The organism is Jeotgalibacillus marinus (assembly GCF_040801915.1).
Classification (GTDB): domain Bacteria; phylum Bacillota; class Bacilli; order Bacillales; family Jeotgalibacillaceae; genus Jeotgalibacillus; species Jeotgalibacillus marinus.
Genome location: NZ_JBFMIA010000002.1, coordinates 403,701 through 453,406, shown reverse-complemented (window position 1 = coordinate 453,406; position 49,706 = coordinate 403,701). Strand labels below are relative to the sequence as shown.

At 39.1% G+C, this 49,706-nt stretch carries 43 protein-coding genes, 2 tRNA genes and 1 rRNA gene (1 of these 46 only partly in view); 34 read left to right on the top strand and 12 right to left on the bottom strand.

Annotation, left to right across the window (positions count from 1 at the left end; all coding sequences use genetic code 11):
* The 9 genes from AB1471_RS05175 to dnaA form a co-directional block, all read right to left on the bottom strand.
* Positions 1-377 (bottom strand): 16S ribosomal RNA (locus AB1471_RS05175); the annotation flags it as partial.
* A 556-nt stretch (positions 378-933) separates the two neighbouring features.
* Positions 934-2,040: an HD-GYP domain-containing protein gene (locus AB1471_RS05170; protein ID WP_367778664.1), complete on the bottom strand. Its 1,107-nt coding sequence runs from the start codon at positions 2,038-2,040 to the stop codon at positions 934-936.
* A gap of 93 nt (positions 2,041-2,133) precedes the next feature.
* Positions 2,134-4,701 carry a DNA gyrase subunit A gene (gene gyrA, locus AB1471_RS05165; protein ID WP_367778663.1) on the bottom strand — a complete coding sequence of 856 codons (2,568 nt, stop codon included), beginning with the start codon at positions 4,699-4,701 and terminating at the stop codon, positions 2,134-2,136.
* Between the two features lie 210 nt (positions 4,702-4,911).
* Positions 4,912-6,855: a DNA topoisomerase (ATP-hydrolyzing) subunit B gene (gyrB, locus tag AB1471_RS05160; RefSeq protein ID WP_367778662.1), complete on the bottom strand. Its 1,944-nt coding sequence runs from the start codon at positions 6,853-6,855 to the stop codon at positions 4,912-4,914.
* A gap of 43 nt (positions 6,856-6,898) precedes the next feature.
* The gene (gene remB, locus AB1471_RS05155) at positions 6,899-7,150 is read right to left on the bottom strand and encodes an extracellular matrix regulator RemB (protein ID WP_367778661.1); all 252 of its coding nucleotides are present in this window, start codon (positions 7,148-7,150) and stop codon (positions 6,899-6,901) included.
* Positions 7,151-7,163: 13 nt separating this feature from the next.
* On the bottom strand, positions 7,164-8,282 hold the full coding sequence (recF, locus tag AB1471_RS05150; RefSeq protein WP_367778660.1) for a DNA replication/repair protein RecF: 1,119 nt from the start codon (positions 8,280-8,282) through the stop codon (positions 7,164-7,166).
* Positions 8,283-8,296: 14 nt separating this feature from the next.
* The gene (gene yaaA, locus AB1471_RS05145) at positions 8,297-8,518 is read right to left on the bottom strand and encodes a S4 domain-containing protein YaaA (RefSeq protein WP_367778659.1); all 222 of its coding nucleotides are present in this window, start codon (positions 8,516-8,518) and stop codon (positions 8,297-8,299) included.
* A 155-nt stretch (positions 8,519-8,673) separates the two neighbouring features.
* The gene (gene dnaN / locus AB1471_RS05140; RefSeq protein ID WP_367778658.1) at positions 8,674-9,810 is read right to left on the bottom strand and encodes a DNA polymerase III subunit beta; all 1,137 of its coding nucleotides are present in this window, start codon (positions 9,808-9,810) and stop codon (positions 8,674-8,676) included.
* A 199-nt stretch (positions 9,811-10,009) separates the two neighbouring features.
* Complete coding sequence (dnaA, locus tag AB1471_RS05135) at positions 10,010-11,356, bottom strand: chromosomal replication initiator protein DnaA (protein ID WP_367778657.1); 1,347 nt, start codon at positions 11,354-11,356, stop codon at positions 10,010-10,012.
* A gap of 647 nt (positions 11,357-12,003) precedes the next feature.
* On the opposite strand from dnaA, the gene rpmH reads away from it, so the two are divergent.
* The 11 genes from rpmH to AB1471_RS05080 all read left to right on the top strand — a co-directional run bounded on the left by rpmH (position 12,004) and on the right by AB1471_RS05080 (position 22,175).
* Positions 12,004-12,138: a 50S ribosomal protein L34 gene (rpmH, locus tag AB1471_RS05130; protein WP_367778656.1), complete on the top strand. Its 135-nt coding sequence runs from the start codon at positions 12,004-12,006 to the stop codon at positions 12,136-12,138.
* A 71-nt stretch (positions 12,139-12,209) separates the two neighbouring features.
* Complete coding sequence (gene rnpA / locus AB1471_RS05125; RefSeq protein WP_367778655.1) at positions 12,210-12,572, top strand: ribonuclease P protein component; 363 nt, start codon at positions 12,210-12,212, stop codon at positions 12,570-12,572.
* An 84-nt stretch (positions 12,573-12,656) separates the two neighbouring features.
* On the top strand, positions 12,657-13,421 hold the full coding sequence (gene spoIIIJ, locus AB1471_RS05120; protein ID WP_367778654.1) for a YidC family membrane integrase SpoIIIJ: 765 nt from the start codon (positions 12,657-12,659) through the stop codon (positions 13,419-13,421).
* Positions 13,422-13,437: 16 nt separating this feature from the next.
* Positions 13,438-14,058: an RNA-binding cell elongation regulator Jag/EloR gene (gene jag / locus AB1471_RS05115; protein ID WP_367778653.1), complete on the top strand. Its 621-nt coding sequence runs from the start codon at positions 13,438-13,440 to the stop codon at positions 14,056-14,058.
* Between the two features lie 407 nt (positions 14,059-14,465).
* Positions 14,466-15,851 carry a tRNA uridine-5-carboxymethylaminomethyl(34) synthesis GTPase MnmE gene (gene mnmE, locus AB1471_RS05110; RefSeq protein ID WP_367778652.1) on the top strand — a complete coding sequence of 462 codons (1,386 nt, stop codon included), beginning with the start codon at positions 14,466-14,468 and terminating at the stop codon, positions 15,849-15,851.
* Between the two features lie 31 nt (positions 15,852-15,882).
* Complete coding sequence (mnmG, locus tag AB1471_RS05105) at positions 15,883-17,778, top strand: tRNA uridine-5-carboxymethylaminomethyl(34) synthesis enzyme MnmG (protein WP_367778651.1); 1,896 nt, start codon at positions 15,883-15,885, stop codon at positions 17,776-17,778.
* A 17-nt stretch (positions 17,779-17,795) separates the two neighbouring features.
* Positions 17,796-18,509 (top strand): 16S rRNA (guanine(527)-N(7))-methyltransferase RsmG, encoded by a 714-nt coding sequence (rsmG, locus tag AB1471_RS05100; RefSeq protein WP_367778650.1) that lies wholly within the window; start codon positions 17,796-17,798, stop codon positions 18,507-18,509.
* 93 nt (positions 18,510-18,602) lie between these two features.
* Entirely contained in the window at positions 18,603-19,463 is an 861-nt protein-coding gene (gene noc / locus AB1471_RS05095; protein WP_367778649.1) for a nucleoid occlusion protein, read from the top strand.
* Positions 19,464-19,743: 280 nt separating this feature from the next.
* Positions 19,744-20,505 carry a ParA family protein gene (locus AB1471_RS05090; RefSeq protein WP_367778648.1) on the top strand — a complete coding sequence of 254 codons (762 nt, stop codon included), beginning with the start codon at positions 19,744-19,746 and terminating at the stop codon, positions 20,503-20,505.
* Positions 20,498-21,352 (top strand): ParB/RepB/Spo0J family partition protein, encoded by an 855-nt coding sequence (locus AB1471_RS05085; RefSeq protein ID WP_367778647.1) that lies wholly within the window; start codon positions 20,498-20,500, stop codon positions 21,350-21,352. The genes AB1471_RS05090 and AB1471_RS05085 overlap by 8 nt, the downstream gene beginning before the upstream one ends.
* Before the next feature lie 91 nt (positions 21,353-21,443).
* A complete protein-coding gene (locus tag AB1471_RS05080) occupies positions 21,444-22,175 on the top strand; it encodes a DUF554 domain-containing protein (RefSeq protein ID WP_367778646.1) in 732 nt (243 codons plus the stop codon).
* A 47-nt stretch (positions 22,176-22,222) separates the two neighbouring features.
* Here the strand turns inward: AB1471_RS05080 and yyaC are convergent, their stop codons facing one another.
* A complete protein-coding gene (yyaC, locus tag AB1471_RS05075; protein ID WP_367778645.1) occupies positions 22,223-22,807 on the bottom strand; it encodes a spore protease YyaC in 585 nt (194 codons plus the stop codon).
* 204 nt (positions 22,808-23,011) lie between these two features.
* Between yyaC and AB1471_RS05070 the strand changes: the two genes are divergently transcribed.
* The 12 genes from AB1471_RS05070 (at position 23,012) to AB1471_RS05015 (ending at position 36,572) form a co-directional block, all read left to right on the top strand.
* A complete protein-coding gene (locus tag AB1471_RS05070) occupies positions 23,012-23,893 on the top strand; it encodes a mechanosensitive ion channel family protein (protein WP_367778644.1) in 882 nt (293 codons plus the stop codon).
* A gap of 41 nt (positions 23,894-23,934) precedes the next feature.
* Positions 23,935-24,135, top strand: a complete 201-nt coding sequence (locus tag AB1471_RS05065; protein WP_367778643.1) for a DUF951 domain-containing protein — start codon at positions 23,935-23,937, stop codon at positions 24,133-24,135.
* Positions 24,136-24,352: 217 nt separating this feature from the next.
* Positions 24,353-25,453, top strand: coding sequence for a redox-regulated ATPase YchF (gene ychF, locus AB1471_RS05060; RefSeq protein WP_367778642.1), 1,101 nt, complete (start codon positions 24,353-24,355; stop codon positions 25,451-25,453).
* Between the two features lie 617 nt (positions 25,454-26,070).
* Positions 26,071-26,361 carry a 30S ribosomal protein S6 gene (gene rpsF / locus AB1471_RS05055; protein ID WP_367778641.1) on the top strand — a complete coding sequence of 97 codons (291 nt, stop codon included), beginning with the start codon at positions 26,071-26,073 and terminating at the stop codon, positions 26,359-26,361.
* Between the two features lie 78 nt (positions 26,362-26,439).
* Entirely contained in the window at positions 26,440-26,979 is a 540-nt protein-coding gene (gene ssb / locus AB1471_RS05050; protein ID WP_367778640.1) for a single-stranded DNA-binding protein, read from the top strand.
* Positions 26,980-27,023: 44 nt separating this feature from the next.
* Entirely contained in the window at positions 27,024-27,260 is a 237-nt protein-coding gene (rpsR, locus tag AB1471_RS05045; protein ID WP_367778639.1) for a 30S ribosomal protein S18, read from the top strand.
* Between the two features lie 555 nt (positions 27,261-27,815).
* Positions 27,816-29,831: a methyl-accepting chemotaxis protein gene (locus AB1471_RS05040; protein ID WP_367778638.1), complete on the top strand. Its 2,016-nt coding sequence runs from the start codon at positions 27,816-27,818 to the stop codon at positions 29,829-29,831.
* Between the two features lie 194 nt (positions 29,832-30,025).
* Positions 30,026-31,048 carry a YybS family protein gene (locus AB1471_RS05035; RefSeq protein WP_367778637.1) on the top strand — a complete coding sequence of 341 codons (1,023 nt, stop codon included), beginning with the start codon at positions 30,026-30,028 and terminating at the stop codon, positions 31,046-31,048.
* A gap of 112 nt (positions 31,049-31,160) precedes the next feature.
* Complete coding sequence (locus AB1471_RS05030) at positions 31,161-33,140, top strand: DHH family phosphoesterase (RefSeq protein ID WP_367778636.1); 1,980 nt, start codon at positions 31,161-31,163, stop codon at positions 33,138-33,140.
* On the top strand, positions 33,137-33,583 hold the full coding sequence (gene rplI, locus AB1471_RS05025; RefSeq protein ID WP_367778635.1) for a 50S ribosomal protein L9: 447 nt from the start codon (positions 33,137-33,139) through the stop codon (positions 33,581-33,583). The genes AB1471_RS05030 and rplI overlap by 4 nt, the downstream gene beginning before the upstream one ends.
* Before the next feature lie 116 nt (positions 33,584-33,699).
* Positions 33,700-35,064: a replicative DNA helicase gene (gene dnaB, locus AB1471_RS05020; protein WP_367778634.1), complete on the top strand. Its 1,365-nt coding sequence runs from the start codon at positions 33,700-33,702 to the stop codon at positions 35,062-35,064.
* A gap of 221 nt (positions 35,065-35,285) precedes the next feature.
* Positions 35,286-36,572, top strand: coding sequence for an adenylosuccinate synthase (locus tag AB1471_RS05015; protein WP_367778633.1), 1,287 nt, complete (start codon positions 35,286-35,288; stop codon positions 36,570-36,572).
* A 185-nt stretch (positions 36,573-36,757) separates the two neighbouring features.
* Here the strand turns inward: AB1471_RS05015 and AB1471_RS05010 are convergent, their stop codons facing one another.
* Both AB1471_RS05010 and AB1471_RS05005 read right to left on the bottom strand, forming a co-directional pair.
* Positions 36,758-37,663 (bottom strand): YitT family protein, encoded by a 906-nt coding sequence (locus AB1471_RS05010; RefSeq protein ID WP_437342331.1) that lies wholly within the window; start codon positions 37,661-37,663, stop codon positions 36,758-36,760.
* A 111-nt stretch (positions 37,664-37,774) separates the two neighbouring features.
* The gene (locus tag AB1471_RS05005) at positions 37,775-38,812 is read right to left on the bottom strand and encodes a potassium channel family protein (protein WP_367778632.1); all 1,038 of its coding nucleotides are present in this window, start codon (positions 38,810-38,812) and stop codon (positions 37,775-37,777) included.
* Between the two features lie 792 nt (positions 38,813-39,604).
* Between AB1471_RS05005 and AB1471_RS05000 the strand changes: the two genes are divergently transcribed.
* The 11 genes from AB1471_RS05000 to AB1471_RS04950 all read left to right on the top strand — a co-directional run.
* Positions 39,605-40,819, top strand: coding sequence for an MFS transporter (locus tag AB1471_RS05000; protein ID WP_367778631.1), 1,215 nt, complete (start codon positions 39,605-39,607; stop codon positions 40,817-40,819).
* Between the two features lie 323 nt (positions 40,820-41,142).
* Positions 41,143-41,217: transfer RNA gene (locus tag AB1471_RS04995), tRNA-Glu, on the top strand.
* Positions 41,218-41,334: 117 nt separating this feature from the next.
* Complete coding sequence (locus AB1471_RS04990; protein ID WP_367778630.1) at positions 41,335-41,457, top strand: hypothetical protein; 123 nt, start codon at positions 41,335-41,337, stop codon at positions 41,455-41,457.
* Positions 41,458-41,525: 68 nt separating this feature from the next.
* Positions 41,526-41,598, top strand: a tRNA-Phe gene (locus AB1471_RS04985).
* 363 nt (positions 41,599-41,961) lie between these two features.
* Complete coding sequence (locus AB1471_RS04980; protein ID WP_367778629.1) at positions 41,962-43,407, top strand: peptidoglycan DD-metalloendopeptidase family protein; 1,446 nt, start codon at positions 41,962-41,964, stop codon at positions 43,405-43,407.
* Positions 43,408-43,698: 291 nt separating this feature from the next.
* Positions 43,699-44,409 carry a response regulator YycF gene (gene yycF, locus AB1471_RS04975; RefSeq protein ID WP_367778628.1) on the top strand — a complete coding sequence of 237 codons (711 nt, stop codon included), beginning with the start codon at positions 43,699-43,701 and terminating at the stop codon, positions 44,407-44,409.
* A gap of 5 nt (positions 44,410-44,414) precedes the next feature.
* A complete protein-coding gene (gene walK / locus AB1471_RS04970; protein WP_367778627.1) occupies positions 44,415-46,268 on the top strand; it encodes a cell wall metabolism sensor histidine kinase WalK in 1,854 nt (617 codons plus the stop codon).
* Positions 46,265-47,641 carry a YycH family regulatory protein gene (locus AB1471_RS04965; protein WP_367778626.1) on the top strand — a complete coding sequence of 459 codons (1,377 nt, stop codon included), beginning with the start codon at positions 46,265-46,267 and terminating at the stop codon, positions 47,639-47,641. The genes walK and AB1471_RS04965 overlap by 4 nt, the downstream gene beginning before the upstream one ends.
* Positions 47,628-48,545 carry a two-component system regulatory protein YycI gene (locus tag AB1471_RS04960; protein WP_367778625.1) on the top strand — a complete coding sequence of 306 codons (918 nt, stop codon included), beginning with the start codon at positions 47,628-47,630 and terminating at the stop codon, positions 48,543-48,545. Before AB1471_RS04965 ends, AB1471_RS04960 begins: the two co-directional genes overlap by 14 nt.
* A gap of 6 nt (positions 48,546-48,551) precedes the next feature.
* Positions 48,552-49,346 carry an exodeoxyribonuclease YycJ gene (locus AB1471_RS04955; RefSeq protein WP_367778624.1) on the top strand — a complete coding sequence of 265 codons (795 nt, stop codon included), beginning with the start codon at positions 48,552-48,554 and terminating at the stop codon, positions 49,344-49,346.
* A gap of 140 nt (positions 49,347-49,486) precedes the next feature.
* Positions 49,487-49,706 carry the 5' portion of a TlpA disulfide reductase family protein gene (locus tag AB1471_RS04950; protein WP_367778623.1) on the top strand. The gene runs 368 nt beyond the window's last position, so only the first 220 of its 588 coding nucleotides appear in the window; the start codon lies at positions 49,487-49,489; its stop codon lies beyond the right edge, outside the window.

Sequence of the window (49,706 nt, the reverse complement as noted above, 5' to 3'; positions counted from 1 at the left end):
CGGAAGATTCCCTACTGCTGCCTCCCGTAGGAGTCTGGGCCGTGTCTCAGTCCCAGTGTGGCCGATCACCCTCTCAGGTCGGCTACGCATCGTCGCCTTGGTGAGCCGTTACCTCACCAACTAGCTAATGCGCCGCGGGCTCATCCGTAAGTGATAGCCGAAACCATCTTTCAACTGACTCTCAGGAGAGAGTCAGGGTTATCCGGTATTAGCCCCGGTTTCCCGGAGTTATCCCAGTCTTACGGGCAGATTGCCCACGTGTTACTCACCCGTCCGCCGCTAAGTTAGAGAAGCAAGCTTCTCTAACTCCGCTCGACTTGCATGTATTAGGCACGCCGCCAGCGTTCGTCCTGAGCCAGGATCAAACTCTCCGTAAAGTGTTTGATAAAGCTCATTTGTTTCATTTAAATCAAGAATTAACGTTGACGTTTTAGGTTGTTTAGTTTTCAAGGTTCAAGGTATTTCGTTTACGTTGCTCTCTCAAGCGACCAATTTATCATAACATTTTATCAGATATTATGTCAACAACTTTTTTTGTTTCTTTCAAGTTGTATTGTTCACGTCAAAAGCGACGCATACAAATATATCACGCTATCAATTTATATACAACCTCTTTTTAAAAAACTATTATAGTATCTTTTCATTCGAAAAAATGACTGAACGATCCCAGCCACTCGCGTTGGTTCTTATAAATAATTGTTCTGGTGTTCATTATCAATTAAAACAATAGTGGTAGGTACAGTACTCCAACTCCCTGTTAAAGGTTTGTTTATAATTCTAAGTTAAATAGGGATCGCAACTTGTTTGTTGCCACAAAGGGCATGCACGAATCCCGCAACCGGTTATTAGAAATAGAAAAAAGTGCATAGGGTGTTAAGAATAATCTCTGCATCCAGATACGCATTTAAGAAAAGTTACTTAGGCGTAATGTTTTTAAACGACTCGATCAATATACAGTTTGCGTTGGCGGGTCAAATCAATGATATCCCCCACTGGAATTGTTTTAACTATCGGGCGTGATAAATATTCTGACTGCGTATAAATGACTTCAGCCAATGTCCCATTAGATAGCTCAACCCGTGTTCCTGTCGCGAGGTTACCAATTAGCTTTTGAAGTGCTTTTACGACAACAATATCAAACTTGCCAAACTCATCCTCTAATATAGTTTCTAGTGCTTTAAATGGTGATTGCTTCGATCGATAAAGCCTTTTAGTTGTCATAGCGTGGTATACATCTGCCAATGCGATGATTTGAGAGTAAAGTGTAATATGATTGCCTTTTTCACCTTTTGGATATCCACTTCCATCTAGTCGCTCATGATGCTGATAAATAGCTCTTTTTACATCTTGTTTTAGTAAAGCGCTGTCCATGATAAATTGATAGCTGTAAACAGGATGTTTGCGAATCTCGACCTGCTCCTCTTGAGATAGTCCTGATGATTTATCCAGGAGCGATTTTGGCATTTTCGCCATACCTGTATCTGCCAGAAGCCCTGCCATCGCCATTTGAATACAGAGCCCTTGACTACAACCTAGTTTCTTAGCTAATAAACTACTAATTAAACCTACTGAAACAGAATGGTTAGATAGATAATCTTCTGCCTCAGGCAACTGATGAAGGCGGTATAAACACAGTTGATCTGAAGAGACTCTTTCGACTAGGGGTAAAATACTTTTTTTTAATGCAACAATATCAACCTTACTTCCTGCCTGCCAATTGCTAAATTCATTTTTATAGAGCACTACTGCGTCAGTATAAAGATTTTCAAAGCTTTTTGGTGCTTTTTCAGGAGCAAATCCTGTTTCTGTATCTTCACTTTTTTGATTGCTTAGTGTTTCATCGACAGCTTCAGCAAAAAATATGCTTCCATCTGCCTTTTTTGTAGACACTGCAATATGTTTAATTTGAAAAGCTTGCAGAACTTCAATATGTAGCGTAGTCAACATCGTATTCTTTCGAACAATCGGCTTACTTGTTAAACCCATGATGTTTTCGGCGATGACACAACCTTCTTCGAGATCTTTAACCCTTACCTTCATGGTTCTCACCTCACTAAAGATTTCCAGTTCTTTTTAATCATATTAACAAAAAAAAGAGAAAACAGGAATCTTTCTTCCTGCTTTCTCAAGATATTATTCTTCTGTTGATTTAGGGTCACTTGAATTAGTTTGTTCAGTTGAATCAGAACTCGTTTCTTTTTCTGAGTCATTTGTTTCCGAATCAGTTGTAGTTTCACCATCGACCATTCCTTCGATCTCTGCTTCTACATCTTCTTCTTTTTCGATCCTCGTTACAGTTGCAACAAATTCTTGGTCACCAAGGCGAATCAGTTTCACACCTTGTGTGCTTCGACCTGTTTGTGAAATGCCACTCACGTCCATACGGATTAAAACTCCTTGTACCGTGATGATCATGACGTCTTCTTCACCAGTTACAGCTTTAACAGCAACCATTTTTCCATTTTTATCGGTAATATTGCAGGTCTTAATTCCTTTACCGCCACGAGATTGTACACGGTACTCTGCTTCAGGTGTTTGTTTGCCGTACCCTTTTTCCGTTACAACAAGAATATTGTCGTTTGGCTCAAGGATTTCCATTCCTATAACGACATCATCATCCTTAAGACGAATTCCTCTTACACCTGTTGCGGTACGTCCCATTGAACGCACATCGCTTTCTGGGAAGCGGATCAGCATACCGTTTTGCGTACCGATAATCATTTCTTTTTCACCATTAGTGAATTTGACCGAAATGAGATCATCGCCTTCTTTTAAGTTGATTGCGATCAAGCCGTTTGTACGGATATTAGCAAAATCAGAAACTGGTGTCCGTTTTGAAATACCGTATTTCGTCGTAAAGAAGAAGAAAGAGTCTTCTCTAAATTCTTCGACACGAATCATCGCATTGATGTCTTCATCCTTGTCAATTTCAAGAAGGTTGATGATCGGTAAGCCTTTCGCTGTACGGCTATACTCCGGAATTTCATATCCTTTGGTACGATACACCTTCCCTTTGTTTGAGAAGAAAAGAATCGTATCATGAGTGGATGTAGTGAGAAGATGCTCAACGAAATCATCTTCATTTGTACCCATCCCTTGAATACCTCGACCGCCACGTTTTTGACTACGATATGTCGATGCTGGAAGTCTCTTAATGTATCCATTATGAGTTAAAGTGATGACCAAGTTTTCACGTGGAATAAGATCTTCATCTTCAATCATTTCTGATCCACCAGTTGTAATATCTGTACGTCGCTTGTCATTAAAGCGAGCTTTTATCTCCATTAACTCTTCGCGAATAATTTCAAGCACGCGCTCATCACTATTTAAAACAGATTTTAAATCAGCAATCAACGCTACTAATGCTTGATACTCTTCTTCGATCTTGTCACGCTCTAGTCCTGTTAATCGTTGCAGACGCATATCTAAAATTGCTTGCGCTTGCTTTTCAGAAAGAGAGAATTGCTCCATCAGCCCTGCACGTGCAGCATCAGTTGTTTGTGATCCACGAATTAGTGCGATGATCGCATCAATGTGATCGAGCGCAATACGTAAGCCTTCTAAAATATGAGCGCGCGCTTCTGCTTTGCGCAATTCAAATTCTGTTCTGCGACGAATCACAACTTTTTGATGCTCAAGGTAATGGTGTAGAGCTTCTTTTAGATTTAATACTTTCGGCTGTCCATCAACAAGTGCAAGCATATTGATTCCGAAGCTTGTTTGTAGAGCCGTTTGTTTATAAAGGTTATTTAATAATACATTCGCATTTGCATCACGACGAATATCAATAACAACTCGCATACCATTACGGTCAGATTCATCGCGAAGGTCTGTAATGCCATCAATCTTTTTGTCGCGAACAAGCTCTGCAATTTTTTCAATCAACTTCGCTTTATTAACTTGATAAGGAAGTTCATGAACGAGAATTGTTTCACGACCATTTGCTTTTTGTTCAATCTCAACTTTTGCACGTTGAATGACAGATCCTCGCCCTGTTTCATACGCACGTCTGATTCCACTACGACCAAGAATTAATGCACCTGTAGGAAAATCAGGACCTGGAATGTGTTCCATGAGCTCTGCAATTGTAATTTCAGGATGCTCACTAAATGCAAGTAACCCATCAATGACCTCACCAAGCTGATGTGGTGGAATGTTCGTTGCCATCCCAACCGCTATTCCGCTCGAACCATTGACTAAAAGGTTGGGAAAACGGGCTGGTAGAACGACTGGTTCACGCTCCGATCCATCATAGTTATCCTTGTAGTCGATCGTGTCTTTATTAATATCACGAATCAGCTCCATAGAAATTTTAGACATTCTCGCTTCTGTATAACGCATCGCAGCAGCTGCGTCACCATCGACAGAACCAAAGTTACCATGCCCCTCAATTAACATGTAGCGATAACTGAAATCCTGTGCCATACGGACCATCGTCTCATAAACAGCCGAGTCACCGTGTGGGTGATACTTACCGATTACTTCACCAACGATACGAGCTGATTTTTTAAACGCTTTATCAGATGTCATACCTAAATCATTCATCGCATATAAAATACGACGGTGTACCGGTTTTAAACCGTCTCTTGCATCAGGAAGTGCACGTGCCACAATTACACTCATCGCATAATCTAAAAATGATGTACGCATTTCCTGGCTAATATTGATTTCATGGACATTGGAGCTTGACGTTTCATCCATAGCGAGGGAAACCTCCTTCTCATTAAAAGCACAAGCGGGCGTTTATCTCCGACAGGCGTAAGGCAAACACTGAAGAAGGTGTCTTTGCATCCATCAGCGTTTGTCTTGTGACCTTTCGAGAAGCTGTCCGCTTAACTTTTACATTTTAGAATCAACAAATATCTTTCTTATTAAGAAAAAGAAAGGATAGAGCAATATCTATCCTGCTAGTTAAATATCAAGGTTTTTTACATACATCGCATTTTCTTCGATGAATTGACGTCTTGGCTCAACTTTGTCACCCATTAAAATTTCAAACGTTTCATCCGCTTCAATTGCATCCTTAAGACTAACTTGAAGCAACGTACGTGAATCTGGATTCATCGTTGTTTCCCATAGCTGATCAGGATTCATCTCTCCTAGACCTTTATATCGTTGAAGATTTGGATTTGGACTTGGTGATAATTCAGCAAGCACGTTGTTCATTTCACGTTCTGTATACGCATAACGAATCGATTTACCTTGCGTAATCTTGTAAAGCGGTGGCTGAGCGATATAAATATAGCCAGCTTCAATAATATTTCTCATATAGCGATATAAAAACGTCAACAGAAGTGTACGAATATGTGCACCGTCGACATCAGCATCTGTCATAATTACAATTTTATGATAACGAGCTTTAGCAAGATCAAAATCTTCTCCAATACCTGTTCCTAAAGCTGTAATAATGGCACGAATTTCGTTGTTAGATAAAATTTTATCGAGACGTGCTTTTTCGACATTGATGATTTTTCCTCGAAGTGGCAATATGGCTTGGAAATGACGATCACGACCTTGTTTCGCTGAACCACCTGCAGAGTCACCCTCAACAATATACAATTCACTAATTGCTGGATCGCGGGAAGAACAGTCAGCAAGCTTCCCAGGTAAACTTGATACTTCAAGTGCACCCTTACGTCTCGTTAGTTCTCGTGCTTTTTTTGCAGCAAGACGCGCGCGGGCAGCCATCAATCCTTTTTCAATGATTTGACGTGCCACCACTGGATTTTCCATCAAGAATTTATCGAAATGCTCTGAGAATAAAGAGTCCGTAATCGTACGAGCTTCTGAATTTCCAAGCTTTGTTTTGGTTTGACCTTCAAACTGAGGATCAGGATGTTTGATAGAAACGATCGCAGTCAAACCTTCACGCACGTCCTCACCTGATAGATTAGCATCTGCATCTTTTAATAAATTATTTCTAGATGCGTAATTATTGATTACACGTGTCAGAGCTGTTTTAAAACCCGACTCATGTGTTCCACCTTCATGTGTATTGATATTATTGGCAAAAGAATAAATATTGTGTGCAAATCCTTGGTTATATTGCATTGCAATTTCAATAGAGATCCCATCTCGTTCCGCTTCTAAGAAGACCGGCTCATCGTGAATAACTTCTTTTGAGCGATTTAAGTGTTCGACATATGACTTAATACCGCCTTCGTAGTGGAATCTCTTCAATCTATGCTTTCCATCTTCTTCAATCACACGTTTATCTTCAATCACTAGCGCTAGGCCACGATTTAAGAATGCAAGTTCCCGAACCCGATTTGCTAGTGTGTCGAAATCATATACCGTTGTTTCTGTGAAAATTTCTGGATCAGCTTTAAAACGTACAACCGTTCCAGTAATATCAGTTTCCCCGATGACTTTTAAATCATAGCTCGGAGTACCTTTTCTAAATTCTTGATTATGAATCTTGCCATTTAAGTGAACAAATACTTCAAGCTTTTCTGAAAGTGCGTTTACAACAGAAGCGCCAACTCCATGCAGACCTCCGGAAACCTTGTACCCACCGTCTCCAAACTTACCACCTGCGTGAAGAACTGTCATGATGACTTCAACAGCTGGGCGTCCCATTTTTTCATGAATACCAACTGGAATTCCACGGCCGTTATCTTCAACTACGATCGTATTATCTTCTTCTATGCTTATTTTAATTTCATCACAGTAACCTGCAAGAGCTTCGTCAATACTGTTATCAACGATTTCCCAAACAAGGTGATGAAGTCCTTTAGCTGCTGTTGACCCAATATACATTCCAGGTCGTTTTCTTACAGCTTCTAATCCTTCAAGTACTTGAATTTGATTTTCATCATAAGCTTGATGCTGTATTTGCGTTTCTTCTGCTGACACGCGATTCACCTACACTTTCTTTGACGATGCACATCTATGCACTTTATTTAAAAATAGGCTTGGACATTTTTTCCGTTCTTCTTTTAAGAGTGGCTGAAGACAATGGGGATAAATATACTTTGAAGTCTGTAATGACCATCGATTTACAGTTTGTTTGGCAAAGATCAACGATGCCGTTGTCGTTATCTTTCATAAACTGCTCCATAATAAGAGAAGCTTCAGCTACCTGTACATCCATTATTGCCACAAAATCATTCATTCTTATCATTGTGTCTTCTCCTATATGAACATACATTTAGTCAGCCTCCTCATATTTGCCTGATCATACTCCCTTTTTCAACAACAAACGTTGTCGCTTCCTTTAAGGTCTGGTGATCAATTCCTTCTACACTTGTTGTTGTGACGAAGGTTTGCACTTTTCCTTGAATCGTGTTGAGCAAGTGGGATTGGCGATAGTCATCAAGTTCAGATAACACATCATCTAGTAATAAAATCGGGTATTCTCCGATTTCTGCATGAATCAGTTCGATCTCAGCTAATTTAATGGATAAAGCGGTCGTACGCTGCTGGCCTTGTGAACCGAATGTTTGGACATCATGACCATTCACAAGAAACTGCAGGTCATCTCGGTGTGGCCCAATCAATGTGACACCGCGATCAATTTCTCGATCACGTAGATCTTCAAACTTTCCTCTAAAAGCCTGTTCAATCGTTTGAAAGTCGTCTTCTTCCGTCACTGAAATGGAGGGCTTGTACACCACTTCTAACGTCTCAAGGCCTCTCGATATGCCAGCATGAATGGGTTCTGCCCATTGCTGTAAGAGCTTGATAAATTGAAAGCGACGATGAATGATTTTGGCAGCACTCTCCACAAATTGATCGGTGAATACATCGAGCATCGTACGGTCATGCTGTTTTCTAGATTGGAGCTGCTTTAAATAATGATTACGTTGCCGCAGAATTTTTTGGTACAGAGAGCTGTCATGAAGGTAAACAGCTGAAATCTGCCCAATTTCCATATCAATAAAACGACGCCTTACTTGAGGGCTCCCCTTTACTAAGTGGAGATCTTCGGGCGCGAACATGACAACATTCATATGACCAATATATTGGCTTAGTTTCGATTGTTCAAGATGATTCAACTTGGCTTTTTTGCCTTTTTTTGAAATCATTAACTCTAATGGAAGTGAGCCATGATGTTTCATCACTCTACCTTTTATTTTAGCATAATCTGAATCCCATTGTATTAAATCTTTATCATTGGAGGTTCTATGGGATTTCGCCATCGCAAGGACATAGATGGACTCCATGACATTGGTCTTACCTTGAGCGTTCTCACCAAGGATGACATTAACGTTATTATCAAATTCAACCTTTAATCCATCATAATTTCGATAATGTACAAGCTCTAGCTGCTCGATATACATGTCATAACATCCTTCTACTCGTTCGACTTCACCACGTAAATACCTACCTCTGGAATTTGAATTTCGTCACCGTCTCGTAGTTTTCGTCCACGTCTTTGGTCAAGTTCTTGATTGATATACACTTCATGTTCACTTAAAAACCATTTCGCCATCCCGCCGCTTTGAATAACTTCAGCTAACTTTAAGAATTGACCAAGTGTGATATATTCCGTATTTATCCGAATTGGCTCTTTCACTTTGCTCACTACCTTCTTTTATGTCTAATATCTTATTTTAACCAATTTCCTAAATGAAAACAAAGAAAATTTAACTTATAACATATTTCTTTTTTATGGCCCATGATTAATAACAGATGCCCCCTGTTAGGGTCAAAACAGGGGGCGTTTTTTTCTTAATATGTCCTAACCGGAGTAATCAATTGTAGAATTGTATCATCTGATGTTGTGCGGAGAACAAATGGTCTCATCGCTCCAGTGAATTGAATGTTGGTTTCAGCACCTTCGAATACTTTCAAAGCATCCATCATATATTTCGCACTAAAGGAAATGTTTAACGCTTCTCCATCAGTACTTTTACGTTGAATCTCTTCCACGACCTTACCGATTTCAGGCGTATTTGATGAAATTTCAACGCCACCTTCTTCGCTGATCGATAACCTAACTACATTGTTACGTTCTTCACGTGCTAATAAAGAAGCACGGTCAATTGCTTGTAAAAACTCTTTTCCACCGATCGTTAAGGACGTTTTACTCTCAGCCGGAACCAACCTAGAAGTATCTGGATAATTTCCTTCCAACAATCGCGAGAAGAATAATACATGCTTCGCTTTGAATAACACTTGGTTTTCAGTAATGACAATTTCAAGTTCATCCGATGTATCTTCAAGAATTTTATTTAACTCATTTAAGCTTTTCCCAGGAATGACGGCTTCACTCTTGTCACCGTTTCCTCCACTGATCGGAGCTTTTCTCATGGCTAATCGATGGCTATCTGTTGCAACACAGTTTAATTCCCCATTTTCGATATGCCAGTTTACACCTGTCAAGATAGGGCGTGTTTCTGAGGTGGACACCGCAAATACCGTTTGTCGAATGATCGTTTTTAACAGGTTTGTCTCGATTTTTAATACACTATCTTCTTCAATTTGTGGGAGATGAGGATATTCTGTTACATCTAAGCCATTTAAATTAAATTCTGATTTACCGGAACGAATTACAGTTTGCAAGTGTGAGTGAACTTCGATCTCAACTGTATCCATTGGTAATTTCTTTACGATACCTTCAAAAAACTTAGCTTGAAGAACAATTCCTCCAGCTTGTTGAATATTAACAATTTCTTTTCCATCTTCTTCTTTTGGAATAAACGATTCAATTGAGATATCTGAGTCACTGCCAGTTAATGTTACACCCTCTTCGTGTGCCATGATTTTGATTCCGGTTAAAATTGGGATGGTTGTTCTTGAAGAAACAGCTTTCATGACATCGTTTACGCCATTAACCAGGCGATCACGTTGAATCTGGAATTTCATTTTTATAGCCTCCAAAATGTTTAGATTCTATTACTATATATATAGTATTTAAATCTTTTAAAATAATAGTAATAATAGTAGGTGCTGTGGATATGTGGATATGTCTGTTGATGACTTGATTTACTAACTTTTCCCCATGTGGACAAGATGTGTTTGAACGTGCACGTATTATCCACACTTACCCACATCTCAAGCTATTCTATTTTTGAAGTGTAGTTTTAATTTCTTTAACTTCTTGCTTGAGAGAAGTATCGTGCTCCAGTAAGTTAGAGATCTTTTCATGTGCATGTATAACGGTTGTATGATCACGACCGCCAAACTCCTCGCCAATCTTTGGTAAAGAGAAGTCAGTCATTTCACGGGAAAGATACATTGCGATTTGACGTGGGAATGCAATCGTTTTTGTACGCTTCTTCGCTTTAAAATCTTCTAATTTAATACTGAAATGTTCTCCCACTACTTTTTGAATGTCTAATATTTTAATGACCTTTGGTTTCGAGCTTGGCATAATATCTTTTAATGCTTCAGCTGTCAGGTCCGCATTTATATCTTTGCTGACGAGTGACGAATAAGCCACTACTCGTATAAGTGCACCTTCTAGTTCTCGAATGTTAGAATCGATTTGATTCGCAATATAAAGCATTGCTTCATTTGGAATGTCAAGTGCTTCTGCCTTTGCTTTTTTGCGTAAGATTGCAATTCGTGTTTCTAAATCTGGTGGTGTGATGTCCGTGATCAGACCCCATTCAAAACGGGAACGTAATCGATCTTCTAATGTAGGAATTTCTTTTGGTGGACGGTCACTTGAAATGACGATTTGCTTACTTTCTTCATGTAAGGTATTAAAAGTATGGAAAAATTCCTCTTGTGTTTGTTCTTTTCCAGCAAGAAACTGAATGTCATCAATTAATAGAACGTCTACATTTCGATATTTGTTGCGAAAATCGACTGCTTTATTATCACGAATCGAATTAATAAATTCATTTGTAAATTTTTCAGATGACAAATACACAACTTTTGCTGATGGATTGTGCTCCAAAACGTAATGGCCGATCGCATGCATTAAATGCGTTTTCCCTAATCCAACTCCCCCATATATAAAAAGAGGATTGTACGCTTTTGCTGGAGCTTCTGCTACCGCTAATGAAGCCGCATGTGCAAAACGGTTACCTGATCCGATAACAAACTTATCAAATGTGTATTTTGGATTTAACATGTTTTTAGACCATTCTTGCTGATCATCATCTTTGTTTGGTTTTTTCGGTTGAATCGTAATGTCAAAATCATCTTGGCCTTGGTTTCTTGGAATAATGAACTTCACAATGAGTTCCTCGCCCGTTACTTCTTTTAATACACCTGAAATCAATTGCGAATAATGGCCTTCGAGCCAATCACGTGCAAATTCATTTGGTGCCGTTATGGTAAGTGTGTCTCGCTTCAATGCGAATGCTTTCGTTGATTTGAGCCACGTTTCATAGCTGGGCTTACTGATTTTTTTTTCAATCGATTCTAATGCGCGGTTCCAGAGATCCGTGATATTTTCCAAGTATCATACCCTCCTAACGTAATTATTTTTCAAGAAAAATATTCTTTCTGCAGATTCCTTATATATATTCAACGCTATGAATAGGCGGAAAAACACAATGAATAGTTATCGACACAACTCAAAGGTTGTGGACAACATTCTCCATACATGTTTAAAAAAATATCCACAGTGTATCCACAATTGTGGATAATGTTTTGGGTGCTGTTAAGTTATTAAGAGTGAAAACACACTTATAATAGCAGAAAATCCTTTTAGGTGCAATGTCTCATTCTGTTTATCCACAATGTGTTTCACAAGTGCAAAATAATTGTCCACAAGGGGTGAAGGTGTGAAAAAGATGTCGATAGGTGTTGTGGATAATAAAAATTCCTGTCGAAAAAGAGTTCATAGTTGTCCACAGAGTCATTCTTAGTGGTTTTTGTGAGATGGGGGTGAATATTAAAATGTCGAACTGTTCATGATAAAGGATAGGCAGAAGTGTTTTGGGTGAAAATATTAATTCACTATTGAAACAAGTTTCCGACTCTGCTATGATGTAGAAGTTGTATGAAACGAACATTGACATTTGATATGTGAAATCTATATAATATTTTAGAATGTCTGTAGCTTGGTCATCGTTGAATGATCAATTAGGAGGTGTCTTATACATGAAACGTACGTTCCAACCAAATAGACGTAAAAGAAGTAAAGTACACGGATTCCGCGCGCGCATGAGCACAAAGAATGGCCGTCGAGTTCTAGCTCGTCGTCGTCAACGCGGAAGAAAAGTATTGTCTGCTTAGGACCACTGATTCCACTCAGTGGTCTTTTTTCACTTGAAAACCACTAATTTAAATAAAATGTAGGTGAAACCATGAAGAAAGAGCAGCGGATTAAAAAAAATCCTGAATTCCAACTTGTGTTTCGTCATGGATCTTCAATGGCGAATCGCCAGTTTGTTCTATATCAATTAAAGAAAAAAGATCAAGACGTTTTTCGACTAGGTTTGTCGGTTAGCAAAAAGATCGGTAATGCGGTTGTGCGAAACCAGGTAAAGCGCTATATAAGACAAGCTTTCTTAGAATTATCACCTCAACTTCATAAAGATTTTGATTATGTTGTGATTGCGAGGAAACCAGCAGCAGATATGAATTTTCACCAAACAAAGAGCAGTCTTATACATGTAATGGCGAAATCAAAGGTGCTGAAAAAAAGAGAGAGTCCTATGAATGGGTAATGAAGTGACCATTACATGAATATGAAAACGTGATACAATTACGTGTGGTATGCAGTGAATTTAAATATAGGGAGGAACATCTGAGTGAAAAAACGTATATTACCCCTTTTTATGATCGTGGGGTTTGTCATTCTTCTATCAGGTTGTATGGAGATCGGTGAACCGATCACAACTGAGAGTGAAGGGATATGGAACAGTTATTTTGTTTATCCATTGTCTTGGCTTATTACAAAGTTTGCAGATTGGACTGGGGACAATTATGGATTAGCAATCGTCATCGTGACTTTGCTTATCCGATTTGCTTTACTTCCATTGATGATTAAGCAAACAAAAAATACGAAAAAAATGCAGGAAATTCAGCCTGAAATGTTGAAGTTACGTGAAAAGTATTCATCTAAGGATGCTCAAACACAACAAAAGCTTCAACAAGAAACGATGGCGATGTTCCAAAAGAACGGTGTTAATCCATTAGCTGGATGTTTCCCGTTAATTGTTCAAATGCCGATTCTCATTGCTTTCTATCATGCGATTGTAAGAACGACTGAAATTGCTAATCATACCTTCCTTTGGTTTGATCTAGGTGAAAGTGATCCGTTATTTATCCTTCCCATAGTGGCAGGTATTACAACGTATCTTCAGCAGAGATTCATGATGGCTGGTAATCCAGCTGCGGCGAATCCGCAAATGAAAATTATGCTGTATTTAATGCCAGTGATGATCGTTGTATTTGCAATGACATTCCCAGCCGCATTATCCCTATACTGGGTTGTCGGTAACGTCTTTATGATCGTCCAAACGTTGTTGATCAATGGAACTGGCAGCAAAAAAGTTGACCATTCTGTGCAATAGACAGGAGGAGCCAAAAGTGATCGAAATCACAACGACAGGTGCTACGGTGGAACAAGCTGTTGCTGATGCATTATCGAAATTAAACATTTCGAAAGAGCAAGCGGAAGTTACAGTTATTGATCAAGGTAAAAAAGGGTTTCTAGGCTTAATTGGATCACGTCCTGCGAAAGTTAACGTGATAAAACGAAAAAATGCGATAGAAAAAGTTGATCAGTATATAAAAGATGTAAGTAAGCATATGGGTCTTGATGTGAGAACCTCGATCAATAAAGAAGGTAAAATGGTGACCTTCCAATTAGAAAGTGATAAAATTGCGCTATTAATTGGAAAAAGAGGCCAAACGCTTAATTCTCTTCAATACTTAGCTCAACTCGTCGCGAATCGGCATGCCGATCAATTTTTAACCATTATGATTGATGCTGAAAACTACCGCAAGCGCAGACAAGAAACACTAGAGTATTTAGCGAAAAAAATGGCCGATCAAGCGTTACGACTGAGACGTCCTGTAAAACTTGAACCAATGCCATCTTATGAACGTAAGATTATTCATAATACGCTTTCTGGCAGACGTGATATTGAAACAAATTCTGAAGGCATTGAGCCTCACCGCTACCTCATGATCAAAGTAAAGAAATAAGTGAAAAAGAATCCTCTTGTGTACGAGATAGAGGATTCTTTTTTATTTGAACAAATTTCATTTAAATGGGATAAAGATGAAATTTATATTTATTTTTTTCAATAAAATACAAAAATATTAAAAAGGATTTGTGGGTTGCTGTGTGCTTTCTCCAATAACATGCAAACATGTGGATAATCTTAAAACACGCAACTCAATACCACAAGTTGTGGATAAATCCAACTGATTTTCTTTTTTATAAGTGGAAAGTATGATATTCTAATAATTTAGAGTATCAATCGAAAGCGCAAGTGGCCGATGACCTGCAGGGGCTAGTCACTATGTAGCTGGATGTAGAATTGAAATTCCCCTTAGTAAGGGTTCTATAGATAGAATGTGGATAAAAAGAACAATGAGGTGATAGTAGGATGGAGTTCGATACAATTGCAGCGATCTCGACGCCGATGGGCGAAGGAGCGATTGCCATCGTCAGGTTGAGCGGGGATGATGCTTTTACCATTGCGGATCGTGTGTTTAAAGGTATGGGTGATAAGCAGCTTCAATCTGTCCCTTCCCATACTATTCATTATGGAAACATAGTTGATCCAGTAACGGCAGAGAACGTTGAGGAAGTCATGGTGTCAGTAATGCGAGGCCCTAAAACATTTACGCGAGAAGATGTGATTGAAATCAATTGCCATGGGGGATTGGTTACAGTGAATCGAGTGTTACAACTCGTATTGCGTCAAGGAGCGCGTTTAGCAGAGCCTGGTGAATTTACAAAACGTGCCTTTTTAAATGGACGCATTGATTTGTCACAAGCGGAAGCCGTAATGGATTTGATTCGTGCCAAAACTGACCGAGCAATGAATGTTGCGATGGGTCAAATGGAAGGGAAGTTGTCAAAGCTTGTTGGTTCACTGCGCCAAGAAATTTTAGAGATTTTAGCTCAGGTGGAAGTTAACATTGATTATCCAGAATACGATGACGTGGAAGAAATGACATTAAAGGTAATGATGGAGAAATCAACGTATGTGCGGGGGGAGATTCAGCGACTCTTGCAAACATCTGAGCAAGGAAAAATTTTACGTGAAGGACTTTCAACCGTTATTATTGGTCGTCCGAATGTCGGGAAATCTTCCTTATTAAATAGTCTGGTGCATGAAAACAAAGCGATTGTAACAGATGTTCCTGGGACTACACGTGACGTTATTGAAGAATACGTCAATGTTCGAGGTGTTCCATTGAAGTTAGTTGATACAGCTGGGATTCGAGAAACAGAAGATATTGTTGAACGTATTGGAGTGGAAAAGTCACGTAAAGTATTAAAAGAGGCGGACTTAATTTTACTCGTGCTAAACAATGCTGAAGAGTTATCTGAAGAAGATCGTCGTTTATTCGAAGCGGTCAAAGGAATGGATACGATCGTCATTGTAAATAAAACAGACTTACAACAGTCAATAAATATGGGGGAAGTACAAGAATTGTCAGCTAATCATCGTCTTGTTACCACTTCTTTACTGCAGGAGCAAGGGGTTGATGAGCTAGAAGAAGCAATTGCTTCTTTGTTTTTTGAGGGATCAATAGAAACAGGTGATATCACTTATGTATCAAACAGTCGACACATTGCTTTATTGCATCAGTCACTTCAATCGATAGAAGAAGCGATCGAAGGAGCTGAAATGGGGACACCAGTTGATATGGTTCAAATTGATTTGCGAAGAACATGGGAGATTCTCGGTGAAATTATCGGGGATACTGTTCAAGAAAGCTTGATCGATCAGTTGTTTTCACAATTCTGCCTTGGGAAATAAGGAGAAATAAAAGGAAGGAGAGTTCATCGTTATGGTGAAAAAATTTGAGGCAGGTTTTTTTGATGTCATCGTAGTAGGGGCTGGCCATGCTGGTGTTGAAGCGGGATTAGCTGCAGCACGCATGGGAGCCAAAACGTTAATGTTAACAATCAATTTAGATATGGTGGCCTTTATGCCATGTAATCCATCAGTCGGCGGTCCGGCAAAAGGGATTGTTGTAAGAGAAATCGATGCGCTTGGCGGACAAATGGGTCGTACAATCGACAAAACCCACATCCAAATGCGCATGCTAAATACAGGAAAAGGACCTGCTGTACGTGCCTTGCGTGCACAAGCAGACAAAGTACTTTACCAGCAAGATATGAAGGAAACGATTGAAAATGAGCCAAATATCACATTGCTACAAGCAATGATTGAAGAGCTTATTATTGAGAATGGTGAATGCACAGGCGTTATTTCAAAAACAGGTGCAACGTATCGTGCTAAAACGACAATTATCACAGCTGGAACATTTTTACGCGGTGAAGTGATTATTGGTGATTTGAAATATTCAAGTGGTCCAAATAATCAACAACCCTCGATTGGTTTAGCTGATCATCTGCGTGATCTTGGCTTTGATATCGTTCGATTTAAAACAGGGACGCCACCTCGTGTAAACAGTCAGACGATTGATTACACGAAAACTGAAATTCAACCAGGTGATGATACCCCTCGTGCATTTAGTTATGATACGACACAATTCATTACAGATCAGCTACCATGCTGGTTAACGTATACAAATGAAGAAACGCACTTAATTATTGACGAAAATTTACACCGTTCAGCTATGTATTCGGGTATGATAAAAGGAACGGGACCTCGCTATTGTCCATCAATCGAAGATAAGGTAGTTCGGTTTAACGATAAACCACGCCATCAAATCTTCCTAGAGCCAGAAGGACGTAATACGAACGAGGTTTATGTACAAGGACTTTCGACAAGCTTACCAGAAGATGTACAGCAAAAGATGCTTGAATCTATTCCTGGACTCGAAAAAGCACAAATGATGCGTGCTGGTTATGCGATCGAGTATGATGCAATTGTTCCAACGCAGTTATGGCCAACATTAGAAACAAAAAAAATTCGTAACCTTTATACAGCAGGTCAAATTAACGGTACATCAGGTTACGAAGAAGCAGCAGGTCAAGGCTTAATGGCTGGAATTAACGCAGCTCGTCGTGCATTCAATAAAGAAGAAGTAATTCTGGGTCGCTCTGATGCGTATATTGGCGTGTTAATTGATGACTTAGTGACTAAAGGAACGAATGAACCATACCGTTTACTAACATCTCGTGCTGAATATCGTTTGTTACTGCGTCATGATAATGCAGATTTACGCCTATCGGAAGTGGGACATAACATTGGTCTTGTCACTGAAGCTCGTTTTAATCGTTTCACTGCTAAAAAAGCGATGATTGAAGCGGAAATTAAACGTTTACGTGCAACCATTATCAAACCAAATGAACAAGTGCAAGCGCTAATGGAAACGATCGGTAGCAGCGGCTTAAAAGACGGAATTAGAGGATCAGACCTTTTAAGACGCCCTGAAATCACGTACAATCATATTAAAGAGCTTTCACCTTCAACGATTGAATTAACACTTGATGTAGAAGAACAAGTTGAAATTCAAATTAAATATGAAGGATATATTGAAAAATCATTGCAGCAAGTCGATAAATTAAAGAAAATGGAAAATAAAAAAATTCCAGATCGTATTGATTACGATGCGATCAATGGACTTGCGACTGAAGCACGTCAAAAGCTTCATGAAGTTCGTCCGCTTTCCATTGCGCAAGCATCCCGTATCTCAGGGGTAAATCCAGCTGATATCTCGATCTTACTTGTTTATATTGAGCAAGGTCGCATTGCAAAAGTTTCAGGTGAATGAGCTAAAGGAGACGACACATGAACATTGAGCAATTTCAACAGCTGTTAGAAAAGCAAGGCGTCGAGCTTTCTGAAAAACAGCTTAATCAATTTAATCGCTATTATGAACTGCTTGTTGAGTGGAATGAGAAAATGAACTTAACGGCAATCACTGACCATGGAGAGGTTTATTTAAAACATTTTTATGATTCAATTACTGCAAGTTTTCATGTAGACATGACACGCCCACTTTCTGTTTGTGATGTAGGAGCGGGAGCAGGATTCCCAAGTATACCACTGAAAATTTGTTTCCCGCATTTAGAGGTGTCGATTGTTGATTCTTTAAATAAACGTATTACATTTCTACATCATTTAGCAGATGAAATTGGACTAGATAAAGTCCAATTTCATCATGATCGTGCAGAAACATTCGGACAAAATAAAGCATTTCGTGAATCTTACGATCTAGTTACAGCACGCGCTGTTGCGAGATTATCGGTTTTGTCTGAGCTTTGTATGCCTCTAGTTAAAACAGGGGGCGAATTCGTTGCAATGAAAGCTGCAAATGCAGATGATGAATTGAATGATGCAAAACAAGCGATGAGAATGTTAGGTGGGGGAGATATCAATGTCCACTCATTTGAGCTTCCCATGGAACAAAGTGAACGTTCGATTATCGTAGTTCAAAAATCATTCTCAACACCAAAAAAATATCCGCGTAAACCGGGGACGCCGAACAAGTCACCGCTGTAGCTGTAATGGATAAATGTCCACCAATGTTTCACGTGAAACATTGGTGGACATTAGGGTAAGAGAGTGAGAGTTTCATAAAGGTGGTGTGTCTTGATGAAGACTCCGTTTTCACGGATCTTTGGCCTTGGTGATAAGGAAGAATTAGTTTCTCCACAAGCCTCGGAAGAAAAAGAAGAAGTTAAACAAATAGCTATTCATCAAATTCAACCTAATCGTTTTCAACCGAGAACGATTTTTGATGATGAAAAAATTGAAGAGCTAGCGAGAACCATCCATACACACGGAATTATTCAACCCATTGTCGTGCGCGAAAGTGGAGAGGAAAAGTTTGAAATTATCGCTGGGGAACGCAGATGGCGCGCAATGAAATCACTGGGCTGGGAAAAGGCTCCCGCAATCGTAAAAAATATGAGTGACACAGAAACAGCTTCTGTGGCGCTTATTGAAAATTTACAGCGTGAAGAGCTCTCACCAGTGGAAGAGGCGATGGCCTACCAAAAGCTTATACACCTCCACCATCTTACTCAAGAGGCCCTTGCACAGCGTTTAGGAAAAGGACAATCAACCATAGCGAATAAGCTTAGACTATTAAAACTTCCGGAACGAGTGCATGAAGTTTTGGTACGAAAGAAAATCACTGAGCGTCATGCCCGCGCACTTATTCCATTAAAAGATGAGGAACTACAAATTAAGATTTTAGAAGAGGTTATTGAGCAGCAGTTGAACGTTAAACAGACAGAGTTATGCGTGCAAAGACTGCTGGAAGGGCCTCAACACAAACCGAAACCGAAAAAAAGAGCGTTTAATAAAGACGTACGAATTGCCGTAAACACGATTCGTCAATCATTAACTATGATTTCTGATTCTGGCATGAATCTAGACACTGAAGAAAAAGAGTTTGATGACTATTACCAGATTACTATTAAACTACCAAAGAAAAAGAAAAAGAAATAATAGACAGACATAGAAAAAGTGAGAAGCGACTGGATCGGTCGTTTCTCACTTTTTCTATGCTTGCAACAAAAGCGAAAATGGTTCGTTGTAGCTGGATGACAATACATATCTAGTATTGTTATCCTTATTTATTTCAAAACATACCAATTAAATTAAAAAGTCTGTTAAAATAAAAACAAGAAACTCCTGGACATTATAAGTAAGGTTGTTCAACTAGACAATGTTTGACAATCTTGGACACGTACAAAGAATTCTTGGCACATAAGGATAGGTGAAAGACATGGGAAAAATTATCGCCCTCACGAACCAAAAAGGAGGCGTCGGTAAGACAACGACCTCTGTTAATTTAAGTGCATGTCTCGCATATCTTGGCAAAAAGGTATTGCTCGTAGACGTTGATCCTCAAGGAAATGCCACTAGTGGTGTTGGGATTGATAAAGGGGAAGTAGATCAATGCATTTACGATATCTTAGTAGATGATGTAGACATTAGACCCCTAATCAAAGAAACAACTGTTGAAAATCTTCATGCAATTCCTGCAACCATTTCATTAGCGGGTGCTGAGATCGAACTTGTTTCAACCATTTCAAGGGAAGTACGATTGAAAAAATCACTGCAAGAAATTAAACCAATCTATGATTATATTATTATCGATTGCCCACCGTCACTAGGCTTATTAACTATTAATGCATTAACGGCATCTGATACGTTGATTATTCCAGTGCAATGCGAATATTACGCACTTGAAGGGCTAAGTCAATTGCTGAGCACGGTTCGCCTCGTGCAAAAACATTTAAATCATCATTTATTGATTGATGGGGTATTATTAACAATGCTCGATGCAAGGACCAACCTAGGTATTCAAGTGATTGAAGAAGTGAAAAAATACTTCCAAGACAAAGTCTATAAAACAATCATTCCAAGGAATGTACGGCTGAGTGAAGCACCAAGTCATGGAGTGCCAGTCATCTTATATGATCCAAAATCAAAAGGTGCTGATGTCTATCTTGACTTGGCAAAGGAAGTGATTAAAAATGGCTAAAAGATTAGGTAAAGGACTCAACGCTTTGTTCCCTGATATGGCTCATACAAAAGATGAACAAATTCAACAGCTAGCTTTGAAAGACCTTCGACCGAATCCTTACCAACCACGAAAAATTTTTCAAAAAGATGCGATTGATGAGCTGAAAACATCCATCCAACAGCATGGTGTTTTACAGCCAATCATTGTTCGTAAAAGCATTAAAGGCTTTGAAATTGTTGCAGGAGAACGAAGGTTTCGTGCTGCAAAGGAAGCAAATCTAGATCATATTCCATCAGTCGTTCGTAAATTAACCGATCAACAGATGATGGAACTTGCTATTCTTGAAAATTTACAGCGAGAAGATTTAACACCGATTGAAGAAGCGGTTGCTTATGAAACATTGATGAACAAACTTTCTATAACGCAAGAGCAACTCGCAAAGTCACTTGGTAAAAGCCGTCCACATATTGCTAACCATGTCCGCTTGTTGGCACTGCCAGAATCAACACAAGATCTTATCACAGCCGGTGAGCTATCAATGGGGCATGGAAGAGCGTTACTTGGCCTAAAGAAAAAATCACAAATATCAGACATAGTTGACAAGATCTTAAAAGAAAAAATCAATGTCCGTCAGCTCGAACAAATGATTCAACAAATGAATAAACATACTCCACGCGATAAGAAAAAGAAACCGAATCAAAACTTATATTTTAAAGAACGTGAAGGGATGCTAAGAGAAAGATTTGGCACGAGTGTCGCAATTAAAAAAGGTAAGAAAAAAGGAAAAATCGAAATTGAATTCCTGTCAGATGATGACCTAGATCGAATTTTATCTATATTGCAGCAGGATGATCAAGAAGCATAACTTGTAAGACACACGACTCTGAGGTGGAAACTACCTTGTGGGTCGTGTTTTCCTAGCATGACTTTTACTTAAGTTAGAAAGAGGTTACTACATGGTGTTATTAGGAACGATGGTCAATGGACTGTTAATTATACTTGGTACATTGATTGGAAAATGGCTACACCGAATACCAGAACGAATGAAGGCTACTGTAATGTCTGCTATCGGACTAGTTGTTGTTGTACTAGGATTGCAAATGGGGTTGCAAAGCAATAACTATTTAATTGTCATTTTAAGCATAGTTATTGGAGCTATCTTAGGTGAATGGATGGCCTTAGATGATAAATTAAATGCAGTAGGACGATGGTTAGAGCGTAAAGTCGGAACAAGTGGGGACACAAGTATATCTCAAGGCTTTGTCACAGCAACACTTATCTTTGTTATCGGGGCAATGGCAGTGATTGGTGCATTAGATAGCGGAATTAGAGGTGATCACCAAGTTCTTTACACCAAATCAATTATTGATGGATTTACCTCCATCATTTTAGCATCTACACTCGGCATTGGCGTGATGTTTTCTGCGATTCCAGTCATACTTTACCAAGGTTCAATTGCCCTCTTTGCAACGCAAATTGATTATTTTGTTCCCTCCCAGCTAATGGATAAATTTATTATTGAAATGACGGCTACCGGTGGTTTAATGATTTTTGCCATTGGATTGAACTTAATCGGTCTAACAAAAATTCGTGTTGCAAACTTATTACCTGGTATTTTAGTCGTAGCTGCTATCGTATCTATTATTCATTGGTATGAATCTTTAAATCCTACCTTCATTCCACTATAAAAAATAACATTATTTTTAATTTAATGGATATATATATGTACTTGTATTTAAAGATGGATATTTTTTTTGCGATACAAAATATTTGAATAATGAATAGCATCAGTGATGACGGTAGCCATTTCATTGACTAAGTAAAGTCGTGTGTTTTGCAGCATTGAAAGCTCCATAAAACCGCCGATATTGACGATGCCAATCATATGAATGTCACCCACGTCAGGAAGTTTTTTATTAACGCCTGCACCTGGACGAACAGGCCCATCACCGACTTCGATAAATCCAACGTTTTGGTACTTACCAAGACAAGCATCGACTCCGATTATGAAGGCTTCTTGATGAAGCTCTTTTATCGAGTTCATTGTTTGCTCAATGTTCAATGCATGAACTGGTTCTTTTAACGTCCCATAAACATGGAAATGTGGTAGCTTTCTTTTTTCTAGTAGCGATCCAATAAGAGGACCTAGTGCGTCACCAGTAGAGCGATCAGTTCCGATGCAAACAAAGACAATTGGATGGTCAGCTTCAGGGTAGCGAAGGACGAGTTCTTTAGAAAGACGGTGAGAGGTCATCGGGTCTTCAATATGACTGCGACATGTTGTAGAAGTTAGTTGATGAGAAATCGATGGCAAGGTCATAATGGTTGCTCCTTTACTGAAGAGTGGGTATTAGTATTGACGTATTTAAATAGAAATAACTCTTTTATTCATTAATTATATGGTGCTTTTCCGTTCTTATTAAAGAATTTTAAAAATAATTCGTCTTGATTATTTCTCATCCTAGAGGAAAGTGGGTAGAATAGATAAATATGTTTTTACGACTTTGGAGGAGATGGCATTTTAATGGAGACCTTAAATGCATTTTGGGATAATTTTATAAACTACTTATCGAATGAAGATACTTGGATCGTATGGGGTGGAACCTTTATAAAAATCATATGTATTATAATAGTTGCGGGGCTTGTTGTTCGAATTGCCAAGTCAGTTATACGAAATTTGTTTAAAGTGCGATCTCGAACACCGATGCAAGTTTCCGAACGAAGAGAAATGACATTGCTTAAGCTACTTCAAAATGTTGTGGCTTATGTTGTTTATTTCGCTGCAATAATAGCAGTTTTAGATGCTCTTACGGTCGATATTACAGGCCTACTTGCAGGTGCTGGTATTTTAGGATTAGCAGTTGGGTTTGGTACACAGAGCTTAGTGCGCGATATTATAACAGGCTTCTTCATTATTTTTGAAGATCAATTCTCGGCAGGAGACTACGTACGCATTGGCGAAGCCGAAGGGTACGTTGAAGAAATTGGTCTACGCACAACGAAAATTAAAAGTTGGACGGGAGAGCTTCATATCTTTCCTAATGGTATGATCAATGACGTAACGAACTTTTCGATTCACAATAGTGTCGCGGTTGTTGATATAAGCATTGCATATGAGGAAGACATTGATCGAGCGGAGAAAGAGATTATTAGCCTACTGGATTCATTAGAAGGAAAGTATGAAGACATTCTTTTGAAACCAGAACTACTCGGTGTTCAAATGCTTGGACCTTCAGATGTCGTCATGCGAGTGATTGCTGAGACTCAACCGATGAAGCATTGGTATATAGGACGAGCATTACGTAAAGATATTAAGCATCATTTGGATCAATTAGGAATTAAAATCCCATACCCACGAATGGTAATGTACTCTAGACAGGAAGAGGCGCAAAACACTGAGGATTGACAAGCAAAAAAGGAATTAGTGAGTGAATAGGAGGAATCTAGGTGGAAGAAAAAGAATACGGTCTAAATGACGTCGTTGAAATGAAAAAACAGCATCCTTGCGGGACAAACGAGTGGAAAATCATTCGAATGGGCATGGATATTCGAATAAAATGTCAAGGTTGTTCCCACAGTGTGATGATCCCTCGAAAAGTATTCTCACGTAAGATGAAAAAAATTCTTGTGAAGCACGAAGAAGAATAACGGATGAGCACCTGCTTCTTCCTTGATTACCCGTTTTGAAGTTGATCGGTTGATTGAGGGTTGGATAGGTGCTTTTAATTTTGTTTCACGTGGAACCATTTTGCCAATTAGGTAGACTTGTGTTTTGAAGGTGAAATCTCTATAATTGTGTGAGGTTTATACGAATGTTAGTGTTTATGGACTATTTAAATAGAAGAACAATTGAGGAGTGAAGCAAATGGCTCTTACAGCCGGAATTGTTGGTTTGCCAAACGTCGGGAAATCAACATTATTTAATGCCATTACAAAAGCAGGTGCAGAAGCAGCAAATTATCCGTTCTGTACAATTGATCCAAACGTCGGGATTGTTGAAGTTCCAGATGAACGTTTAAATAAATTAACTGAGCTAGTTGAGCCGAAAAAAACGGTGCCGACAGCGTTTGAATTTACAGATATAGCAGGGATTGTTAAAGGTGCGAGTAAAGGCGAAGGACTTGGCAATAAATTTTTGTCGCACATTCGTGAAGTAGATGCAATTGTTCAAGTTGTTCGTTGTTTTGCAGACGATAATGTCACGCATGTCTCAGGAACAGTTGACCCAATTGATGATATTGAGGTCATTAACCTTGAGCTAATTTTAGCTGACCTTGAAACGGTTGAAAAACGTATTGCACGTGTTGGTAAAATGGCGAAGCAAAAAGACAAAGATTCTTTGGCTGAGTTAACTGTATTAGAGCTAGTTAAAGAAGCACTTGAGAAGAATCAACCGGCTCGTACAGTTGAAATGACAGATGAGCAGCAGCGAATTGCTCGTCATTTACACCTATTAACTAGCAAGCCAATGCTTTATGTATCAAATGTTGGCGAAGATGAAATAGCAGACACATCTAATAATGAATACGTACAACGTGTACGTGAATTCGCAGCGCAAGATAATGCAGAAGTGATCGTTGTATGTGCAAAAATTGAAGAAGAAATCGCTGTGTTAGATGACGAAGAAAAAGAGATGTTTCTTCAAGAGTTAGGGATTGAAGAATCAGGACTTGATCAACTGATTCGTGCCACCTACAATCTTCTAGGACTTGCTACGTACTTCACTGCAGGGGTACAAGAAGTTCGTGCGTGGACATTCCGACATGGTATGAAAGCACCTCAATGTGCTGGTGTTATTCACACAGATTTTGAACGAGGATTCATTCGAGCAGAAACTGTTTCCTACGACGACCTTGTAGGTAATGGATCAATGCCAGCAGCAAAAGAAGCAGGAAAAGTTCGCTTAGAAGGAAAAGAATACATCGTAAAAGACGGAGACGTTATTCACTTCCGATTTAACGTATAAGAAGAAATTAATCCAGCTCATTAATGGGAGCTGGATTTTTTAAACGTTTAAGCAGAATCGTTCTGAGTTTTTATCAAATCGAAGGTTCATTTACTTGTATTTGGTATTAACTAGTATCCTGTCCATCGAACGAAAGGCCTACGACTGAGCGTTGATGGAAGGAAATTATGCAGTGTCCGAGCTATCCATTATAAAGACCTTTGATGTATGTTTTTTCTGCTTCCACAAGGTATGAATCCGAATGAAATCGGAAAGAAAGATTATATTTATTCAAGACTTAGCTTCTGACAAAAAGATCATTAATTTGAAGGGCACGGTATTCTTTACCTGCTGGCTCTTCAGGTTTGAGATTGAGTGCCATCTTCCAATCAATGTTAATGTAAGTAAATAAGTTAATAATGAAGACATAGCTTGCCAACTTCTTTTTGTGGGTTAATGGATGTGTAAATCCAATAAACGATACTTTGATTTAGAACAAATTAAGTTGAGATGTGTTTCGTTCCCTTATTGTATTTCGTGTCCTACTATGATATACTTCTACATTGTGAGTAATAATATTATTATTCCTTGTCTTCCAACATTGGGAGGCCGCACAGACCATAAGGAGGTGAATACCGATGAATAAGTACGAAATTACGTACATTATCCGCCCAAACGTGGACGATGAGCAAAAGAAAGCTATTAATGAGCGTTTTGCTACTATCCTAACTTCTAACGGAGCGGAAATCATCGAATCAAAAGAGTGGGGTAAGCGTCGTTTTGCTTACGAAATTAACGAAATTCGTGAAGGATTTTACCACATTGTCAAGTTGACTTCTGGTTCAGAAGCTATCAATGAATTTGACCGTTTGGCTAAAATCAGCGAAGATATCGTTCGCCACATGACGATTCGTGAAGACGAAAAATAAATTGTAATTATAGAATGATACTCGATGTAACGAGTGTTTTTTGAAATACTCTGATCGAAAACAAAGGAGTTGATTCTGATGATGAATCGAGTCGTGTTAGTGGGTCGATTAACGAAGGATCCAGATTTGCGCTACACGCCAAGTGGTGTGGCAGTTGCAACCTTTACGCTTGCTGTTAATCGTGCATTTACGAACCAGCAAGGCGACCGTGAAGCGGATTTTATCAATTGTGTTGTATGGCGCCGTCCAGCGGAGAACGTGGCTAACTTTTTGAAAAAAGGAAGCCTCGCCGGAGTTGATGGTCGTGTTCAAACACGAAGCTATGACAACCAAGAAGGAAAACGCGTGTATGTAACGGAAGTTAATGCAGAAAGCGTCCAATTCCTAGAACCGAAAAATGCAACATCAAGCCAATCTGGTGGTAATTACAGTGGGAACCAAGGTAACCAGGATTACAGAGGTAATCAAGGAAACTATGGCAACCAAGGTAATAACTTCGGTCAGAATCAACCTCAAGAAAAAAACCAGAACAACCAAAATTATTCAAGAGTGGACAAGGACCCATTCTCAAATGACGGACAACCAATCGACATTTCAGATGATGATTTACCATTCTAGAATGTAATCCTATACCAATCTAATGTAGTAAGGAGGGGAATCACATGGCAGGAGGACGCAGAGGCGGTAAGCGTCGTAAAAAGGTGTGTTACTTCACATCAAACGGCATTACAAGCATTGATTATAAAGATGTAGATCTTCTTAGAAAGTTTATTTCTGAGCGTGGAAAGATTTTACCACGTCGTGTAACTGGAACTAGCGCTAAATATCAACGTATGTTGACAATCGCGATTAAACGTTCACGTACAATGGCATTGCTACCATTCGTTACAGGCGAATAATGCATGCTTGCAGTCGTCAGTCCCCTGGACTGGCGGCTGTTTTATTGTTGTAATAATTATAGGGAACATCATAAACCATCAAACCACTTCTGTAATAGCAGAAGTGGTTGATGGTTTATTTCACGTGTGATGAGGATACGTTCTTCATTTCATCTTTACGTATTTTATAGAACCATTACGGATAAACATTGGTTGTTTTGATGGTGTTTAGGAAAATTCCACATATGATAAAAAGGTAGATTGAACAATTTTTTCTACTGAAAACTCATGTTTAGTAGAGCGAAAAGAGATTTTACTAAGCGGGGAATGATAGCGATTGTAAAGCATTTGTATATTCAGTCATAGTACAAAAGAACCTTAAAATGGTTTCATTATCGTTTTTCTTTTGTGAAAAATCGATAAAATTCTTCAAATTTTCTTTCTATAACCGATCTACTATTTATACAGATGTTGCTTATTTAAGGGGAAATGGTAGTTAGTAGATGATAGATAAGTACATAATCCCCTTATTTCGTGGTGAGTAAAGACTGAAATAGATCAGATGAGGTGAGCAAATTGAAGAAATTCTTTCAAACGATTCGAATGAAGCTAGTTTTAGCGACTTCGATCGTATTAGTGGTGTCGTTTGCTGTACTACTGGGCTTAACGGGCTGGCAGTTAAATGATCGCACACTAGAAAATGTACACTCTCAAGCAGAAGGAGTTGTTGGGGAGTTAAACCAATCTACTGAACTGTTCCTTAGTCAGTACGGAAGAAGTATCGAACAAATTGCGGTAACGGAAACGACACTAGATTTTATAGGGGACAAGTTAGAAGAGGAAGCGACAGATTCTACGCAAACGTTGGAACAGCTACTTGAAGATTATTTAACACTTTATGAAGATGCGTCGTCTATTTATGTAGCTGTAAATAACGGTGATCTTTTAATCGTACCAGAAGCTGATTTACCAGCTGATTTTGATGCGAGAACACGTGATTGGTACATCAATTCATTAGAAAATTCTGGAGAAGTACAGTGGCTCGAACCTTACTTAGATGAGGCAACGGGGTCTTATGTTATTACAGCTTCGCGAGGTATTGAAGCGAACGGTGAACTACTTGGCGTTATTGGTGTGGATGTAACACTGGCGGATTTAACAACTAAATTGTCAGAAGCTCAAATTGGTTATGATGGTTATCCATTTGTACTTTCTTCACAGGGTGTAGCGATTGTCCACCCAACTTTACAAAGTGAAAATTTGATGGAACAATATGACTTTATTCAAGAGATGTTTAATCAAGAAGCATCAGGTGGTTCAATTACATATGAGCTCGATGGGTCGGAAAAGCTTCTCGTTTATACAACCTCAGAAGACACGGATTGGAAAATGGGTGTTGCATTTGAACAAAGTGAGATTAACAAAGAATTCCAATCCGTTCTTATAATGTTAACTGCATTTGGTTTAGGAACACTGGTTCTAACTGGAATTACAATGGCGATCGTGGCTGGTCGATTTACTAAACCAATTACTGAACTTCGTGAGACGGTTCGCCAAGTATCAGATGGGAATTTAATGGTAAGGGCTAAATCAAACACAACTGATGAAATTGGTGATCTTTCTACACAATTTAATGCAATGGTGGATCAGATGAATAGCATTATCACTGTTGTAAAAACGTCGGTAGAAGAAGTGCGTGGTTCATCAGAAGGGTTAAGCGCGGTAGCTGAAGAAACGAATGCATCGAGTGAACAAGTAGCGGTTGCTGTAACAGATATAGCTGAAGGTGCGACACAATCAGCAGTTGAAGCAGATGAAGCAAACCGTCAATCAAACCGCTTAGGCGATCAAATCAATATCATTTCAGAGCAATCGAAGCAAATGTCCGATGTTGCTAGTGAAGTGGGCGAAGTGAACCAAGTGGGCTTAAATCAAGTGAAAAAACTTCAAGATTACCATGCTTCTTCCGCTGGTTTTATCCAATCAATGGAAGTAGTTATCAAAGATCTGGAGACAAAGGTTCAAACGATTGAAAGTGTCATGTCTACTATTACAGACATTTCCTCTCAAACGAATTTACTTGCACTCAATGCATCGATTGAAGCGGCAAGAGCAGGAGAGCACGGTAAAGGATTTGCGGTCGTTGCGGATGAAGTAAGGAAGCTTGCTGAGCAATCCGTACGTGCAACGGATGAAGTGAAGCAAACAATTATCGATATTCAAGAAAGTTCAAAACGTGCGGTAAGCGAAATGGGACGAACGAAAGAAACATTTGATGACCAATCGGAAGTAGTTGAACACACAAATGAAATCTTTATACGTATGTCCGACTTTATGACGACGATGGAATCTTCTATTTTGTCTGTATACAGTGAAATAAAAGATGTATCAAGCGGTAAAGATGTTGTGACACGTGTTATTCAAGAAATGGCTGCAATGGCTGAAGAAACAGCAGCGTCTTGTCAGCAAGTGGCTGCATCAACAGACGAGCAAGTACGAGCGATCCAAACGGTAACGGAATCAGCGGAGCGTTTAAGTGAGCTTAGTGAAGATCTTAAACAAGTCGTGAATCGTTTCAAATTATCACAATAATAGTGTTAGGAGAAAAGCCCCCATTACCTGCTTGGTGTAGGTAGTGGGGTTTTTCGTTTTGATCAGACAGGCTGAAATTTGATTTGTTTGTAGAAGTACAGAGATTAACAGGAGGTGTCTCCGTTATATAATAATGTGAAGGGGTTTTTATCCAGTTATATTAAACCTGCTCGAAATAGTTGAATGGTGGACGAATGACCGATAGAATTAACGTGATACTATTTTCACGTGTTCGTGTGAATACTGGTGAAATAGAAGAATTTGATAGAGGTGACCGTATGAATCATTCGAGAACCAGAAGTCTGACAGAAGGCGCGCTGTTAGTAGCGTTTTTTGCAGTATTGCTCTTAATTTCGATATATGTTCCAATTTTATGGATTGTGTCGAGTATGTTTTTAGTTTTACCATTTATCGTGTATAGCGCAAAATATTCATTTAAATCATCTTTGTTAATGATCGCTGCAAGTATTGGTGTTTCTGCCATTATTGGTACGTTACTGTCGGTCCCGTTAGCAATTGCCTATGGTACGACAGGTGTTGTAATGGGTTGGATGATCAAAGAGAAAAAGAGCAAATTTAACATATTTATGGCTTCCACACTCATATTTATGGTAAATGCGATTGTTCAATATGTGATTTCTGTGCTGTTCTTTGAAATTAATTTTATTGAAGAAACGTTTTCTGCAATGAATGATAGTATGCTTGAAATATTTAGGGTCGCTAAATCTTTAGGATGGGATGTGTCATGGTTCGAGAGCACGTGGTCTACAAATGTGGCGGTGATGGAATCACTTATCCCTACGCTTCTTGTTTTTTCGGTTGCTCTATTGATTTGGGGAATGATTGCGATCAATTTCCCTATTGTGAAACGACTGAAAATAGATGTGCCAATTTTTCAACCGTTTCGCGAGCTATCGCTACCCAAAAGTGTGATATGGTACTATTTAATCACTATACTCTTAACACTTATTAGTTCACCAGAACCAGGAAGTATGTTTGCCCTGGCAGTGGTCAATCTTCAGATGGGACTTGAGTTGTTGATGATCCTGCAAGGAATATCCTTTATCCATTTTTATGGTCATTTAAAAAAATGGAGCAAGTCACGTTTAGTACTCATTACGATGTTTGCGATTGTGTTGACGCCTTTCACCCGCATTTTAGGTATAATAGACTTAGGTTTTGATTTGCGACAGCGTCTGCAACAAAACAAAAAGTAGTGTAGGTGCTAAAAGACCTTTTTAAAAAGACGTACCCGATGATTAAGTGTGGGTATATGATAAAAACTTAACACTAGTAAGGCGGATCAAATCCGTTTTGGGAGCTGAAAGCATGCCAACTTATTTTCAACATCGAGTAATGCGAAGGTTGTTAACCGGGCTTTCAATCTCATTCGTACTTCTTGTTGTGACGTTTGCATTTTTTAACTGGTGGATCACACTCGTTGGACTTATTGTCATAACCCCATTCCTTTGGTTCTCTTTTTCATACGAGAAGCGCTTTTTTGAAGATACAGAGCAATATATTTCAACGCTATCGTATCGAATTAAGCGGGTAGGGGAAGAAGCACTGATGGAGATGCCTGTAGGGATTCTTCTATTTAACGATGACTTTTTGGTCGAGTGGGCAAATCCGTACCTTTCCTCTTTTGTAGAAGGAGGTGCGATGATTGGACGCTCGCTCTACGACGTTGCGGATGTGTTAATTCCTATTGTGAAAAAAGAAGGACAAACGGAAGAAACGATTTCATGGCAAGGTCGAATGTTTCGTATTGTTCCAAAACAAGAGGAGAAACTGTTGTACTTTTTCGACGTAACCGAGCAGTCAGAGGTAGAGCAGCGATATGAGGCAGACCGAACCGTATTATCTGTAATTTTCCTAGATAACTATGATGAGTTGACACAGGGGATGGATGATTCTGCACGTAGTAATATCAATAGTTCTGTCACAGCGCTTTTAAATCAATGGGCGAATGACAATAAAATATTTGTTAAACGGATTTCGTCTGATCGATTTATGGCCGTCATGAACGAAGAGATTTTACGCGAACTTGAAGAGAAGAAATTCACCATTTTAGATGAGATTCGTGAAATGACTTCAAAGCACAACGTTCCATTGACAATTAGTATCGGAATTGGTTCTGGTGCAGAAAGCTTACCAGAACTCGGTGCCCAAGCTCAATCTAGCTTAGATCTTGCACTAGGACGTGGCGGGGACCAAGTTGCAATCAAACAACAAAACGGGAAAGTAAAGTTTTATGGAGGCAAGACCAATCCAATGGAAAAAACAACGCGGGTGCGCGCACGTGTCATTTCACATGCACTACGAGAGTTTATCATTGGCAGTGACAAGGTGATTGTTATGGGACACAAACGTCCAGATATGGATGCCATTGGTGCAGCGATTGGAATTCGTAAAATTGCACAAATGAATCATCGCGAGGGCTATGTTACACTTGATTTTGCTGAAATTGATAATAGTGTAAAACGATTGATGGATGAAATTAAAGGTAAGCCTGATCTATACTCTCATATGGTAACGCCAGAACAAGCGATGGAGATAGCGACAGATGACACACTTTTAGTAATAGTTGATACGCATAAGCCGAGCCTTGTGATTGATGAACGTCTTTTAAATAGAGTCGAAAAAGTTGTCGTCATCGATCATCATAGGCGCGGTGAAGAATTTATTGCCAATCCGCTGTTGGTTTATATGGAGCCATATGCTTCTTCTACAGCTGAGCTTGTTACAGAGCTTTTAGATTACCAACCAAAAAATGAAAAAATCACAATGCTTGAAGCAACTGCACTACTTGCTGGTATAATTGTAGATACGAACAGCTTTACGCTAAGAACGGGGTCACGTACGTTCGACGCGGCATCGTACTTACGGACTCAAGGTGCTGATACAGTACTTGTGCAGCAATTCTTACGAGAAGATGTGACAACATACCTGGAGCGAGCGCGTCTTGTTGAAACGGTTACTTTTTACAAGCATGGAATGGCGATAGCTATAGGTGAAGATGATCGTATTCATGACTCTGTAATTATTGCACAAGCGGCTGATACACTTCTTTCCATGGAAGATGTTGCGGCATCGTTTGTGGTTGCAATAAGAGAAGAAAATGTTGTTGGTATTAGTGCGCGGTCGCATGGTACTGTAAATGTACAATTGATTATGGAAAAATTAGATGGGGGAGGACATCTAACAAATGCAGCTACCCAGCTATATGACACAACCATTGAGGAAGCTGTTGAGCGACTTAAGCTTACGATCAGTGAACACGTTGAAGGGGGTACGGAAGAACAATGAAAGTAATTTTTTTAAGCGATGTAAAAGGTAAGGGTAAAAAAGGTGACATAAAAAATGTAGCAGACGGATACGCCAACTATTTGTTGAAAAACAACTTAGCGGTGGAAGCGAGTGCTGGGAACGTCAATCATCTTGATGCACAAAAAAAGAAAAAAGAAAAAGCGGCTGAAAGTGAGCTTCAAGATGCCAAGGATCTTCAACAAACAATTGAAGCTTTGACCGTTGAGCTTTCCGCAAAATCAGGTGAAGGCGGTCGTTTATTTGGTTCGATCACGTCTAAACAAATCGCTGAAGAACTTAAAAAGCGTCACAAAATCAAAATCGACAAACGTAAAATCGAAATGAGCGATGCGATCCGCGTACTTGGTGTCACAAACGTGCCAGTTAAGTTGCACCACGAAGTGACTGCAACGATGAAAATTCATGTAGCCGAGGAAAGATAAGGAGAAGGGTCAAATGAGGTCCTTTTCATGCTATACTAGAAAAAAATGTGATCATGTGAGATCACATTTTTTTTCGATCAAAACCCTTTTAAAGAGAAGAGGGAGGAATAACGACAATGAGTGAACAATTTGCGGATCGCATTCCGCCTCAAAATATAGAAGCAGAGCAGGCTGTTATTGGTGCGATTTTTTTAGAACCTCAAGTTTTGATTTCAGCTGCTGAAATTTTAATGCCAGATGATTTTTATCGTAGCTCGCATCAAAAGATTTTTGAAATTATGATGCGCCTTAGTGATAAAGGAAGTGCGATTGATTTAATCACTGTGACAGAGGAACTTGCCGCATTAAAAGAATTAGAAGATGTGGGCGGCGTATCTTATTTAAGCGACCTAGCAGCTTCTGTTCCGACTGCAGCCAATCTTGAATACTATGCACGTATTGTAGAGGAAAAGTCCTTGCTGAGACGCTTAATTCGTACGGCAACGACCATTGCTCAAGATGGCTATGCAAGAGAAGATGAAGTTGAAAATCTACTTGGTGAAGCAGAACGAAACATCATGGAAGTGGCCAATCGTAAAAATACGAGTGCCTTCCATTCGATGAAAGATGTGCTCGTTCGAACATACGATAATATCGAAATGTTAAATAGCCAAAAAGGTGATGTGACGGGTATCGCAACTGGCTTTAATGAGCTAGATCGTATGACTGCGGGCTTTCAGCGTAACGATTTAATTATTGTTGCTGCACGTCCGTCGGTTGGTAAAACCGCGTTCGCCCTTAATATTGCTCAAAATGTTGCTACCAAAACAGGTGAGAATGTTGCCATCTTTAGCTTAGAGATGGGGGCAGAGCAACTCGTCATGCGTATGCTATGTGCAGAAGGCAATATTAACGCACAAAATCTTCGTACAGGTGCTTTAACGGATGAAGACTGGCGTAAACTGACCATGGCAATGGGAAGTCTTTCGAATGCAGGAATTTACATTGATGATACTCCTGGCGTTCGCGTACAGGATATCCGAGCGAAATGCCGGCGTTTAAAGCAAGAGCACGGATTAGGTATGATTTTAATTGATTATATGCAGCTCATTCATGGTAACGGAAAACCAGGAGAAAACCGTCAGCAGGAAGTTTCCGAAATTTCTCGTTCACTAAAAGGATTGGCTCGTGAGCTCGAACTACCAGTCATCGCTTTATCTCAGCTTTCCCGTGGAGTTGAAACGCGACAGGACAAGCGTCCAATGATGTCCGATTTACGTGAATCAGGAAGTATTGAGCAAGATGCCGATATCGTAGCTTTCCTTTACCGGGATGATTATTACGATAAAGAAAGTGAAAATCAAAATACAATTGAAATTATCATTGCCAAACAGCGTAATGGTCCTGTAGGAACCGTCTCTCTAGCCTTCATTAAAGAATACAATAAATTCGTCAACCTTGAACGGCGCCTTGAGGACTCAGGTATGCCGCCTGGTGCGTAAACGAGCGAACAGCTTTGCATGCTGTTCGCTCGTTTTTTTATAGAAACGTTGATGTGGATCGTCCCATTTAATGAATGAAAGTACTTTTTTATCTTATTATACGAATATATTATAATATTATCTCCTTAATGTTCGTCTTTTGGTTGACGAGGGCACAAGACATTGATACACTAATCTTGTTTGAAAAATAGGGTGTAGTTAGCCTAACGGAGGTGCATTTCATGTCTTCAGTCGTAGTTGTGGGCACACAGTGGGGAGACGAGGGGAAAGGTAAGATTACAGACTTTCTCTCGGAACATGCAGAAGTAATTGCGCGTTACCAAGGCGGTAATAACGCAGGACACACAATTAAATTTGACGGTGAAACGTATAAGCTTCATTTAATTCCATCAGGTATTTTTTATAAAGATAAAATTTCAGTGATCGGAAATGGCATGGTGATCGATCCAAAAGCGCTAGTAGCAGAGCTTAAGTATTTGCATGATCGCGGCGTGTCTACAGAAAACTTGCGTATTAGTAACCGCGCACATGTTATCTTGCCTTACCACTTAAAGCTAGATGAAGTGGAAGAAGAACGTAAAGGTGATAACAAAATCGGAACAACGAAAAAAGGCATTGGTCCAGCTTACATGGACAAGGCTGCTCGTATGGGTATTCGTATGGCAGACCTTTTAGATCGTGAAACGTTTGAAGAAAAGTTAACGAATAACTTAGTTGAAAAAAATCGTATGCTTGAACGTTTTTATGAAGTAGAGGGCTTTAAAATGGAAGATATTTTTGAAGAATATTACGAGTATGGCCAGCAGGTTGCGAAATATGTATGCGATACATCAGTCGTGTTAAATGACGCTTTAGATGAGGCCCGTCGTGTATTGTTTGAAGGCGCACAAGGCGTTATGCTAGACATCGACCAAGGTACATATCCGTTTGTAACATCGTCAAACCCAGTTGCGGGTGGCGTAACGATCGGTTCTGGTGTTGGTCCGTCAAAAATTAATCACGTAGTAGGTGTTTCAAAAGCTTATACAACTCGTGTTGGAGATGGTCCATTCCCAACAGAGCTTAACGATGAAATTGGGCAAAAAATCCGTGAAGTTGGCCGTGAATATGGCACAACAACAGGTCGTCCACGCCGTGTTGGCTGGTTTGATAGTGTCGTTGTGCGCCATGCGCGTCGCGTAAGTGGTTTAACCGACCTTTCATTAAATTCAATCGACGTTTTAACAGGCATTCCAACGTTGAAAATTTGTACCGCTTATCGTTTAGACGACGAGATCATCACAGAATACCCAGCAAACCTTCGTACACTTGCTAAATGTGAGCCAGTTTATGAAGAGTTACCAGGTTGGGAAGAGGATGTTACAGGCTGCCGTACACTAGATGAGCTGCCTGAAAACGCGCGTCACTACCTTGAACGTGTGTCACAACTGACAGGTATTCCATTGTCTATTTTCTCAGTAGGACCTGACCGCACGCAAACAAACGTTATTAGCAGTGTTTGGCGTTAATAAGTGTATGAATGAACCAGATCAGCGTTTACGTTGGTCTGATTTTTTTGTTTTTGAGATCCAGCAAGTTAATAACAATTCACAATAATAAACTAAATAAAAAAAGGTTCGGCTCCTACTCCAAAAGGAGTGGTAGCCGAACCTTTTTTCTCTGCCCATCAGACAATGATTATTTTTAAGAAAGTTTAGTGGATTGCTGTTTTCTTAAATCGACCACCGCGAACTTCCGCGATGCTACCGACTGCAAGGAAAGCGGTGGCATCGATGTCTTCCACAATGCTTTTTAGTTTGGCTTCTTCCAAGCGCGTAATAACGCAGAAAATCACTTTTTTATCGGATCCCGTGTATGCACCTTCTCCGTTTAAATAAGTAACGCCACGGCCTAATCGATCTATAATAGCCTTCCCGATTTCTTCATATATCCAAGCTGACTTCGACTCATCGATGCCTTGAATAACAATATCGATGGTTTTAAATGCGATAAAATACGCCATTGCCGAGTACATTGCACGGTCCCATTCAAAGACAAAACCAGCCAAGATAAAGATAAAAAAGTTAAAAAACATAATAATTTCGCCAACAGAGAAGGGACTGTTTTTATTAAATAGAATCGCTAAAATTTCGGTACCATCAAGTGATCCTCCATTTCGAATCACAATTCCAACACCAATTCCTAAAGTAATACCTCCAAATACGGTTGCTAACAAAAGATCATCCGTGAAGCGGGGAAAAGAATGCAATAAAAATGTTGCTATAGATAAAACGGTGATGCCTAGTAACGTAGATAGTGCAAAGGTTTTACCAATTTGTTTATAACCTAAAAAAAAGAAAGGAATATTTAGTAAGAAAATAAAGAATCCAAGCTTCCAACCACTCAAATATGAAAGAATAATGGAAATACCGACAATTCCTCCGTCCAAAATTTGATTTGGTACGAGGAAGAGTTCGATACCAATGGCCATTAGGATAGCACCCAGAGTAATGAATGAAGCTCGTTTTATGATTACTTTTATTGAAGATGTTTTATGCTGATTTCGTTGTGGGGTGAGTGGGAGTATTCTTCTTTTAGATGGTTTTTTCTTTTTGGGCAATGTGTTTCCCTCCATAAATCGTTCTCAATTACCTTCTATTATACTAGGAAAGAAAGCAGAATACACTTTAACGAACTGTTCATCTGTCTATGTTGGAGAAAAAACGGGAAATTATTCCGTCTTATAAATCACTTTTAATTTTTCAAAGGTTGAGTCGTGACAGATAACGTACAGCATGTCTTCCTGATTGAGCGGCTTGCGAATAGATTCTCGGAAATCCATATCTTCATTTACAGCAATTAAAACCGCGCCATCATCTAACAGTTTTTGAGAAGCATCACGGTATGTATTCCAAGACTTAGACGCTTTAATAACGTGAATGTTATTACCAAACTTTTTACTTAAAAGTTGACGAAATATTGTTGTTGTTCCAGGTTGAAGAGTTGCTTTTGCCATTAAAAGTGAGACAGAGTCATCAGATAATATAAAATCATCAACACGTATATGATTGAATTTTTTAATGTGCCGCTCTTCACTAATTTCAACAACTGTTTGAATGTCTGCATTATGCTGGATAGAGAGTGCCTCGACAGCTGACGCGATTAAAAGACTTTTCCCGTCTTTTAACACTGGCTCCTCTATTACCGGATCTGAAAAAATCGCTACACGTTGTGATTCAAGAATATTTGCCTTCAATAATGTTTTCTCATCGGTCGGATCTCCTTGAATGAAATGAACTTGATCAAGTGTAATAGGTGCTTCTTTTATACTTTCAATTAACACGATGGATGCTTTGGGGTCATGATTAAAAACCTCTATCATCGCTTGTTCTGTTTTTTTTGACCAGCCAATATAAACGAAATGATCTGTTTTTCTAAACAAAAGACGTCCCTCCTTCTTCAGCCGCTGATAGGTACTCGCAGCTTCAACAATTTTTCCGATCAGAACACCAATTAAACCAATTCCAAAAATGAACAAGAAGATACCGACAAGTCGACCACCTATTGTCGTTGGAAAAAAGTCCCCGTAACCAACGGTTGTTAACGTGGTCATAGTCCACCAAAAACTATCAAATAAATTCGGGAACGTTTCGGGTTCAATCATATGTACAGAAAATGTACCAAATAAGATCATTATCATCGATAGAATAACAATCACACGAAAATGCATCTGAGATAACTGCTTCCATAATCTAAAAAATATGTGCATGTCCTATCCCTCCTTTGCTATATCGATTGTAATGAATAGTATAAACGATTTATTGATACATTTGGAAAATCACTAGATGTTTTTTATGAAACAGGTTAATATGATAATAATTATTAGAAAAATCATTCTTATTGTAATACGGATTCTTCCATCTTGCCTTGAGATTCGCAAATATCTCACGAAAGTAAGTATGTTATAAAATGGATAAAAATTGAAATTCACCTGACCAAAAATAAATGTGGGAAGTGACGAACAGTGTAAATCGAATGGAAATTGTTCGATTAAAATCGCAGGGATGTTTTTAAAATATCTTTTAATTGCTTGTTACCTCGTTTAATTGAAGAGCACATAATTATACGGAAGGAGCAGATGCGGCCAGTACGCTGCTCGGACCACTTTTGTTGTGCTTAGTCCTATCAACATTTGGGGCGGCTGTCACATTAGGGATTGATGTATTAACATTTTTACTGTCTTTTTTAAGTTTTTCAAGTTTAAAGGTTCATTTAAAAACAACAGAAACCCACGAGTGATTACGCCAGATGATGTTTTAGCTGGTGGCCCTTTTAGGGCGATTTACATTCATAAAGGCACTAGACTTTGCTAAATGGATTGATGCGTTACATCAGTCACTTAGTTCTATTACTCGTAAATAGTCTTTACTCTTTTAACCATAAGAAATTAAATAAAGCGTTGCCTTATTATGGAGTGAAATAATAAATGTAAGGAGGCACAAACGAGTGTAGAAACTACCCTTAATCAATCAAAAAAATTGATTTAAATGGGGTAGTAAAAATGAAGAGTCAATCCTTTCGTTTTCTAATGATGGGCCAATCACTGGCGAATTTAGGCGATGTGCTTTACATCGTCGGGCTCATCTCGATTTTATATGAAGTGTCAGAATCTCCATTTATACTGGCACTCTTTCCGTTTATCAATATGTTTGGCCGGTTTAGCAGTGGGGTGATGGCTCCGTTATTGCTTGATCAATATCGATTGAAATCACTTCTCGTTTTTTCGCAAGTGAGTAAAACGATTTTTCTTTTTTTCCTTCTGTTGATGATTATGCTCCAAGGTGTTCCGCATATCATCGGTGTATTAGCGTTTGTCCTTGTTATCGCTTTTTTAGATGGGTGGGCACTTCCCGCCAGTCACTCGATGTTGCCAAGGTTAGTAGAAAAATCAGAACTCGTCAAAGCCAATAGTTTTTTCGCCGTGGTCAACAATACAATTCAAATAGGCGGATGGGCACTTGGTGGTGTGATGGTAGTGTTAATTGGCGGACAACAGGTGATATGGTTGACCTTTGTACTATTTGTTCTTTCGATCCTACTGCTAGTTAAGCTTGTCGATCCTAGCCCGTTTCACGTAGAAAAAGTAGCAGGTAGAGTGGGGAAATCGATAAAAGAAGGATGGAATACGATTTGGAAAAATCCATTGTTTCGAAGTATTCATGTGGTGATATTTTTTGAGGCACTTGCAAATGTAGTGTGGATCGCATCAATCTTGTTAGTCTTTGTTTCTGAAATACTTCAAGAATCCGAAGCTTGGTGGGGTTACGTCAACACTTCATTCTTTGTTGGAATGGTTGTAGGGGGTGTTATTTGCTCTCGATTTGCAAATTCAATTGAACTCCATTTGAAAAAACTTCTGATCATCTTTTCATTTGGCACTAGTATCGTCACACTTCTATTTGGTTTTAACACGATCGCTTGGTTCTCTCTAGGTTTTGCCGTGCTGAACGGTATCTTTGATCAAATAAAAGGGGTTGCAGTCAATACGTATCTTCAAAAAGGTGCGACAGCAGAAGAATTGCCTAAAATATACGCTGCTCAAGGAGCGTTGATTGCACTAGTATTTGGTGTATCTTCACTCTTCTTCGGTGGAGTCGCAGAAATTTTGGGTGTAAGAATTGCCTTTTTGATTTCAGGGCTATTGCTACTCGTTGCAGCGATATATGTTGCAGTGCATCATCATCAATTTTCTGAGTCTCTCCTTGATAAATCATAGGAGTAATTGAACGATAAAAGTCAAAAACGCTTGGATAAGTACTTTTATCCAAGCGTTTTAGGAAGGTATCGGGTTTGTTATACGAAGGTGGTATTCATTGAATAGCACTTCACTTCCATTAAACGCAGTTGATCTAACATTATCTTATTTATCATTTTTTAATTAATTCCATTTATTTTATGTGGTTTTATACCAAATCTAGTTAGTAAATAATGAAGCGATATTATTTTTCTTGTTTTTTCGACATTTTTTCAAAAAAAGATTGTCATAGTAAAAAGAATTATGATATATTTAGACTCGTTGTTACATAAGTGTTTCAAAACGGCCCGTTGGTCAAGCGGTTAAGACACCGCCCTTTCACGGCGGTAACACGGGTTCGAATCCCGTACGGGTCACCATTTTAATTGTGCAATATGTAATTTCCAAATGATCTTTAAGGGTTATGAGAAGCAAGAATGTCAAGGAAGTGAATTGATGAACACCGGAGCGCACTAGTTGCGTGAGGATGTGAAGAGATGAAACTGACGAAGAGATTCGCCGCTTATCATAAGCCGATCAGTTTTGCCAAGTTTATTTTTGAGGGTTATGAGAAGCAAGAATGTCAAGGAAGTGAATTGATGAACACCGGAGCGCACTAGTGTGCGTGAGGATGTGAAGAGATGAAACTGACGAAGAGATTCGCCGCTTATCATAGGCCGAATATCAAGGCTTTGTAGCTCAGTTGGTAGAGCAATGGACTGAAAATCCATGTGTCGGCGGTTCGATTCCGTCCAAAGCCATCAAGATATGTTGCAATTGCGGCGTATCTTTTTTTATGCAAAAAATAAGGATACTTCCTATTGATGTAACAGAAACATGACAACAAGATGACAATATCCCACTAGCACCTCTGAATCTTCACAAACTACTACCAAAATTAATCAACCCAGACCTCCTTTTATCAACAATCTCTTTCCGTTTTTTCCAACAAAATCCCATAATACTACAATTCTTTTACAGTTGTACAACGAGTCTTATTTTAGCAAAAACGTATGGTACATTTGGATGGCGTAAAAAATGCAGAACATGACCTTGTACTTTCAATAGACAAGGATTGTGCTAATAAACAAACATACATTTATGGTGTGTGGGAGGAGTAACGAATGAACAACGATAAACAAGTGAATCAAAAAAGGTTCATTTGCACATATACATCAAAAATAGTAAAAACATTTGTAGTAGGAACTCTTTTATCGGCAATTGTTTTAGTGAATGGAGCTGAAGCAAGTAGTGAGAAAGAAGAAGAGCTTACTGAAATGAACCACGTATATGCTGGAGAAGAATATGTGGGTGCAGTGTCAGATCAAAGTTCTATTCAAGAGTGGGTTAAAGAGCAGGAAAAAGACATCAAAAAGAAATTTGATGTATCAAACCTCTCATCATTAGAAAACGATATTACTATGATTCCAGAGAAAGTATTTAATCCGAATACGAGAGATGAAGAAGTGTTAAGCATGATCCAAGAAAAAGCTTCCTTCCAAACAGAAGCAAAAGCTGTTGAGCTTAATGGAAAAAGGGTTGCTTATTTATCGAGTGATGAAGAGGTTGAAGAAATGCTTCGTCAAATCAAGTTAAGTGCTGTTTCAGAAGAAGAGCTTGAGACGTTTGAAAAACAATCTACTTCGAACTTAAAGATAGATGAAACTAGAATCACAGAAATAACGGTTGAAGGATACGAAGACGCGGAATATGCTCTGATCGATCCAGCAAATCTTACAACCCCTGAAGAAGCTGCGAAACTATTATTAAAAGGTCAAAAACAAGAAGTCTCTTATAGAATAGCTGAAGAGGATACAATTGAAAGTATCACAGAAGAACACAATATGAAAATTGAAGAATTATTAAAATTGAACCCTGATTTATTGGAAGATGATGAATTGACTCCAAAAGAGGAACTGAAGGTGAAAAAGCACATCGCAGGTTTCTCGGTAAACGTGGAAAAAGAACAACGAGTTAAAGAGGCAATCCAATTTGATGAGGAAATTGTCGAAGATGACGAGCTTTTAAAAGGAGATACGAAAGTTAAGAAAAAAGGAAAAAATGGTGAACGTGTTTATACACTTCAAACAAGTGAGAAGAATGGCGAGCAAGTATCAGAGTCAAAGGCTGATGAAAAAGTGACAAAAGATCCTAGGGATCAAATTGTTGAGGTAGGAACGAAAGAAATTCCTTCGCGTGGAACGGGCTCTTTTGTGTGGCCAACGAATGGTGGTTATATTTCTAGTGAACAAGGCCCTCGTTGGGGAAAAAATCATAAAGGAATTGACATTGCACGTCCAGATAATTACACAATCAATAATGTTGATAATGGGACGGTTGTATCAGCAGGTTTGGATGGGGACTACGGTAACAAGGTAGTTGTCGATCACGATAATGGTTTACGAACGGTGTATGCACATTTAAGTAAAATTCATGTATCACCTGGACAAGTTGTATCACAAGGGGATTCACTTGGAATTATGGGAGAGACAGGGTTTGCTACTGGCATTCACTTGCATTTCGAAGTGTATTCCAACGGTGCACTTGTGAATCCAATGGATTATTTGTAAAGAACGATTGCCTCTGGCTCACTATGGGTCAGGGGTTTTTTTAAAACTAAGCACGAAAAATGTCGAAAAATATTTCCGAGGAAATGAATTATTTTTAATCTGAAATGTGAAAAAGCTATGTTTTGCGTGTGTATGCTTGTCGGATCTGACCAGCTACTTGCGCTTTTGATTTCACCAAATAAGTGAATAATATGCTATAACATGATACATTATCTATACACGTGTAGAAACGTTTAATCGAATTGAACGAAAGTTTTTTAAAATAGATGATTGATAAAGGAGAATAGTGATATGGAAAAAAAAATTCTAGTCGTCGATGATGAAAAGCCAATTGCAGATATTCTTCAGTTTAATTTAAAGAAAGAAGGCTACGAAGTTCACTGTGCTTATGATGGTGATGAAGCGCTTGTGAAAATTGAAGAAGTAAAGCCGGACCTGGTTTTGCTTGATATCATGTTACCGATCCGTGATGGAATGGAAGTGTGTCGTGAGGTTCGTAAAAAGTATGATATGCCAATCATTATGTTAACAGCAAAGGATTCCGAGATTGATAAGGTTCTTGGTCTTGAATTGGGTGCAGATGATTATGTAACAAAACCGTTTAGTACACGTGAGTTAGTAGCGCGTGTGAAGGCAAACTTGCGTCGTCATCAAGCTTTAAAAGGGCAACTGGAAGAAGAGGGCGTAACGAATGAAGTGTCAGTTGGTGCGATAACGATTCACCCAGATGCGTACATGGTTTCTAAACGCGGAGATACAATTGAGCTTACTCATCGAGAGTTCGAATTACTTCATTATTTATCGAAGCATATCGGTCAAGTAATGACACGCGAACACCTACTGCAAACCGTATGGGGCTACGATTATTATGGCGATGTACGTACGGTGGATGTTACCGTTCGTCGTTTGCGTGAAAAAATTGAAGATAATCCAAGTCATCCCGTGTGGATCGTTACACGACGTGGCGTAGGGTATTATTTGAGAAATCCGGATCAGGAGTAATGTGAATGAGGAAAGTTGGTTTTTTTCGATCGATCCACTTCAAATTTGTATTGATATATGTATTACTGATCGCACTTGGAATGCAAATTATTAGTGTGTATTTTGCTAGAAATCTTGAAGAGACACTCGTTTATAACTTTCAACAGTCAATTCAAGAGCGGATCAATCCTCTTGAATACACTGTTAGAGAAGAAATTCTTGCTGATATTAAAGGGACAAGGTCTGAGGATGATCTAGAGTTGACTGAATCGATTCGTGTATTGTTACAAGGTTTAAACTCGGATGATGTTCAGGAAGTTCAGGTAATCGATGCAAGAAATAGAATACTAGGTACCTCTGATCAAAATAACCAATCAATTGTTGGTCAACCAACAACTGAAGAGGTGGTTAAGTACGCCTTATCGGGTGATGAATTGACAGGGGCAGATACTAATCAAATTTTTGTTGAACTTAACGGAGACAGGATTTGGGTTCTTACATCCCCGATCAAGTCTCCTGGTGGGGATGTCATTGGGGCGATTTACATTGTTTCTAGGATTGAAAATGTGTTCGAACAAATGGATGAAATCAATGGTATTTTATCTGCAGGAACAGTTATTTCGATCGTTATAACAGCCATATTAGGCGTGCTGCTGGCCCAGACAATTATCCGACCTATTTCAGATATGAGAAAGCAAGCACTAGTGATGTCTAAAGGAAACTTTTCGAGGCAAGTTAAAGTGTATGGCTATGATGAGATTGGTCAACTTGCCATTACGTTCAATAACTTAACGAAGCAGCTACAAGAAGCACAAGCAACTACTGAAGGAGAGCGTCGCAAACTTTCATCTGTGCTTTCGTACATGACAGATGGAGTAATAGCGACTGATCGTAAGGGGCGCGTCATTTTAATCAATGACTCAGCAGCGGGAATGCTAAATGTTTCACGTGAAACAGTGCTCTCACAGGAAATAACAGACCTCCTTGGCGTTGGGGAAGTGTATTCGTTTGATGACTTACTGAGCCAACAAGATTCAGTCATTCTCGATTTCAGTACATCAGGTCACCCATATGTTTTGCGTGCAAACTTCTCGATCATTCAAAAAGAAACCGGGTTTGTAAATGGTCTGATTGCCGTACTGCATGATATTACAGAGCAGGAAAAAATTGATGCAGAACGTCGAGAATTCGTAGCAAATGTATCACATGAGCTTAGAACACCACTTACGACCATGCGTAGCTATTTAGAAGCACTTGCTGAAGGAGCGTGGAAGGATCAAGAGATCGCCCCTCAATTTTTAAATGTAACGCAGACGGAAACAGAGCGGATGATTCGACTTGTTAACGATCTATTACAGCTATCGAAAATGGACAGCAAAGATTACCGTCTAAATAAAGATTGGGTTAATTTTAACGATTTTTATCAGCGGATCATTGACCGTTTTGAAATGGGACGATCACAAAGCGTAACATTTAAAACGAAGCTTCCAAATGAACTACTCTATGTCGAAATTGATACCGACAAAATGACGCAGGTGTTAGATAATATTATTTCTAATGCATTGAAATATTCTCCTGAAGGTGGACAACTACGCTTTAAGGTTGAAAAGAATGAGAAAGAAGGAGAGATTGTGATTAGTGTCTCTGACCAAGGAGTAGGAATTCCACGCGAAAATTTAAAGAATATTTTCGAACGTTTCTACAGAGTCGATAAAGCACGCGCAAGAAAGCTTGGTGGAACAGGACTTGGGCTTGCCATCTCCAAAGAAATGATCACAGCACACGGTGGACGAATTTGGGCATCGAGTATAGAGGGTAAAGGGACAACGGTATACTTTACTCTTCCATATGATTCAACAAATGAGGATGAATGGTCATGACTATTGATTTGTTTAAATCTATACTGTTAATGCTACTTGTTGTACTAAGTGGCCTGTTGACGTGGAATGTTTGGTCGTATCAACCTACCTACGATACAATAAAGTCAACAACCGCAGTAGACGTTTCCATTAATGAAATCAGATCTACATCCCAACTGATTAAGCCGAGTCGTTTTCTTGTTCATGGGTCCGAATCTGATTCAAATTACGGAACCTCCAGTGAAACCGAAATCGATAAACTGATCTCAATTATAGAAAACCCGACATTCTTTAATGTAAAACCCCTTGCTTTGTCAGAAGAGGAATTTAAGGATTTGGTTCACGGAGTCAATCGCCTTGAAGTTATTTTTCCATCAGAAGTGCCTTTCACTTCGTATGGTGAAGTGTTGGAGTTTGGAGATAGTATCCTTCCTGCGACAACGTTTGATCGAATAGTTGTCGAATGGAATGAAGAGGAAACGTCGACGTTTAGTGTTTACTTCGTTTCGTATGATGCAAGAGTTGTATATGAAGCAAAAGTAGAGGAGTTAGAGGAATTACAGGAGTTATTTAATTTAAACATCGTTTCCACGACGTCAGGGTACCAAAGCTATTTTCCATACGACACGGGTGATCGTATACTTTTTTTACCTGAAATTAGAAAAGAAGAGTTTCAATATAAATATGTAATGGAGAGAATTGATTCAACTAGATTTCGGGACGCACTTTTCCCTGACCAAGGAGAAGTAAATACCAATACAAATATTTTAGGAAATGAAACTGAAACGCTGTATATTGATCGTTCAAGCTTAATGAAAGTAGACTCTTTAAACAATACATTAAATTACGTGAACCCCTCAGCCGAAACATCCGAAACATCCGAAACATCCGAAACATCCGAAACATCCGAAACATCCGTTGTTGGAGATGCCAGTGAGTTATTTCAAAAAAGTCATCGGTTTGTCAATGAACACGCTGGATGGGTGAACGACTATTATTTATATGATCTTGATGCATCTAATCAAAAGATCACATTCCGTCTTTATGTTAAGGGTCTGCCAGTGTTTAATGAACAAGGTGCTGCACAAATTGATCAAGAGTGGGGAGAGAAAAGGATTTATAAGTATGATCGTTCGTTTATGATATTAGACGATTATGTGCCTGCTGGAGATACAAAAGAAATGCAATCTGGGTATGAAGTTAAAGAGACGCTGGAAATGCAGGAAGATTATGATCCTAAACTGTTAGAAGATATTACGGTTGCTTATCGTATGACCAGGGATTCCAAAAACGGTGTCTTGTATGAGCTTGAACCGATGTGGTTCTATCGATACAAGGGTAACTGGCAACCTGTTCCGTTTGATGGAGGGGGAGATTTGGATGGATTGGAGTAAAGCAACAACAATCTTTATCGTCGTGTTTTTGATTTTGAACGTTTTTTTGTTCACGGAGTTCATAAAAAAATGGGAAACTAGCCAGTATGCACAAAGAGAAGAACAAACATTGGAACAACAAATCAAGAAAGAGAACATATCTTTAACTCAAATTCCTTCAGAAAAGGATGAGTATCCTTATTTAAATGCGAGAGTGCATGAATTTTCAGCTGATGAAGAGAGTTCGTTAATGGATCAGTCAGCTTCCACCATAGTCAGAAATAACAAACAGGAAAAAAAGCTTCTAGTTTTCCTCAATGATGATTCAATCGCCGTGGAAGACCCAGAAAACCCAGAAGAACTTAAATCCTATTTAGAAGAGTTTGTTATAGGCGGCGAAGAATATAAATTTTTGGAGTATCAAGAAGATCCGAAGCGCCTAATTTACCATCAAGTTTATAAAGATATGGATCTATATCATAATATAAATGGACGTCTAGTTTTTTATTTAAATGAAAAGGCAGCGGTTGATTCTTACGAGCAAACGATGTTAACTTCAATAGAAGAGTTTGCTGAAGTTCAAGAACTGATTCCACCAAGTCAAGCACTTGAGGCATTGTATCGTAAGAGTTTAGTAGAACCAGATTCTAAGGTGGACGTAGAACTAGGGTATTACACATTCATCCATTTAGCTGAATCAAATCCTGAGACTCAAGTCTTATCCCCTACCGGGCGTTTGGAAGAAAATGTAGATGGCAGTGTATTTAAGATCGATGGAGAAAATACTTCTGAGACTCAAGTCTTAACCCCTACTTGGCGTTTGGACATTGAACAAAAAAATGGTGAACAAGTCATTCATTATGTCAATGCAGTAGATGGAAGTGTATTTGAGATCAATGAAGAAAATGAAGCGGCAGTGGAGTGAAATGATATGACGATGCACATGAGTGTGCTCGCGAGCGGGAGTACGGGTAATGCGATCTATGTGGAGACCGAGGAACATTCGTTTCTTGTGGATGCAGGGTTGAGTGGCAAGCAAATGGAGCTGTTGTTCCAACAAATAGGCCGCTCAATGAAAGATTTGAGCGGTTTATTGGTCACACATGAGCATAGCGATCACATAAAAGGACTGGGGATTGTTGCGCGTCGATATAATTTGCCTGTTTTTGCTAACGAAAAGACGTGGGCAGCAATGGAACAATCAATCGGAAAAATTGATTCAGAGCAAAAATTCATCTTTCCGATGGAGTCGGTAAAGACGTTCGGTAGTCTTGATATTGAATCATTTGGCGTGTCACATGACGCTGCTGAACCAATGTTTTACGTCTTTCATCAAAATGGAAAAAAGCTTGTTTTGGTAACGGACACAGGTTATGTTAGCGATCGGATGAAAGGGATTATTGAAGGGGCCGACGCGTATGTGTTTGAGAGCAACCACGACGTAGGTATGCTTCGAATGTGCCGGTATCCGTGGAGCATTAAACGTCGTATTTTGAGCGATGTAGGCCACGTATCCAACGAAGATGCCGCATTTGCTATGAGTGATGTGGTTCGAGATAACACGAAGAGAATTTATTTAGCTCATTTATCAAAAGACAACAACATGAAAGACTTGGCTCGAATGAGTGTTATGCAAACCTTACAGGAACGCGGGCATATCGTCGGTGAACAGTTTGATTTGTATGATACTGATGAGAAAAAGCCAACTGAATTATATGCTATTTAATTGAAAATGCCACAATCTAATTGATAGATTGTGGTTTTTGCGTGGTGGAAATGAATTATTTGTGAATATCAGTTATGATAGAGGGAAATAATAATATAATGAGTATTTTGAATTTTGTTTCTATCGAAAGGAGAGAAACCATGATTAAACAAATTCTTGCACTCATTTTAGTTGCGGGGTTAATAATTATTTTAATTATTAACGTTGTAGACGATAAACAATTGAGTGAAGATGAATTAGCGTACCAACGGGAAAGGCCATCTGACAATTCCTCGGCTCAAGTCGTTACTTCTGGGGCAGTGGTCAAAGAAGGTCAAGTGGCACCGGATTTTCAAACAACGACTTTAGATGGAAGCGTTG

Excerpts from the sequence above, each read along its gene's own strand:
- AB1471_RS05170 (WP_367778664.1), bottom strand. The coding sequence starts at position 2,040 with ATGAAGGTAAGGGTTAAAGATCTCGAAGAAGGTTGTGTCATCGCCGAA.
- gyrA (WP_367778663.1), bottom strand. The coding sequence starts at position 4,701 with ATGGATGAAACGTCAAGCTCCAATGTCCATGAAATCAATATTAGCCAG.
- remB (WP_367778661.1), bottom strand. The coding sequence starts at position 7,150 with ATGTATGTTCATATAGGAGAAGACACAATGATAAGAATGAATGATTTT.
- recF (WP_367778660.1), bottom strand. The coding sequence starts at position 8,282 with ATGTATATCGAGCAGCTAGAGCTTGTACATTATCGAAATTATGATGGA.
- dnaN (WP_367778658.1), bottom strand. The coding sequence starts at position 9,810 with ATGAAATTCCAGATTCAACGTGATCGCCTGGTTAATGGCGTAAACGAT.
- rpmH (WP_367778656.1), top strand. The coding sequence starts at position 12,004 with ATGAAACGTACGTTCCAACCAAATAGACGTAAAAGAAGTAAAGTACAC.
- rnpA (WP_367778655.1), top strand. The coding sequence starts at position 12,210 with ATGAAGAAAGAGCAGCGGATTAAAAAAAATCCTGAATTCCAACTTGTG.
- mnmE (WP_367778652.1), top strand. The coding sequence starts at position 14,466 with ATGGAGTTCGATACAATTGCAGCGATCTCGACGCCGATGGGCGAAGGA.
- mnmG (WP_367778651.1), top strand. The coding sequence starts at position 15,883 with ATGGTGAAAAAATTTGAGGCAGGTTTTTTTGATGTCATCGTAGTAGGG.
- rsmG (WP_367778650.1), top strand. The coding sequence starts at position 17,796 with ATGAACATTGAGCAATTTCAACAGCTGTTAGAAAAGCAAGGCGTCGAG.
- noc (WP_367778649.1), top strand. The coding sequence starts at position 18,603 with ATGAAGACTCCGTTTTCACGGATCTTTGGCCTTGGTGATAAGGAAGAA.
- AB1471_RS05090 (WP_367778648.1), top strand. The coding sequence starts at position 19,744 with ATGGGAAAAATTATCGCCCTCACGAACCAAAAAGGAGGCGTCGGTAAG.
- AB1471_RS05085 (WP_367778647.1), top strand. The coding sequence starts at position 20,498 with ATGGCTAAAAGATTAGGTAAAGGACTCAACGCTTTGTTCCCTGATATG.
- AB1471_RS05080 (WP_367778646.1), top strand. The coding sequence starts at position 21,444 with ATGGTGTTATTAGGAACGATGGTCAATGGACTGTTAATTATACTTGGT.
- yyaC (WP_367778645.1), bottom strand. The coding sequence starts at position 22,807 with ATGACCTTGCCATCGATTTCTCATCAACTAACTTCTACAACATGTCGC.
- AB1471_RS05070 (WP_367778644.1), top strand. The coding sequence starts at position 23,012 with ATGGAGACCTTAAATGCATTTTGGGATAATTTTATAAACTACTTATCG.
- ychF (WP_367778642.1), top strand. The coding sequence starts at position 24,353 with ATGGCTCTTACAGCCGGAATTGTTGGTTTGCCAAACGTCGGGAAATCA.
- rpsF (WP_367778641.1), top strand. The coding sequence starts at position 26,071 with ATGAATAAGTACGAAATTACGTACATTATCCGCCCAAACGTGGACGAT.
- ssb (WP_367778640.1), top strand. The coding sequence starts at position 26,440 with ATGATGAATCGAGTCGTGTTAGTGGGTCGATTAACGAAGGATCCAGAT.
- rpsR (WP_367778639.1), top strand. The coding sequence starts at position 27,024 with ATGGCAGGAGGACGCAGAGGCGGTAAGCGTCGTAAAAAGGTGTGTTAC.
- AB1471_RS05035 (WP_367778637.1), top strand. The coding sequence starts at position 30,026 with ATGACCGATAGAATTAACGTGATACTATTTTCACGTGTTCGTGTGAAT.
- AB1471_RS05030 (WP_367778636.1), top strand. The coding sequence starts at position 31,161 with ATGCCAACTTATTTTCAACATCGAGTAATGCGAAGGTTGTTAACCGGG.
- rplI (WP_367778635.1), top strand. The coding sequence starts at position 33,137 with ATGAAAGTAATTTTTTTAAGCGATGTAAAAGGTAAGGGTAAAAAAGGT.
- dnaB (WP_367778634.1), top strand. The coding sequence starts at position 33,700 with ATGAGTGAACAATTTGCGGATCGCATTCCGCCTCAAAATATAGAAGCA.
- AB1471_RS05015 (WP_367778633.1), top strand. The coding sequence starts at position 35,286 with ATGTCTTCAGTCGTAGTTGTGGGCACACAGTGGGGAGACGAGGGGAAA.
- AB1471_RS05005 (WP_367778632.1), bottom strand. The coding sequence starts at position 38,812 with ATGCACATATTTTTTAGATTATGGAAGCAGTTATCTCAGATGCATTTT.
- AB1471_RS05000 (WP_367778631.1), top strand. The coding sequence starts at position 39,605 with ATGAAGAGTCAATCCTTTCGTTTTCTAATGATGGGCCAATCACTGGCG.
- AB1471_RS04990 (WP_367778630.1), top strand. The coding sequence starts at position 41,335 with ATGAAACTGACGAAGAGATTCGCCGCTTATCATAAGCCGATCAGTTTT.
- AB1471_RS04980 (WP_367778629.1), top strand. The coding sequence starts at position 41,962 with ATGAACAACGATAAACAAGTGAATCAAAAAAGGTTCATTTGCACATAT.
- yycF (WP_367778628.1), top strand. The coding sequence starts at position 43,699 with ATGGAAAAAAAAATTCTAGTCGTCGATGATGAAAAGCCAATTGCAGAT.
- walK (WP_367778627.1), top strand. The coding sequence starts at position 44,415 with ATGAGGAAAGTTGGTTTTTTTCGATCGATCCACTTCAAATTTGTATTG.
- AB1471_RS04965 (WP_367778626.1), top strand. The coding sequence starts at position 46,265 with ATGACTATTGATTTGTTTAAATCTATACTGTTAATGCTACTTGTTGTA.
- AB1471_RS04960 (WP_367778625.1), top strand. The coding sequence starts at position 47,628 with ATGGATTGGAGTAAAGCAACAACAATCTTTATCGTCGTGTTTTTGATT.
- AB1471_RS04955 (WP_367778624.1), top strand. The coding sequence starts at position 48,552 with ATGACGATGCACATGAGTGTGCTCGCGAGCGGGAGTACGGGTAATGCG.